Origin of the sequence: Croceivirga sp. JEA036, assembly GCF_011882165.1 — a bacterium.
In the GTDB taxonomy this organism is placed as follows: domain Bacteria; phylum Bacteroidota; class Bacteroidia; order Flavobacteriales; family Flavobacteriaceae; genus Croceivirga.
Genome location: NZ_JAATON010000002.1, coordinates 188,477 through 246,147 on the forward strand (window position 1 = coordinate 188,477; position 57,671 = coordinate 246,147).

The window sequence follows — 57,671 nt, forward strand, 5'->3', positions numbered from 1 at the left end:
AGGTCAATATTTTGAGTGTAGTGGTGTGTTATTACTTCTGCAATACCCCTAGCTGCAGTGGCTAAAACTTCATCTGCTTTAGAGAAACCTGCTTTAAAACCAAGGTTACCATATACTTCTCTAAGCTTGTTATTATTTATAACAATGAGAGAGTCTACGTTAGCTCGCAACTTTTCTATACCCAATTGTGCTTGTTTGTTACGCATTGCTCCTTCAAATTGAAAAGGAATGGTAACAATACCTACGGTAAGCACGTCTAATTCTCTGGCAATTTTGGCAATTACAGGGGCTGCACCCGTACCTGTACCACCACCCATACCAGCGGTTATAAAGACCATCTTAGTTGTACTCTCTAACATGTTCTTTAACTCTTCCATACTCTCCAAGGCCGCTTGTTCCCCAACCTCTGGGTTGGCTCCAGCTCCTAATCCTTCTGTTAAAGAAACCCCTAATTGAATTTTATTAGGTACTGCACTGTTTTCTAAGGCTTGCGAATCTGTATTACAGATTACAAAATCCACCCCGTTAATACCAGCAGTGAACATGTGGTTTATGGCATTGCTACCGCCACCACCAACGCCAATTACCTTGATAACGTTACTTTTATGCTTTGGCAAATCGAATGCTATATTATCGAACTCGTTGCTATTACTCATGGTGCTTATTTTTCTGGGTACGTTTATTCTGCGTTATCTAAAAAGTCTTTCAATTTCTCTGACCATTTGTCAAAAATGGACTTACGTTCTCTGCTAGATGCGGTTACGGTTTGGCGCTGTGTTTGCACATGTTGCTGCTCCTCCCCAACCAACACCTCTTCTTGCTGTTGTTGCTCTCTTGGCTGCTCTTCTGTAGCCAATGTTTCTTCTTGCGCTTCAGTTACATTTCTAACATCATTCTTAAGAGCATTCATTAATAAACCAACTGCAGTTGCATACAGTGGGCTAGCGATACTATCATCAGAATCACCTGCTAAATGCTCATTAGGATAACCAATACGGGTATCCATACCGGTAATATATTCTACCAATTGCTTAAGGTGTTTTAATTGGCTACCACCGCCGGTTAATACAATGCCAGCAATAAGTTTTTTCTTCTGATCTTCATGACCATAATTTCTAATTTCTACATACACCTGCTCAATAATCTCTACCACACGTGCATGAATAATTTTAGAAAGATTTTTTAGGGTGATTTCTTTTGGTTCACGACCACGAAGACCTGGTATGGATACAATCTCATTGTCTTTGTTTTCACCTGGCCAAGCAGAACCAAATTTAATTTTAAGCAATTCTGCTTGCTTTTCTATAATAGAACAACCTTCTTTAATATCTTCTGTAATCACATTACCACCAAACGGAATTACAGCGGTATGGCGAATGATACCATCTTTAAAAATGGCTAAATCTGTAGTACCACCACCTATATCTATTAAAGCAACACCTGCCTCTTTTTCTTCTTGACTAAGCACAGCTTCTGCAGACGCTAAAGGCTCCAAGGTGATGTTACCTAAATCTAAACCTGCACTTTTAATACATCTACCTATATTTTTAATAGACGATACTTGCCCTACTACTACATGAAAGTTAGCCTCTAATCTACCACCGTACATACCCATAGGCTCTTTAATCTCTGATTGGCCATCTACTCGGTATTCTTGTGGTAAAACATGAATTATTTCTTCGCCTGGTAGCATAACCAATTTATACACTTGGTTACACAGCAAATCCAAATCGTCCTCATTAATTACTTCTTCTGCATTCGGTCTAGTTATGTAATCACTATGCTGTAAACTACGGATATGTTGGCCAGCAATACCTACAACAACGGACCCAATTTTTAAGCCAGAATTTAACTCGGCTTGCTCTACTGCTTGTTGTATAGAGGCAATGGTTTGGGTAATATTGTTGACTACCCCTCTATGCACCCCTAGACTCTTACTTTTACCAGAACCTAGAATCTCTATTTTACCATACTCATTCTCCCGACCAATAATCGCAACGATTTTGGTGGTACCAATGTCTAAACCAACTGAATATTTACCTTGTTCCATACCTTATATTTTGGTGCAAACCACTTGATTATCAAATTCTAAACTCACCATGGCGTAACTATTTAAGCTTTTATCTTTAGCAGCTTTTACATAAAACGCCATAAAATTCTTGAACTTCTCGTCAAGGTTTTCCACACTCCCTAAATGCACTACAAACTCCTCTACCCTTAACTTTAATTGGTATTGGTCTTCATCTTTAAGATGTATACCAATTACATTTTTTCTTAAAAAATCGTCCTTGTTTATGTACTCCAAAATGGCGTAGGCATCTTCTAAAGTTTTCTCTGTTATTTTACCAGTAATGATTGGCACTCTTGCCGAGTGGTGTCTGGATAACGGCATGCGTTTTCCTTCATCATCCAAATAAAATCTAGAGACTCCTTCAACCCTTCCTATTGGTTTACGCTGAACAATCTTTGAAATAAGTGTACCATTAACAGAGCGGTAAACTTGGGCATTTTTAACCATAGGATTGGATTGTATAACCTCTTCTATGGTATTCAAAACTACCTCTTCTTTTGCCCTATTTTTTAATGGTCCATATTTTTGTATTAACAATTTATTAACCGACTCTTCTGTGATATATAAATTGTTGTCTCCCAAAAACTTAATTTCCAATTCTGTTCCTGGTCGCAAGTTACTTCTATACCCTGCAAAACTGTACAAGCCAACCACAACCAACAGTAAGCCAATTAGTTTAATATGTTTCAACTTAATTTGCATAAGTCAATCCATTTTTAATTTTTTCCACCTCTAAACCAATATCCCCAGCACCTAAAGTCATTAAAACCTCTAGGTCGCCTTTTTTGAGCTCTTCTACAAGACTATCCTTTTCTACAATTCGTTTCTTTGGATGGTCAATTTTACTAAGCAATACTGCTGAAGTAACACCAGGAATTGGCTCTTCTCTTGCCGGATAAATTTCTAACAGAATCACTTCATCGAACTGCGCTAAGCTTTTCGCAAATTCTTTTAAAAAATCTCGTGTTCTAGAAAACAAATGTGGCTGAAAAATGACAGTCACTTTTTTCCCAGGATGCATTTCTCTTACTGCTTGATGTGCTGCATCTATTTCCGTAGGGTGATGCGCATAATCATCGATATATAAGAAATTCTCATTCTTTATTTGATACGAAAACCTACGCTGCACACCTTTAAAACTAGCCAAACCTTTAGCCAAATCACTTGCGTTAAAACCTGCTTCTACAGCCATAGCAAATGCTACCAGTGCATTGGCAAGATTATGACGGCCAGGCTTAGCAAAAACAACGTCTTTAATTAATTTCTTGGGTGTTTGTATATTAAAACAATAATACCCGTTTTGCACACGGACATCCGTGGCGCAATAATCAGAACCATCTTCTATACCATAAGTCACACCTTCTAAGCCCACTGTTTGTGGAACAAACAACTTGCCCCTACCAGACAGTTTAGCCTTAAACGCTTTGAAGCTATCCACTAAAGTCTCTTCATCCCCATAAATATCCAAATGGTCTGCATCCATAGAAGTGATACATGCCATATCTGGATGGAGTTGTAAAAAGGAGCGATCGTATTCGTCTGCCTCTACCACAGCATATTTAGAGCCGTTAAAAATGAAGTTGCTATTAAAATCCTCTGAAATACCTCCTAAAAATCCAGAAAACGGAGCATCTACAACTTTCAACAAGTGTGCTAATATGCTACTTGTTGTAGTTTTACCATGCGTCCCAGCTACTGCAAAAGAATAGGCATTTTTAGTGATTAGACCCAAAACTTCCGCTCTTTTAAGCACATTAAAATCTTGAGTATTAAAAAATGCTAGTTCTGAATGCTTTTGGGGTATTGCTGGTGTATAAACCACCAAGGTTTTGTTTACCGTTTTGCAAAAATCAGGTATTTCTGATACCGCATCCTCATAGTGAATAAGCACACCAGAAGACTCTAATTCTTGAGTAAGCGGCGTCTTGGTTTTATCATAACCTGCAACCTGCTTACCTATAAATTGAAAATAGCGCGCTAGGGCAGACATACCAATGCCACCAATACCCACAAAATAAACGCTATTTATATCTTTTATATTCACTTTAATAACTGCTCAATTTCATCTACAATCATTTCTGTTGCCTGTGGCAAGGCTAATGCTTTAATATTTTCCGACAACTGCTTTTGCAGGTCTTTAGAAGTAAACATTTCATTAAAAACAACTTGAAACTTCTCTTTAAGCTCATTTTCTTTCAGCATCAATGCAGCATGCTTTTGCATCAATGCCTGAGCGTTCTTAGTTTGATGGTCTTCTGCCACATTAGGAGATGGAATAAATAATGTTGGCTTACCCACTAAACACAATTCAGACACCGAACCAGCACCTGCTCTAGAAATAATAAAATCTGCCATTACGTAGGCTTTATTCATCTCGTTCAGAAATGCACGGACCACCACGCCTTTTTCGTTATATTTTTTATATTCTTCGTGATACAATTTTCCACATTGCCATAGTACTTGGACTTGTTTTTCTTTGAAGAATGGCAACTGCTCCTCTATTAATTGATTTACACGCCTTGCCCCTAGACTACCACCGAGCACTAATACGACTGGTGCATTTGCATCAAAGCCAAACTCCTTTTTAACTTCATCTGAATTTAAAGTAGTTTTCAGCAAATCCTTTCTAACAGGATTTCCTGTTTTTACTACTTTGCGTTTTGGGAAAAATTGCTCCATCCCATCATAGGCAACACATATCTTATATGCTTTTTTGGCCAATAATTTATTGGTAACTCCGGCAAAAGAATTCTGTTCTTGCAACACATAAGGCACTTTGGATTTAGACGCCATTTTTAACAAAGGACCACTAGCAAAACCACCTGTACCTATAGCCACGTCTGGCTTGAATTTTTTTAAAATGCTACGTGCTTTAATTAGACTTGTTAACAGCTTAACAGGAAACAATACATTTTTTAGAGACAGTTTGCGTTGCAAACCACTAATCCACAACCCTTCTATAGCATATCCTGCTTGTGGCACTTTCTCCATCTCCATTTTATCCTTTGCCCCAACAAATAAAAACTCAGCATCAGGAAACCTGCGCTTAAGCTCATTTGCTATAGCAATAGCCGGGTAAATATGACCACCCGTACCGCCACCAGAAAGTATAAACTTATATCTGCCCACTTAATATCTCTAAAGGGTTTGTATCATCTATTTCTGTAGAGGATTCTTCCTCCGTTTTTTTATTACTTGCACTCAGCACAATACCAATAGCTAAACAGGTCATCCAAATGGAAGTCCCCCCCATACTAATTAAGGGTAAAGGCTGCCCCGTAGTTGGAAACAACTGTACCACTACGGCCATGTTTATCAATGCTTGAAAAACAATCGGGATACCTACACCTATCACCAAAAGCTTACTAAATATAGATTGTGCTCCATTAGCCACCACCACAATTCTGAACAATAGAAGCAGGTAAAAGAATAACAATCCCACCCCACCTATTAAACCATATTCTTCTATGATAATAGCGAATATAAAGTCTGATGTACTCTGTGATAAGATGTTTTTCATCACACTCTTACCAGCTCCTTTCCCTACTAATCCACCTTGGGCCACAGCCATTTTAGCATAAGTTACTTGCCTGTTAGCATCGGCACTAGCATCCTCTGGATTCATAAAAGTTTCAATCCTAGATTTCCATGTACCTGCTCTATCTGGCAGCACCTCTGGCGCTTTGAATAGCACGAACATAAACATACCTACAAGAACCGCTCCAGTACCGCCTATAACTATCAAATATTTTAAGGGATAACCTCCTAAAAAACACAATAAAAATGCCATTGCACCAACAATTGCCGCAGTAGAAAAGTTAGCAGGTAATATTAAACCTACCACCAATGCAATTGGTATCCATAGTGGCAAAATACTTTCCTGAAAAGTAATTTGCTTCTCTCTAATTTTACTTAAATACCGAGCAATCCATATCATTAACACCACAGAGGCTAGAGTAGAGGTTTGGAAAGGTATCCCAACAATGGGGATCGTAATCCATCTATTAGCACTAACCCCGCCAATATTGGTTTCTACGGTTAAAGTGTAGGCCAACAAACCTAATACTATAGGAAAACCTATGAGACTTAATCCTTTAAAATAATGTGCAGGTATTCTGTGCACCGCAAAAATAATCATGAAACCCAAAAACAATAACACACCATGTTTTACCAGATGCCCTAATGCCGTCCCAGTATCTTTTACGTAAACTAAATTGGTACTAGCACTATAAACGGGCAAAAAGGAAAACACTGCCAACAACGCCACAATTCCCCAAATGGCGCGGTCCCCTTTTATGTTTTTCATTAATGCCTTCATGTACTACTACATTTTACAAATTCCTTACTGCCGCCTTAAATTGGTCACCTCTATCTTCATAGTTCTTAAACAAATCAAAACTTGCGCATGCCGGTGATAGCAATACAGTATCTCCTTTTTCTGATGCCTTGTAAGCAATCTTTACCGCTTCTTCCATGGAGTAGCATTCTACCATAGGCTCTACCACGTTCCCAAAAGTGGCAATCAGCTTACTATTATCTACCCCTAGACATATAATGGCTTTCACCTTTTCTCTAACCAAGGGCATCAATTCTGTATAATCGTTTCCTTTATCCGTTCCACCCACTATCCAAACTATTGGTTTTTTTATACCGTCCAATGCATAGTAGGTAGCATTTACGTTGGTAGCCTTAGAGTCATTTATATACTCTACATGGTTAATTTTTAACACCTTCTCTAATCTATGGGGTGCCCCCTGAAAAGATTGTATACTCTGCCTAATGGCCTCCTTCCTCACGCGCACAAGCATAGAAGCCATACTGGCCGCCATAGCATTTTTAGTATTGTGCTGTCCTTCTAGTGTTAAAAAATCTGTACTCATCTCCAAATAATTAGTGTCTACTTTAAATTTCATTATGTTCTTGTCTAACCATGCACCTTCCTTTACTTTTTGCTTAAGCGAAAAAGGCAATAACTTTGACTTTACTGGGTGCTCTTTTAACCAGTTTACTATAACTTCATCATCTGCGTCATAAATCAAATAGTCATTTTCATCTTGATTCATTGCGATGCGAAACTTGGATGCGATGTAATTTTCAAACTGATAATTATACCTATCCAAATGGTCTGGTGTTATGTTGGTTATAATGGCAACATTTGGTTTAAACTCCCGAATACCATCCAATTGAAAGCTGCTAATTTCTAACACATAGCAATCCAAAGATTGCTCTGCCACCATCTTAGCGTAGCTATCCCCAATATTACCTGCCATACCCACACTTACCCCTCCGTTTTTAACCAAGTGATGCGTTAACATTGTTGTGGTAGTTTTGCCGTTACTACCCGTAATACCAATAATTTCTGCGTTCGTAAATTGCGTAGCAAATTCTATTTCTGAAATTACAGGAACACCATTCTCTACCAGCTTTTTAACCAACGGCACTGCATCTGGTATACCAGGACTTTTCATTACCACATCTGCAGTTAAAATCTTAGCTTCTGTATGCTGCTTTTCTTCCCAGTCTACATCAAGTTGCACAAGAACTTCTTTATATTTTTCTTTGATTGGCCCAAAATCGGACACAAAAACATCAAAGCCTTTTTGCTTTCCTAAAATAGCCGTGCCTACGCCACTTTCACCACCACCTAACACCACTAATCGATTCATCCTTATCTAATTTTAAGGGTGACAATACTCATAATCGCCAATAAAATACCAATGATCCAAAAGCGCGTTACTATTTTACTTTCGTGGTACGATTTTTTCTGATAATGATGATGCAAGGGCGCCATCAAAAATATTCTCTTACCCTCTCCATACTTTTTCTTGGTATGCTTAAAATAGCCTACTTGAAGCATTACTGAGAGTGACTCCGCAAAGAAGATTCCACATAAAAGCGGAATCAGTAATTCTTTACGCACAATAATGGCAATTACTGCAATAACACCCCCAATAGTTAAACTCCCGGTATCTCCCATAAAAACCTGAGCAGGGAAGGTGTTATACCAAAGGAACCCTATTAAACCACCCACAAAAGCAGCGATAAAAACCACCAATTCTCCCACTCTCGGGATATAAAAAATATCTAGATAATTAGAAAATTGTATGTTGCCAGAAACCCAAGCAAATATGCCTAAGGTGAGTACAATAATTGCTGAAGAACCAGCCGCCAACCCGTCTATACCATCTGTAAGGTTAGCCCCGTTAGAAACCGCTGTGACAATGAGTATTACTACAGGAATAAAGATTAGCCAAGCATATTCTTTAGCGCTATCACCCATCCAACCAATAAAATCTGCATAGTCTAGTTCATTGTTTTTAAAGAAGGGAATATTGGTACGCTGTGTTTGCAATTCTTTACCATATACCTTTTCCACCTTAAATTCTTCCGTAATTCTGGTAGAATCTTTTTCTTTTATGGTTACTTCTGGATGAAAATACAAGACAGCACCTACCAATAAGCCTAACGTAACTTGGCCTATTACTTTAAAACGACCTTTAAGTCCTTCTTTATTTTTTTTAAATATTTTGATGTAGTCATCTATAAATCCAATGATACCCATCCAAACCATGGTCACTACAAGTAAGATGACATAAATATTTTTTAAATCGCACACTAACAAAACTGGTATTAGTGTAGACATTATAATAATAAGACCACCCATGGTTGGTGTACCAGCCTTTTGCTTTTGCCCTTCTAAACCTAAATCCCTAATGGTTTCTCCAATCTGTTTTTTCTGCAGAAAAAGAATTATCCTTTTTCCATAGACCATAGCAATTAGTAAGGATAAAATCACTGCAAACCCCGCCCTGAACGACAAAAATTGAAATAATGACGCTCCTGGGAACTGGTATTCTTGTTCTAAATATTGAAATAGGTAATACAGCATTTATTCTTATTTATCTAATTCTTCTAAAGCTTGTTTTACTTCTTTATAATCATCAAACTCTGTACGAACTCCGTTGATTTCTTGATAGGCTTCGTGCCCTTTTCCTGCCACAAGTATGATATCATTAACATCTGCTAGTTTACAAGCCGTGCGTATCGCTTGTCTTCTATTTTCTATAGACAGCACTTTTCTTGTATTCTGCGCTTCTACCCCTTTTTCCATTTCTTCTAAAATGGTGGCTGGTTGTTCTGTTCTAGGATTATCTGATGTAAAAATTGCTTGTTGACTCATCTCTGATGCGATATGACCCATAACCGGACGCTTAGACTTATCTCTATCACCACCACACCCCACTACGGTGATGACTTTTTCATTTCCAGTCCTTAAAGTGTTTATAGTGTTCAACACGTTTTTTAGTGCATCCGGCGTATGAGCATAATCAACAATAGCCGTTATTTTATTCTTAGAAACAAAGTATTGAAATCTGCCTGCAACATTATTCAACTCACTAATCAACCTTAAAATCTCTAGCTTATCTAAACCAAGATTTTCTGCCGTAGCATATATTGCAAGGATGTTGTAAGCATTAAAATCGCCTATCAACTTGGTCCAAACTTCATCACCATCTATTTTCAACAATTGACCGTCCAATTGTTTTTCTAGTATTTGCCCTCTATAATCTGACATGGATTTAAGGGAATACGATAGTTTTTTAGCTTTAGAATTTTGGAGCATCACCATTCCATTCTTGTCATCCAAATTCGTAATAGCAAAGGCTGTTTTCGGAAGTCCATCAAACAACAACTTTTTGGTATCTCTGTACGCTGCAAAAGTTTGATGATAATCTAAATGATCATGAGAAAGATTGGTGAACACAGCACCCTCAAACTTTAGGGCTTCTGCTCTTTTTTGATGAATTCCATGAGAACTTACCTCCATAAAACAAAACTCCACCCCTTCTTCTGACATTAAGCTTAAATACTTATTAATTGAAAGAGAGTCTGGTGTTGTATGGGTAGTTTTATACTCTGTATTATTGACTAAAATTTTAATAGTAGAAATTAAGCCTACTTTATACCCTGCTTTTTTAAATAGGTGATACAACAGGGTAGTGATAGTCGTTTTACCATTAGTCCCTGTTACCCCAACAAGTTTTAAATTTTTAGAAGGGTTATCATAAAAGTTGGCAGCCATGTGCGCCAATGCCAGCTGACTATCTTTTACCTGAACATAGGTAACACCATTGACCAATACTTCTGGCAGCACCTCGCAAACAACAGCCTTTGCTCCTGCATCTACAGCTTTAGCAATGAACTTATGACCATCTACAACCGAACCATTAATAGCCACAAAGACATCGTCCATGCCTACTTCTCTAGAATCGAATTGGATATCATTCACCAACACGCTAGTATCGCCATTTACTGCCGCTATACCTGCACCGTATAAAATGTCTTTCAACAACTTCATGATAGCTCTAATACTACTTGTTCAACTTTATTCAATGCTGTACCCGCTTTCACGGACTGTTTTTTCACTTTACCATTTCCCTTAACTTGAACTTTAACCCCAAGATTTTCTAGCAATGAAATGGCATCCATACCACTCATTCCTTGTACATCAGGAATGGTTTTATGCGTTTTTTGAGCTACTTGATAAAATTTACCAAAATCCTCCTCTACCAATTCTTCCTTTGGATGCTCTGGATTCACCTTATCTATTACCGGAGAATTGATAAATATCTTCTGAGCTAAAGATTTAAAAACTGGTCCAGACACATCTGCTCCGTAATACCCAACACTTTTATCTGGTTCATGAATTACCACGATACAAGAATATTTAGGATTCTCCGCAGGAAAATACCCTACAAAAGATGAGATATATGCCAATTTATCTGGATCTTTTGCCACATAGTTTTTTTGACACGTACCGGTCTTCCCCGCCATACTAAAACTAGGTGAATACAACCCTCTCCCCGTACCGTATTTTTTCTCTACCACATTTTTAAGCATCTGCTGTGCTTTCTTAACCGTTTCCTTGGAACAGATAGACGGATTCAACACTTCTTTTTCAAATGCCTTTAGAACCTTGTTACCTACTCTGGCTTCTTTAATGAATCTTGGCTTTAGCATTTCGCCATCATTAGCAATAGCATTGTAAAAGGTTAAGGTTTGCAAAGGCGTCATAGAAACCTCATAACCATGAGACATCCATGCTAAAGAAATACCAGACCACCCTTTATCCCCAGGGTAACGTATTACTGGGTCGCCTTCTCCAATGATGGGTAAGTCTAAGTTTTTGTGTAATCCCATATTCATTAATCTATTCACAAACTTCTCTGGTTTGTCTTTATAGTTTTCATGAATAATCTTAGCAAAAGCGGTATTAGAAGATACTGCAAACGCATCTGCAACAGACACTTTACCGTAACCGCCCCACTTAGAATCCTTAACTACACGGTCATAGACACGATAACGACCTTTCTCCGTATCTACAACCGTGCTTGTATCTACCATATTATCTTCCATGGCAGCAATCAAGGACATTAACTTAAAGGTAGAACCCGGCTCATGAGACTCGCCCACCGCATAGTTTAACCTTTCATAATATTTCCCCTCTTCTGTTCTTCCTAAGTTTGATATCGCTTTTATCTCACCTGTTTCTGTTTCCATTACCACCACACAACCATGGTCTGCTTTGTAATGCTCTAGTTGCTTTAACAAGGCATGATGCGCTATATCTTGAATATTACTGTTGATAGTAGTTACAATATCTCTACCATCTTGCGGCTCCACCACATTATTAAAACCCACGGGCTTCCATTGACTACCGGCACTCTTTTGTTTAAGACGTTTACCTTCTCTACCTCTTAAATATGTTTCTCCAAAAGCACCATCTAAACCAACCCTTGTATAGTAGCCATTCTCATCCACACGCTCATAACCAATACTCCTAGCCGCCATCTTACCTAAAGGATACTCACGCACAACTCGGTGAGATTCTATAAAACCACCACGGTGCGGTCCTAACTTAAAAAGCGGAAAAGAACGCAATCTTTGATAATCTAAATAGCTAACATTACGAGCAATTAATTTGTATCCGTTTTTGTTAGCCCTAGCCTTACGTAGTAATTGCCTATAATGAGAAGAAGGTTTATCAAACAAAACCCCTAAAGAATCGCATAAAGGACCAATATTAGCCTCCCAATCTTTAGCTGTTACCGTATTCGTATCAAACCTTATTTCATATTTGGCCACAGATGCCGCTAACAAGCTACCGTCATCTGCATAAATGTTACCTCGATTGGGCTGTATGGTGAACATTTTTTCGGTTTTGGCCAAAGCCATTTCTTTATACTCATCACCTTTAACCATTTGTATATCTACCAGCTTCCAAACCACGGCTACCCCAAACAGAAAAAGCACCCCAGCTATGAGGTACAGTCTATGCATTATGGTTTTTTCCGTTGTTGCCATTTTACTTGGTAGTTTTTACTACAATTTTTTTAGGTGGATTTAAAGAAGGCTTTAAACCTCTATCCGCAACCTCTTCTCTTAAAAAAGATTCTAATTTTAATTCTTGAAGCATTCGTCGGTTGCCCACAAATTCTGAGCGTAACGACCTCACCTCTTCATTCAAGACCGAGATTTTGTGTACTTTTTTATCTGCTTGGTGACTACTAGAAATCATTATTGCAGCCAATAGGGAAGCAAATAGCAAAAACAGCCAATTCTTTGGCGCATCACCACTCACCAAGAATTTACCCTTTAAAATATCTAACAACCCTTTTTTCATCCTTACAACTTTTCTGCTATTCTCAATTTTGCGCTCCTAGCCCTGTTGTTTCTTGCTATCTCTGCAGCATCGGGAACAATTAATCCCCCCACTTTTTTTAATGGAACACTAATGTTGCCATAAAAATCTTTTTCCGCTTCTCCTTGAAATTTACCATCACGAATAAAACGCTTAACCAGACGATCCTCTAAGGAATGGTAACTAATAAGACTTAGCCTACCCCCTTTTACCAGCAACTCTGGCACTTGTTCTAGAAAATCCTTCAACACTTGTATTTCTTCATTCACTTCAATACGAATTGCCTGATAAATCTGAGCAAGAATTTTATGCTCCTTATTCCTTGGCAAAAACTTGTTCAGAACCTGTTTTAGCTGCTCGGTAGTTTTTATAGGCTGCTCTTGCCTAGCACCTTCTATTGCCTTGGCAATAGCCATTGCATTGCGCAACTCCCCATACTCTTTAAGCAGTTGCGCTAGGTCTTTTACTTCGTAATGATTAACCACATCGTATGCAGAAGCGGTTTTACGCTGATCCATACGCATATCTAAATCCCCATCAAAACGAATAGAAAACCCTCTATCCGCTTCATCAAACTGATGCGAAGAGACACCAAAATCAGCTAGAATTCCGTCTACTTTACTTACCCCATAAAATTTTAAGTACTGTTTTAAGAACCTAAAATTTTCATTAATCAAGGTAAACCTTGAGTCGTCTATTGTATTTTGCAGCGCATCTTCATCTTGATCAAAAGCGAACAATTTGCCTTCTGGCCCCAATCTTTTTAAGATTTCCCTACTATGACCGCCGCCACCAAAGGTGACATCCACATAAACCCCATCTTCTTTAATTGCAAGACCATCTACCGTTGGCGCAAGCAAAACTGGATCATGATACATTGTCTGTAGCTTTATCAGAATTCATTACTTGCTTAGCCAACGCCTTTTTCTCTTCCTTGGAAGCCTGAATTACATTTTCATACGCATCCTTATCCCAAATCTCTAAGTGCTTACCAATAGGAGCAATAACTACTTCTTTAGTTATCCCCACCATACTAATCACATCTTTAGGAATCAATAACCTCCCTGTTGCATCTACCTCTATCTGCCTTAACCCCGCGGTATACATTCTTATAAAGTCTATATTCTCCTCATCGAACCTACTTTTTTGGTTCAACTCTCCCATTACTCTATTCCACTCATATGCAGGATACAACTCCAAACACTCGCTGTAATACGCTTTTTTTATAAAGAAGCCATCTTTTAGAACAGGAGCCATCTGGTTGCGCAACGCTACAGGCAGCATAACCCTACCCTTAGCATCCGCTTTACAGTTAAAAACCCCAAAGAAAAAAATATCCAAAATCGGCTTGTTTACGTAATACAACTCAAAAATATAAAATTTATTACCACATTTTACCACAAAACCCCACATTGTTAATAAAATGCGAATCTGATTACCCACAATTTGCCACTTAAAGACAAAAATTGGATTCATTTTACCACCGCAGCAGATTATAGCGTTTTACAAAAAGTGCTCCTACCAAAATTATAGTCGAAAATCAATTATGCATACATAATATTGAATTGCCTATATTTGCGCTCCATCGGAACCAACTTAAATGGAGGAGACAATTGTACAGGACGGTAAGTACCGTTATTTGGAGCTAGGTGAAGGAACACCGATTATTATTTTACACGGACTTATGGGCGGTTTGAGTAACTTCCATGGGGTTACCGAATACTTTCCACCCAAAGGCTACAAAGTTTTAGTTCCAGAGCTCCCTATTTATGACATGCCAGTTATTAAGACTACGGTTAAGAACTTTGCTAAATTTTTAGAAGGCTTTATAGAACACAAAGGTTTGGATGATGTGATCCTGTTGGGGAACTCCCTTGGCGGACATATTGGTTTGTTACACACCAAAATGTTTCCAGAAAAAGTAAAAGCACTTGTAATTACAGGAAGTTCTGGCCTTTACGAAAACGCTATGGGCAATGAATACCCTAAAAGAGGGGATTACGAATTCATTAAGAAAAAAGCCCAAGACGTTTTTTATGATCCCGAGGTGGCCACCAAAGAAATTGTTGACGAAGTTTTTGCTACCGTTAACGACCGTATGAAATTGGTAAAAACGCTCGCTATTGCCAAAAGTGCCATTAGACACAATATGGCGAAAGATTTGCCAAAAATGGAAACACCCACCTGTATTATTTGGGGTAAACAAGACAACGTTACACCACCAGAAGTAGCCACAGAATTTCACCAGCTTTTACCAAATTCTGATTTATTTTGGATAGATAAGTGCGGGCATGCACCCATGATGGAACATCCAGAGAAATTTAATCAACTACTAGACGCTTGGTTAACACAAAAAGGGTTATAGCACAGCTTCGTCTACTAGCCTAAACAACTTGGTTATCTTTGTTTACCTTTTAAAACAAGTAAAGATGAAAATTACTTCAGCTGAATTTGTCATGAGTAATTCTGACGTTACCAAATGCCCTAAAGAGCCTATCCCTGAATACGCTTTTATTGGTAGGTCTAACGTTGGCAAATCTTCTTTAATAAATATGCTGGTAGAACGTAAGAGTCTTGCAAAAACATCTGGCAGGCCAGGAAAAACCCAATTAATTAATCACTTTAAGATTAATAAAAACTGGTTTTTGGTTGATTTACCTGGGTATGGTTATGCCCGTGTTTCTAAAAAAGAAAAGAAAACGTTTCAGAAATACATTACTGAATATTTTTTAAAACGAAAGCAGTTGGTTTGCGCTTTTGTTCTTGTTGATATTAGGCATGACCCACAACCCATAGATTTAGAATTTATGGAATGGCTAGGTATTAATGGCATTCCATTTGCAATCATCTTCACTAAGGCAGATAAGCTAAAACCTGGTGCTATTAATAGCCATGTTACCCGTTATTTAAACTCCCTTTTAGAGCAAGCTTGGGAAGAAGCGCCGCCACATTTTGTAACCTCTTCTAGTAATTACACAGGCAAGGAAGAATTACTCGCTTTCATAGATGAAATAAATGCTGATTTCTCGCCAGAAGCAATGGCATAAACAGAATAATTCTTGTTTTCTGTTGCAATCGTTTCTTTGTAACTTTAAGCTCAATTAAATTGCGATGAAAACAGTACTACATAAAGCAGAAACTAGAGGTTTTGCCAATCATGGTTGGCTAAAAAGCTATCATACTTTTAGCTTTGCCGCCTATAGAAATCCAGAACGTAATCATTTTGGAGTTTTACGGGTATTAAATGATGACCGCGTAGCTGCTGGCATGGGTTTTGGCACACATCCGCATGATAATATGGAAATCATCTCCATACCACTTTCTGGAGATTTAGAGCACAAGGACTCCATGAGCAACGTCACCACTATTAGAGAAGGAGATATACAAGTAATGAGTGCTGGGACGGGCATATCTCATAGCGAGTACAACAAAAATAATGACAAGGAGGTGCAATTTTTACAAATATGGATTTTCCCAAAAGAAAGACAAGTAACCCCTAGATATGATCAAATTTCATTAAAAGAAATAGCCACAATAAACAATTTTTATCAAATCCTTTCACCCAATTCAGAGGATCAAGGTGTATGGATACATCAGGACGCTTGGTTTTCTTTAGGCGATTTTAAACAAGAAACCACTACCACATACAAAACCCACAAAGAAGGTAATGGTATCTACGTATTTATATTGGAAGGCGAAGCCACTACAAACCAGATAAAACTAGAAAAAAGAGATGGCTTAGGCATATGGGATACGACAGAAATAACAATAACCGCTAGCCCTAACAGTAGAATTCTAGTCATGGAAGTCCCCATGCAATTACCACGCATCTAAGTACAATTTTAAACCAACTACATGACAGCAGCTAAAAACACTCCCACGCTCAAAAATTTTGTTCAGACCTTAACCATTATTCACATTGTCCTAATTGGTGGTACCCTGGCATTTTCTACGTTTTTATACCTTTCCTCTAAAAACCAAGGAGTAACCGTACCACAACAAGAGAGCATCTTACTTTACGTGTTGCCTACGCTTGCCGCTATTGCTATTTTCCTAGGCAACTACATTTTTAAGCAAAAGATAGAAAAAGCAAGAAACCTTCCCAGCATACAAAAAAAATGCAGCGCCTACTTGCCGGCCAGTATTATTAGATATGCATTGTTAGAAGGTGCCGCTTTACTTAACATTGCCGGATACACCTTAGAAGGCTACCCAATCTATATTACAATAACAGGCACTTTAATTCTTTACATGCTATGGCTACGCCCAACCAGAGAAAAAGTAAGCAAAGATTTAATGTTAAAGAATCCTTAGTTAACGGAACAAAAAAAGCCTCTAAACTATTCTTTTGTTCAATGCTACCACTTACACCATAAACGAAAACCTTTTCTGCAATCGTTTGCATAAAATCGAAAAGCTTTTTGTATAAATTGTAAGTAGTTTCTCTCGTTTATTTGTTTTAACGTTTTATTATCACTAACCATTAATTGTAAAACGGAAGCAAAAGATTAGAGGGGATGAAACAGCAAACAAGTATCATTTTCAAAGCTGAACAAAAGGAGCGACTTCAAGAGTTATTTATACTGAACTCTATGAAGCAAGATGAATTACAGCGCATTTATAAATTGGCTAGTGCAATCAGTGGTGTGGATAAAGTGGAATTTCAACTTTTTGATGAGGAGTTTGATTGGTATACGGCGAAAACGCCATATAACCAAAAAGCCAATCACGGTGCGCTGTCCCTCTCTAAACATTTGCTAGCTAAAAGAAAAATACAGCTAGAGGTAGAAGACTTACATACGCATCCAGATTTTGTTTTTGAAAAGCATTTTGTGGCTAAAGACAATCTTAGGTACTACTTTGGAACTGCATTAAAATCTGAAGTAGGGCATTATTTAGGAGTTCTATGTGTTTACCATGATAAACCGTTAACCCTTACTACCAACCAAAAAGAGGGTTTCGAGGCACTAGTTGACCAGATTTGCCAAGCAGTAGCCCTTAAAAAAGCTAAAAAAAGCGTCATTGCTATTTGCGAAAAGAAAGAAGCCAAACTAAAAGGATTACACCAAGAGCTACATTCTTTTACTCAAGAGTTGATTGCTCCTACCTTGCGTTTAAAAACAGCAATAGACACCTTCAGCAAAGAAAATGGCCATCTAGATTCCTATTTAGATACATGGGTACGTGATATAACTAAGAATGCCAACACATTAAACCATACTTTAGGTGGCATGTTAGACCATATCTTGTACAACACCACACCTATAGATTATCGCAATTTTAACCTTAAGGATTTAATTGCCAAAACAAAAAGCAAAGTAGACCCAAACAACAACTTGACTTTAGTGTCTGAAGAGACCGAGGAAGAAGTATATCTGTTTGAAAAAGGACTAGAATTTTTGTTTACCAATCTATTTAGCAACAGCGTTTTAGATATCAGAAACGGTAGATATTGTAAAATAAGTTACCAAAAAACAGAGACACATCACCAGATATTTTATAGTGATTGTGGACCAAATATTAAGGAACATTATCCTGACCAAATCTTTCAAATGTTCTATACAAGGAAAAATGAAACCTGTAATCAACGTGCTTTTGGTTTGGCTACAGCCAAGTGTTTAGCAGAACGCATGAACGGTTCTATTTCTATAATAGAACCTGTTGCTAAAAACAGCTTAACGTTTAAATTACAATTGCCCGTTATTTAAGGGCTATTTTTTTAGCTCCAATTTTTCCGCAAAATAGTCGCAAAAATCTTTCATGGTTGCAGTCATCTTTTCGTCTTGGGTTGCCCTCATAAACGTATCACTCATAGTCACCAAAGTCTGATGAAAGAACACTTTCATTTCATCTACGGGCATATCCTTAGTCCATAAATCTATTTTAAGAGATTCTTGGCTTTTACTATCCCAAACAGATAACATCATAGCTTTGGCTTCTTCATTATCAATGCCGCCATCTTGAGCAGACCAACTTAATTCTTCTGGAACCCTGTTCTCATCTAATCCTACTTTCAACTTAATCTCAGAAGTATGTACTACCGCCATTATTTCTTTGGTTTATAATTTGATTTTTTAAATAATTCATCTGATGGCATATCTAACAATTCCATTAAACTAACTTTTGGATTGTTCTTAGCATATGCTCTTACAATTTGCCACCCCATATACCTACCTAACCTGCCAGGCGTTTCGTTATCTAACTCTAATCTAAATTTAGAAAAGGGAGCTGGATCTAAAAATCGCCTATCTAATTCTGATGCCGTACTGTATAGCAATTCTTGTTCTACAAAGTACCGCCACATCTGCTCTTCATTGGCTTTTGCCCAAGCCATTTCTTCTGGAGTAAAACCTATCTTTTCTGCATCAGTTGCTTTTGGCAGCAATTTATCTTTAATCCACAATTCTTTTCCATAGTAGACCATTCTAGACAAAAATGTTCTGTTCCTAGGAAACTTATTGATGGTTTTAGCAAATGCCCCTGCCACATCTGCCATCATATAATCTTTATTTAAAGCCTTTGCTATGTAATTAGACAAACCCGCATAAAACTTATGTTCTGGACCTAAATAGTTATCAAGACCTATAAGTAACAAACTATCCGTTAAAACCACCCTGGCATCGTACTGAACTTCAGAAACTAAGGTTACCACTTTTGGCACCTCATAATTAGGAACATAATACTTAATATGCTTAAAAAGGGTGATTAACTCTTTCTCCTGTGTTTTAAAATTTGGAAATGCCTTATCAATTTCTGCTTTCAACTCCAATTGCAGCGTATCTGTAAGTTTCATGATCCAAACACTGTCTGGCACCTGTTCTGGAAATAAATAAGGAAAACTATTTTTTAAGATTGGTATAGCTTCGGGCTTGGCATTCGCAAATTCATCATCAAACCGCACTACTTCCAAATTAATTGGTAAAGCATTTATAGCAACCTCAGTCTTATCTTTTTCTTGGCAGGAGAAAACTATAAAAATTCCTAGAATTACAAAGAATTGCAGATACCTCTTCATTTTTAAAGCTACAGCGTTTAAATTTACAAGGTGCAAAGGTAAATTATTGACCGTAAATAAAAAGATTATGCAAACAGAAAAGGTAGTAGATCATATTGTAGGGTGGTTAAAAGATTATGCCACTAAGGCTAACATTAAAGGATTTGTAATAGGTATTTCTGGCGGAATTGATTCTGCGGTGACTTCTACCCTTTGTTCTAGGACTGGTTTAGACCTTTTATGCATAGAGATGCCAATTCACCAAGCGGAAAGTCAAGTTACCCGTGCAGACCGACATATAGCTTGGCTAATGAAAAACTACAACAACGTTAATAGACAACCTGTAAATTTAACCCCTGTATTTGACAGCCTAGTCGCTGCCCTACCTGCAGTAGAGAATGAAGAAGAACGTTTTATGTCTTTAGCGAATACTAGAGCAAGATTACGAATGACCACCTTGTATTACTTTGCAGCATTAAAAGGCTATTTAGTAGCAGGCACAGGCAATAAAGTAGAAGATTTTGGCGTTGGTTTCTATACAAAGTATGGGGATGGTGGCGTGGATTTGAGCCCCATCGCAGATTTAGTCAAGACTGAGGTATACGAAATTGGCAAATTTTTAGGGGTAAACCAAGATATTTTAGAAGCAGCACCAACAGACGGCCTATGGGGCGATGACAGAACAGATGAAGATCAGATTGGCGCAAGTTATCCAGAATTAGAATGGGCTATGCAAATGGATGATGAAGGCAAAACAGGAGATGACTTTACAGGAAGACAAAAAGAGGTGTTTACTATCTATAAAAGATTTAATACCGCAAACAAACATAAGATGATTCCCATCCCTGTTTGTGAAATTCCTGCAGTGTTAAAAAATGCAGATTAACCTTTAAAAAGCCATTTAAGACGAAAAAAACCGTAGGATTACTATGTTTTTTCTGAAAAAAATTAAAATTTGTCGCCCATATTGGTTAAATTGCCTTCAGTATTTGTAAGCATTTATTTATTAAATACAATTTTAGGCCTAACATAATAGAAATACTACCACAATGATTAATGTTCTTATCGCGGACAGTCACCCAATTGTTCGTTTGGGAATTAGACAAGTTTTAGACCATGCATCTGGTTTTGAAGTAATTGCCGATGTATCTTCCACAACGGAGTTGTTTGAAACTCTTGGCAAGGTTTCCCCAGACGTTGTTATGCTAGAGATGGATATTCCAGAAATTAATGGCATTGCAACTTTGAGAAAATTAAAGCAAGATTTCCCCAATACAAAAGTTTTAATGTACAGCGGACAGTCAGAGGATGTTTACGCTTTGAGTACTATAAGAGCTGGTGCTTTTGGTTATCTTTCCAAGACTGCAGATGTAGAATATATAAGGTCTGCGGTTAAAAAAGTAGCCGAGGGCAACATGTTCATCACCAATGAGCTAGCACAAAGACTCGCTTTTGATGAGGGTACACAAAAACCAAGGAGATTCTTTAGAAAACTTTCTACCAGAGAGATAGAAGTACTTAAATTGTTAGCTAGTGGTAAACGTAATAAAGAGGTTGCCGAAGGCTTGAACTTAAATGAAAAAACAGTAAGTACATACAAAGCTCGTTTAATGCGAAAGTTAAATGTGGATAATTTGGTAGATCTATTACAACAGGCCAAAGCATTAGAATTATACTAAATATTTTAAGATTTAGGCATCATATTTAAAACCCCAGTAAAACTGGGGTTTTTATTTTTTAAGATAAAACTCTGTTTAGTTTTGAGCTAAGAAGTTTATTCAACTGAATATAGTTGATAATTTCTTCTAGGACTTCTGCATGGGTTTCCACAGCGTTTTCTGTGGTTTGCTGTAAATGGGTAATTCTGTTCCGTATAAGATTACATCGTAAAGAAAGAATTGTTTCGCTTACCAATTGGGCAACGCCTACTTCCTTATTTTTAGGGTATATATCTTTACGCTCCCAGTTGTGCAGAACATATTTTTCTTCGTCCATTAGGATAGAAGAAACCTCCTGTATAGCATCTTGCTCCAAAAGTGCCATAAAACCATTCAAATTAAATCCTTCAGTTTCATTCAAAAAACCTATCAGTTTGTTATAAATAGTTTTGAAGGAGTCGTTAGTCATTTCTACTTCGTCTTCCTGTAGGTCCAAAAATATCTTTTCATATACTTTGGCTTCGTACTGCTCTGGTTTTAGTTCTAAATTTCCTTTTTCATTTTCTTTAAGCACTAAATCTTCGAACTCCTCTACCTTATCGCCATATACTAATAAAAGTTCAATAATCTTTTTCTCTAATATAAATTGAACATCTACCTTTTCTGCTTGTGTATCGTTTTTGACAACTTCAAACGCTTTTTGTTCTTGAGGTATTTGTCTTTTACTCGCCTCTTTTTGTTCTTTCTTAGAGATTTGCGCTAAGGTGTTGTATAAAACAGCCTCGGAAACATTCATCAATTTAGCGCATTCCTGTACGTATATTTCTCGCTTAATTTGATCCGGTATTTTAGAAATACTATTTACAATATCCCTTACGGTATCTGCTCTTTTTAACGGGTCGTTGGCTGCCTCCTTAGTTAATGTTGATGTTTTAAACTGTATAAAATCCTTAGCATTGTCCTTAAGATAAGTAACTAGGTCATCGTAAGCATTGTTTTTAGCAAAACTATCTGGATCTTCTCCTTCTGGAAAAGTACAAACCTTAACATTCATACCCTGCTCCAAAATTAAATCTACCCCACGCAAGGATGCGCGTAAACCGGCAGCGTCTCCATCAAACAACACAGTAATATTATTGGTAAGCCTATTAATCAATCGTATTTGTTCGGGGGTAAGGGCAGTACCGCTAGAGGCTACCACATTTTCTATCCCTGCCTGGTTCATCTGTATTACATCCGTGTAGCCTTCTACCAAAAAGCAATTGTCTTCCTTGGCAATCGCTTGTTTGGCAAAATAAATCCCATACAAAACTTTGCTTTTGTGGTAAATATCACTTTCTGGAGAATTTAGGTATTTGGCCGCCTTTTTGTCATTGGTTAAAATTCGACCTCCAAAACCCAAGACTCTACCGCTCATAGAATGAATTGGAAACATTACTCTGCCTTTAAAACGGTCAAAGGTTTTCCGTTCTTGGCCTTGTTGCTCTTTAACTATGGTTAATCCGGTTTTCTCTAAATAGTCTAGCTTGTACCCTTCTCCTAATGCTTCTTTGGTAAAAGCTTCCCATTGGTCTGGATTATAACCCAAACCAAACTTTTTAATGGTGTTATCTGTAAAACCACGCTCCTTAAAATAGCTTAACCCAATAGCTTTTCCTGGCTCTGAATGCCATAACGTTTTCTCAAAATATTTTTGTGCATACTCAGAGACCAAATACATACTTTCCTTTTCATTGGCTTGCTGCTTTTGCGCATCGGTCTGCTCTGTTTCTTCTATTTCTATATTGTACTTTTTTGCTAAGTACCTTATTGCTTCTGGATAACTAAAATGTTCGTGCTCCATTAAAAAAGCCACTACATTACCACCTTTACCACTACTAAAGTCCTTCCATATTTGTTTTACAGGGCTTACCATAAAACTCGGGGTCCGCTCGTCAGAAAAAGGACTAAGACCTTTAAAGTTTGTGCCCGATTTTTTTAGCTGAACAAAATCGCCTATTACCTCTTCTACCCTTGCGGTTTCATATACTTGGTCTATAGTAGATTTTGAAATCATTTAAAATGAAAAAATTTAGCGCGTTAGATTACTACCTTTGTAGCAGTATTCAAAGATAATTAATCGGTAATGATTCTATTCTTCGGTACCAAAAAAGGAAAAGAAAATAGCAACAAAATGCCCAGCGTGGTTTGCGGGCATTGTGGACAAAAAGGTACGGTAACGCTTTATTCTCAAGAAACCTTAGCCCACGTATTTTGGTTGCCCATAACAAAAATAAGAACAAACCACTATGCGGAATGTTCCCATTGTAAACGTGTGTACTATAAGAACGACTTTTCAGCGGATATGCTTAAAGCCATAAATAAGAAATAGCACTACAAATCGAACCGAAGGCCAACGGATATATTTCTCTGCTCCACAGCGGCATCTTTAAAAATTGGGTTTAAATCGTACTTAACATACAATAGCATGCCATCTACGCCCGCATAAGCACTTAAACCATAGATTAAATTGCTTGTATTGTAATCTCGCTTTAGCTTATCCTTTATTTTATCCCCGTCCATTTGATATTTTAACTTTTGGCGCGTACCAATATTAAAACCTCCGTAGCCACCAAATCCTAACCTAAATTGATCTTGTAGGCTGTATCTAATTTTTTCCTCAGTTTTATAGGTTTTAGAAGGCCCCACCTCAAAATGGATTGGAAAAACCAAATTATCCATTCTTAATTTTGATTTATCTAGCTCAACATCAAATTCTTGTAACTCGGTCTGGTTCTCGTTCATTACAAAAAATTGATTGTTTTCTGGTTTTAAGCCGTTAAACTGAAAAGAGAATCCGTAATTAAAACGCAACCAATTACTATGCTTAAACACCCTGGTTCGCCATTGCCAACCCATTTCAAAAAAACGACTTCCCGCAATCTTATAAGGCGTATCTGCAAAAGACTCTCCTTCTATGATGGCATTATTAAATCCTATAGCCATCACAAAATCTGAATAGGTACGGCGGTCATATTTTATTTTTGACCTGCGAGGATTATTATTAATTCTTATGCCAAATAAATTACCATTATCCCCATCTTCATTACCAAAACCTATTTGCACTTGAGTTTTATAGTTAAGGCTATCTACTTCTAAAACATTACCCTTATTACGCTCAATTAGCGCTATTTTATTTTCTATAATTGCAATCCTATTTTCAATATTCAGCGCTCTTTTTTTAGCTGCTTCCCCTTTAAGCTCGTCTGCTTCTTTTTTGGTAATAAGCTTCGCTTCTAGTTTAGCGTTTATAGCCTCTACCTCTTCCTTGAGTGCTTGCTTTTCTTGTTGGGTTATTTCTGTCTTTAAGACTTTTAATTTTTCAATTTCCTTATGTATTTGTTCTTCTTGTGCTTGGACGAACAATGTTCCTAGTAGAACTAAAAACACGCTAATAATTACGTTGTTTTTCATGATTTTTTGTTGATTTAGACCAGTATTTGGCCACCCTCTGAATTAAAGAGGGCAGCTAATACCAATGATTGATTGATGAATAATTACTGATTGCGTTCTGCAACGGCCGTACGTACCTTAAAAAAGCCGTCTTTTAATTTATCAAAAACTTTATCCCTAAAGTTTTGGTCCAGCTCAGTTTCTACCTCTGCCAACAAAGCCACGGCATCTACCTTACCATTTGGACGCAGTATTTTTTCTTGTAAGATTTCTTTTTGAGCATTTAATAGTAATGAGTCTATTTCAGAATCCAATAAACTAGCGTTCTGAGATGCTTCCAAGGCCGTTACCTTTGCCAATACTTGCGCCAACTTACCGTTAACCAAACTATCTAGCTGCTGGTCTTTTACCGGTATTGCTTGCGCCAACTCTTCTTTTTTAGGCGGCATAACTTGTTCAACATTAGACTGTTGCTTCTTTATTACTAGTTCCTTTTCTCCCTTGTCTTTTATTCTAGTTCCTTGTACCACAACAGTACTCTCTCCAACGGTTTTAGTAGTTGAAATTTTAACTTGTTCCTCTCCTTTTTGATTGGTATTTGAATTTTTCTCCACTTCCACAAGTTGGGTAGGACTATCAAATTCCACATTTGATACCTTAAAATACGTAAAGAGGCCCAACGCCACCATAACAGTTGCTGCTACAGCCCACCAAATCGCCAGTGGTTTTTTCTTGGCGGGAGCATCTAATTGCGATGCAATTTTATTCCAACTGGTAGCTGCGGGCTGCAGGTTTCGTTGCTCCAAGGTATTTTTGATATGTTTTTCTAACTTATTCATTTCTAATTCTTTTACTGCTGCATGGTTCTGTTATCAAATTCTTTTTGCAGCTTAAGATTTTCTTGTAATTGTTTACGAGCTTTAGATAATTGCGATTTAGAAGTACCAACAGTAATATCTAGTAATTCTGCAATCTCCTGATGTTTGTACCCCTCTACCGCATACAAAACAAAAACCATCTTGTAACCCTCTGGCAAAGCATCAATCAATTGTTGTACATATTCCACATCTAGTTCAGTGCTGGAATGGTAAGAAGGTTGTTGTTTTTCAAAAACCTCATCGTCATACACTACAAATTGTTTTTTGCGTAAATAGGTAATGCTCTCCCTAACCATAATTCTACGAACCCAGCCTTCAAAACTTCCTTTAAACTCAAAAGATTGCAATCCTTTAAAAACCTTTACAAACGCAGTTACCATAACATCTTCTGCAAAATGTGCATCTTTAATGTATTGTCTGCACACACTCAACATTTTAGGCGCATATTGTTCATAGATGGCCTGCTGGGCATCTCTATTTCCTTTTTGTGCCTTTTTTATGAGCAACTTTTCGTTAGTATAAAAAGGTATAATCTTCAATGTGTTTAGATTGTCTTCTAATATTATAGACGTAGAAACAATTAAAAGGGTTGCCTAAAATTAAATATTAGCAAAATATTTTTAGCAACTATCTGAAAAAGAAAGTGGTAAGTAGTTATTTTTTTCGCTCCACTACGTAATTAACCATTAGCGTTAGTGCATCTTTATAGGGAGAATCCGGGTAGTCTTTTAGTAGGCCAAGCGCTTCATCTTTAAATTCCATCATCTTGGTAATAGCATATTCCAGACCGCCGGCCTCTTTTACGTAGGCAATGACTTCTTTTACGCGCTTCTTGTTTTTATTATGATTTTTGATGGAATTGATTAACCAGCGCTTTTTTTCTTTTGAACTTTGGTTGAGTGCATAAATCAAAGGCAAGGTCATTTTTTGCTCTTTAATATCGATACCTGTTGGTTTACCGATGCGTTCCTCACCGTAATCAAACAAATCGTCTTTAATTTGAAACGCCATTCCGCACAACTCACCAAACCGTTTAAATATAGCAACCTCTTTAGATTCTGGCCTTACCGAAGCTGCACCCATACTACAACAGGCAGCAATTAATGTTGCCGTTTTTTGACGAATAATCTCGTAATAAACCTCCTCGGTAATATCCAGTTTACGGGCCTTTTCTATCTGTAACAACTCACCCTCACTCATAGAACGTACAGATTCTGAAATTATCTGTAGTAAATCATAATCGCCACGTTCCAAAGAAACCAATAACCCTTTAGAAAATAGATAATCGCCCACTAAAACAGCAATCTTATTTTTCCATAAGGCGTTTATAGAAAAGAAGCCACGGCGTTTGTTGCTATCGTCCACCACATCGTCATGTACCAAACTGGCCGTGTGTATCAGTTCAATGATAGAGGCGCCTGTATAGGTGCGTTCTACCACCTCGCCTTCGTTTAGCATCTTTGCGGTTAAAAACACGAACATAGGCCGCATTTGCTTGCCCTTTCTATTTACAATGTAGTAGGTAATTCTATTGAGTAGCGCTACTTTAGAAGACATAGATTCATGGAACTTTTTTTCAAAAAGTACCATTTCTTGTTCTATGGGTTCACGTATTTGCGCTGCTACCTTCAATGAATTTAAAAAAATTGTCTGTTTGATTCTGGGTGTCAAATGTAGGGAAAATGCCTAAGGCAAACACACTCATTTGATAGAATTAAGACCGCTGTTGCATTTCTTTAGATGAACGTTAAGAATTAACTTTTATTTGCCAACTGCCCACATGCCGCATCAATATCTTTTCCGCGAGAACGCCTAACCGTAACCGTGATGCCGTTTTTCTCTAAAGTGGTAATATATCTATTTAAAGCATCATCAGAAGCTTGTTGAAATTCACCATCATCTATGGGGTTGTATTCTATTAAATTTACTTTGGAAGGTGCAAATTTGCAGAACTTAACTAAGGCATCTACGTCTTTCTGAGTATCGTTAATGCCCCGCCACACAACGTACTCATAGGTTATTCTATTCTTGGTTTTGGCATACCAATACTCCAACGCTTCTCGTAAATCTTTTAGTGGAAAGGTGCTGTTAAATGGCATAATAGCGGTTCTAACCTCATCTATTGCGGAGTGCAGGGAAACCGCAAGTTTAAAACGCACTTCTTCATCTGCCATTTTTTTAATCATCTTGGGCACTCCGGAGGTTGAAACGGTAATACGCTTTGGAGACATACCCAAACCTTCCTCTGAGGTAATCATATCAATAGCCTTGAGTACATTATTATAGTTCATTAAGGGTTCTCCCATCCCCATAAATACTATATTGCTTAAAGGCCTATCATGGTACAACCTACTTTGGTTATCTATAGCCACTACTTGATCATAAATCTCATCTGGATTTAAGTTGCGCATACGTTTAAGCCGTGCCGTGGCACAAAACCGACAGTCTAAACTGCACCCAACCTGACTAGAAACACAAGCTGTAGTTCTGGTTTCTGTAGGGATTAAAACGGACTCCACCACCAAATCGTCATGCAACTTTACTGCATTTTTAATGGTACCATCCGTACTCCTTTGCATTTGGTCTACACGGATATTGTTAATAGTAAAATTGGCTTCGAGCATATCTCTAGTTTCTTTAGAGATATTGGTCATACCTTCAAAAGAATGTGCAGATTTTTTCCAGAGCCACTCATACACCTGGTTGCCTCTAAAAGCTTTATCGCCTTGGGCTACAAAAAAATTACGCAATTGCTCTTTTGTTAATGCCCTTATGTCCTTTTTATCTGCCATTGGTGCAAAGGTAAGAAAGTAAAATTCCTGCCCAGACATGCATCCAGACAGGAATTATTTATTATAATAAGTATGTTTTAAACTTAGATAATCAACATAGCATCACCATAAGAGTAAAAGCGATAGCTCTCTAATATAGCTTGCTTGTATGATTTCTTCATTAAATCGTGCCCCATAAAAGCAGAAATCATCATTAATAAAGTAGATTTTGGCAAATGGAAATTAGTTATCATGCAATCTGCAATGCTAAAATCATAAGGTGGAAAGATAAATTTATTTGTCCAACCTTCAAACGTATTTAAGGTTCTTTCTGAAGAAACTGCACTTTCTAAACCTCTCATTACCGTAGTCCCTACTGCACAAACACGTTTTTTATTGGCTTTAGCATTATTTACAATTTCTGTAGCTCTTTCATCTATCACCAATTCTTCGCTATCCATTTTGTGCTTAGATAGGTCTTCTACCTCTACGGGGTTAAAGGTACCTAAACCAACGTGTAAGGTTACCTCTGCAAAATCTACCCCTTTAATTTCTAAACGCTTTAATAAGTGTTTGCTAAAGTGCAAACCAGCTGTTGGAGCAGCTACTGCACCTTCGTGCTTGGCATAAATGGTTTGGTAACGGTCTTCGTCTTCTGGAGTAACCTCTCTTTTGATATACTTAGGTAACGGAGTTTCTCCTAGTTCTCTAAGTTTTCTTCTAAAATCGGTATAAGAACCATCATACAAGAAACGTAAGGTTCTACCCCTTGATGTAGTGTTATCTATAACTTCGGCCACCAAACTTTCGTCATCACCAAAGTATAATTTATTACCAATACGGATTTTACGTGCAGGGTCTACCAACACATCCCAAAGACGTTGCTCTTCATTCAATTCTCTCAATAAGAAAACTTCAATTCTAGCTCCTGTTTTTTCTTTGTTACCAAAAAGTCTTGCAGGGAATACCTTGGTATTGTTCAATACCATAACATCTCCTTCATCAAAATAGTCTATCATATCCTTGAACATGCGATGTTCAATTTTACCGGTTTCCCTGTGGATGACCATTAATTTGGACTCATCTCTGTTCTCTGCAGGGTACTCTGCTAGTAACTCTTTTGGAAGATCAAAATTGAAGTTAGATAATTTCATCTGGGTCTTAAGATTTTTTTTAAGGATGGCAAATATACAATCTGCAGCTAGGGGTTGTCAAGTAAATAGCAATTTAAATCCTTAAACTTCTGATACTTTAAAGCCTACACGCTCCATATCTTGCCAAAAATCGGGGTACGATTTGGAAACTACCCCTGCATCGTTCACAAAAAATGACTTTTTTAATGCCAACGGAGCAAAGGCCATCGCCATTCTATGATCATTGTAGGTATCTATAGCAACATCTGATTTCATTGTGGTAGTCGCCTCTAATGTTAAACTAGCATCTGTTGTGTTTACTTGAGCTCCAAATTTTTCTAGCTCGGTTTTCATTGCAGCCAAACGATCCGTTTCTTTTATGGGTAGTGTATGCAGACCGGTTAAGTAACATTCCATTCCGAGTCCGTAGCAGGTTACGGCGATGGTCTGTGCTATATCTGGCGCGTTCGCTAAATCTAAATCTATTTTTGCAGGCAGTTCTTCCGTTATTTTTTTTAGGATGATAGTATGTTCACCATAGGTGGTTTCTACACCAAATTCTTTATAGATACTAGCTAGAACACTATCTCCTTGTAGAGAATGTTCTTTATAAGCACTGAGTTGAATTTGACTATTGATTGGGGATAAGGCCACAATACTGTAAAAATAACTGGCCGCGCTCCAGTCAGACTCCACAGTTAAGGTTTTACCCGTAACTTCTTCCTTTGGCATCACCTCTATGACATTATCTTTAAATGTAGATACAATACCAATTTCATCTAACAAGCCCAAAGTCATTTTAATGTAAGGCACGGAAGTAATTTTACCTACCAATTCAATTTCTAATCCGTCTGGCAAACTTGGCGCTACCAGAATCAAAGACGAAATATATTGACTACTAATATTAGCTGGCAAACTTACCCTGTTCTTAGCTATCCTTTTCCCTTTTATTTTTAGTGGCGGATAACCCTCATTAGCCACGTAAGTAATATCTGCACCCAAACTTTTAAGTGCATCTACTAAAATTTTAATAGGGCGTTCTTGCATACGCTTTGAGCCTGTTAAGGTAACTTCTTTCCCCTCTTGGGTAGCAAAATAAGAGGTTAGAAAACGCATTGCGGTTCCTGCATGATGAATATCTACCACCCCAGAGTGCTTTTCCAAGCCTTTTTGCATTACTTGAGCATCATCTGAATTGGAGATATTTTCTATTTTTAGATTAGGAAACAAGGCCTGTAAAAGTAACAACCTGTTAGTCTCACTTTTAGAACCTGTAATCTGTATTTCTTTATCCAGCAGTTTATTCTCTGGAGCAGTTAAATGTAGTTTCAATCTTATTGATTTTTATTCACAAGAGCTAAGAAACAAAGATAGTCTTATTTAAGCTTTTCATTGTTGTGATGGCGGTCATGATCCCGCTGGGTTTTCAAATCCAACTTTTTTTCAAAAGCTTGTTGTAAATTCACTCCTGTTTGGTTCGCCAAACACAAAACTACAAAGACTACATCTGCAAGCTCTTCTCCTAAATCTTTGTTTTTGTCCGATTCTTTTTCGCTCTGTTCTCCATACCTGCGCGCAATAATACGAGCTACCTCCCCAACTTCTTCTGTAAGTTGCGCCATGTTGGTTAGTTCATTAAAATAACGGACTCCATGGGTTTTTATCCACTCGTCTACTGCTTGTTGTGCGTTTTGTATGTTCATAGTTTGTCTAAGTTTACTTACTCCCTATTTTTAGAATCAATAATTATAGTTACGGGCCCGTCATTAAGCAATTCCACTTTCATATCTGCACCAAAGATACCTGTACCTACTTTTTTTTCTAATTCTTCCTCAAATTGGCGTACAAAAGCTTCGTACAAAGGAACCGCAATATCTGGCTTTGCAGCTTTTATATAAGAAGGCCTATTTCCTTTTTTAGTACTGGCTTGCAAGGTAAACTGACTAACTACAATGGCATCCCCATTGCTATCTTTTAAAGACACATTCATGACACCGTCAGCGTCATTAAAAATACGAAGATTTACTATTTTTCGGCATAGCCAGTCTATATCTTCTTGGGTGTCATCTTCCGTAATACCCACCAAAACCAGCACCCCATGCCCAATTTTAGAAATAACTTGTTCTTCTACCGTTACTGAAGCTTTAGTAACGCGCTGTACAACGGTTTTCATTATTTATCTTTATAAATATCTACCCGATAGTTTTCGTCTAAATCTTCAGTAAGCATTTGTACATAACTACGATACCTGCTCCAAGAAACTTCATCCTTATCCAAAGCTTCTTTCACGGCACATTTAGGCTCATCTAAGTGCAAACAATTATTAAACTTACATTCGGATTTTAAAGCAAAAAATTCGGGAAAATAGTCTCCTATTTCGTCCTTTTCCATTTCTACAATACCAAACCCTCTTATTCCTGGCGTATCTATAATGCTTGCCCCAAAAGATAAGTCGTACATCTCTGCAAAAGTGGTGGTGTGTTGGCCTTGTAAATGCTGTTCAGATATTTCTGCTGTTTTTAATTGCATACCTGGTTCTAAGGCATTTACTAGGGTAGATTTACCGACTCCAGAATGCCCAGAGAACATGCTTACTTTATCTATCATCATAGCTTTTACCAAATCTACATTCTTGCCTTCCTTAGCAGAAATTTCTAAAACCTTGTAACCTATGTTTTTGTATAGTTCCATTAGGTATGCTATCTCTGCCCGCTCTTCTATAGCGTAGGTATCTGCTTTATTAAAGAGCAACACTGCTGGAATATCATATGCCTCAGCGGTCACTAAAAATCGGTCTATAAAACTAGAGAACGTAGTAGGATTATTCAAAGTCACCATTAAAAAAACCTGATCTAAATTGGCCGCAATAATGTGTACTTGTTTAGATAGATTTACAGATTTTCTAATGATATAATTCTGACGCTCTTCAATTTTATGAATTACCCCAACGGTTTCGTCCCCCTTATTTTCTAGTTTGAAATGGACGCGGTCCCCAACGGCAATAGGATTGGTACTTTTAATCCCTTTGATACGAAACTTACCCTTAATCCTACATTCATAAAAAATACCCTCTGCGGTTTTTACGGTATACCAACTTCCGGTAGATTTATAAACGATGCCCTCCATACAATTGTAATCGTAACTTTTTATTAAAGAACAAAGAAACAATTTTATTGAGGATTACCCGTTGCAATAAGCATCAATATTAATCATCAAAACATATCAACATGAAAAAACTAGTATTTTTTATCGCATTTGCATTAGTAAGCACATTAAGCGCTTTTGCACAACAGTACAAAGTAGTTACCAGTGTAGAATCTATTGTACCCAACGGTTTGGGTAGATCCAGAATAATTAACGCCCTAGAAGACAAGGATTACAAAGAATTTACTTCTATACAAACAGAAGAGGACAATACCAGGAACAAATCTAAAAGAGATGAAATTCGTGTTAAGAATTTTGCAGAAACGAAGCTATTAAACTTCTATAATATTGGTGGTATTCGTTTTCAAAACATTGCAGCGAACGATGCTCTAATCACTTCTATGATTAATGATATGATTGCGGAAGGATGGATTTTAGAACACGTGATAAGTGCCGTTGAAAGTGAAGGTGGTAAAGGTGATGGTCAAGGTATTTTTATTACCCGTTACATCTTTAAAAAAGGTTAATCCTAAAACCTGATATTAAAAAAGACTTCCCAAGGCTACCTTGGGGAGTCTTTTTTATTCGTACCTATTTGTGTTAGTCCACAAAACGGATTCTACCACCTACAAGTGTTTTTTTATTAACTTTTTTAGGATTACCGTACACATCTACATCCCCGCCAGCACGCACATTTATAGCAACACTTTCTGATGCAAACAACTCTGCTTCTCCACCTGCAGAAATTTTTATGTCTGTATCTGCTGTGCGCAGCTCTCTCCCTTCAAAAATACCACCTGTATTTAGGACAATGGACTGACTTTCTGCTAAGCCAGAGGCCTCAATAATACCGCCAGTAACCGCGCGCATTTCTACATAATTGACTTCCATACCAATGGTAATTTTAGCGCCTTCTTGCACACGCACCTCTAATTTGTTTTGACTCACCAGTTCATTACAAACTATTCTAGCACCTTCATTACCATCTATAACATCTATATCTTTGTAGTACACCTCTATAAAAGTGTCTTCTCCCCTAAACTTTTTGTCCAATTGCATGCGAAGCTTTAGCACTCCATTTCTATTGGTCCAGGTAATATCTTCTACGTTTTTACCTTTAATAATAATCTTATCCTCATCAGATTGTATCAAGTTTACTTCTATCAAATCAAATACTTTGATTTCGTCAAACTCCCCCACCTCACTTTCTATCATACGTTGGGCAAGACCTGTAAAATTTAGCGCAATGCAAACTAGTGTAATTATTTTTCTCATGATTGATTGGATTTTTTTCCTATTTATCCTTAAAGATGCTAAACTTTTGTCATTGTTACAGTTGTATATAAAAAAAGCCCGGGATTTACCGGGCTTTTTATTTTAAATACTTTGACTATTGGGCCAAGTTAATCTCCACACGTCTATTTTTCTTTCTACCATCCTTATACATATTGGTGGCAATTGGCTTACTCTCCCCATAGCCAATAGCAGTTAACCTTGCTGGAGAAATACCACCATCTATTAAAAATTGTAACACAGCTTGCGCTCTCTTCTCAGATAATTTTTGATTGGTAGCCTCTGAACCTATGCTATCCGTGTGCCCCTCAATGGTGAAATTTGCATTAGGGTATTCATTTAAAATACCTATGATATCTACCAATACAGGTGTTGACTCATCTTTTAATGTTGATTTACCTGTATTAAACAAGATAGTTTTTGCATACTCGTTCAAAGACTTTTGAACCTCGGCCGTAACCACCGGTTCTGGACAACCGTTATTGGCTACCGTACCCATTTCATCAGGACAATTATCATCTTTATCAAGAACAGAATCTCCATCACTATCTGGCCAAGGACACCCATTATTTTCTGCTGGCCCGGCTACATCTATACATTGATCTTCATTATCTAACAACGTATCACCATCGGTATCTACCCATGGGCAACCGTTGTTTTCGACAGGACCTGCCTCTTCTGGACATTGATCTTCATTATCCAAGACAGAATCACCATCGGTATCTCCCCATGGACAACCGTTATTTTCTACTGGACCTGCCTTTTTTGGACAACCATCTTCTTTATTTGGAATACCATCACCATCTGAATCTTTGGGTTGACCATAATACACTGGAATTTTTAATCCAGCATACACATCTGCTCCTTGTATTTCATTCTTTGTAAAGGTAGAAATCAAAGAACCCGACCCAAGATAAAGGGGACCGGCACGCAAGCCTGCACCAACCTGTAAACCACTGTATTGATAATTGCTTACTGGCAAATAAAAACTAAACCACTTGCTCTCAAAACGTGGAGTCAATGAAAATACGTTTGCAGTTCGCAAATTATTTTCCCCTGCAGAACGCATGGAAATATCAGTATTGAAGTTTAGATAAAAATGATTTTTAATATTCCAATCTGCATTGAAATGTAAAGCTGTTGGCAAACCTGCTTTTAAATCTTCTGTAGTTTGTGTAAACGTGTATAAGTTTTGTAAATCATCAGAATCCTCAATATTATCATAATCATCTTGGGTAATGGTATTATTTATATTGTAAGAATCTACCAAGCTACCCTTATAGTTTACAGCACCAACATCTGTAAGTGACAAACCAAATTTTAGCTTGTACTTGTTTTTATCTTTCATGACGGTTTTTTCTCCGTCAGCATCTGTTACCACGTAATCTTGATAATCTGGTCTCCACTCATAAACAAAACCAAGGTCAAACCCTAATCCATTGGCATCTGGCACCTCATAATCGTAATCTTCAACATCATATTGGTCAGCACGCCCATAAATCAAATCTCCTGTAGATTCTAAAGTTCCGATAGTAGAATTATCTGGTAATGTAGCGCCATCCGCATCATAATCAATGGTAACATTTCTACCAGTTACATATGCGTTTCCAAATCCTTTTAAATATTTTATTGATAGACCACCTTTTAAAAAATGTTCTTCTTTATTCATCAACTCTTGGGCATATGTAATGCCAACTTCTGCCCAACCATGACCAGCGGCAAAAAAATCACCTTCGTTTACCAAAAAATCTTGACTTTCATCAATACTATCATCCAGGTCGTCTATACTTTCCCCATTAAATTCATTACCCGTCGCAAAACTTCTTGCTCTGGTAAATATGGCTATAGAAGATTTTTTACCAACATTGAACATAAATGACGGACCTAATACATCTGCATTACCAGAAAAGTTATTGTTATCAGAAAGCGTCAATAACGCATCTGTATCATAATCAAAATCGCTGGAAACCAAATCTGAAAACCCTACTCCCACATAATCATTAGCCAAAAAACCGCTAGCGCCTATTAAATTGATATCTGTTTTAAACCGTGAATCTGCTATGTTTGCAGGGTTAGAAATTACACTGTTTACCCCACTGTAATTGTCTGTTAAATAGCCAATATAAGACTGAGCCCTCATGGCAATTGATGCTATTAACAAGAAGGTAAGCGATACTAGTTTCTTCATATTTTTGATAGATTAAAATGGTTGATTATACCTCTAACTGGTTATTATTTAGAATTTTATAGTAATGTAACTTTTTTCTTACATTTTTAAAGGTCAAACATAAAAAAACATCCGCATATTACGGATGTTTTGTATTTATAAAGTTATGTTACTCTTAACCGTTTACTATCTTTTCTTGGTGATTGATAGATTCTTGGTGGATAGCTTTGAACATACGAAGCACAAACTCTTCACTTAAGCCTTTGCTTTCCCCTTCTAAAATCATTGCACCTAAAATTTGATTCCATCTGTTCGATTGAAGTACAGCAACATTCTTCTGTTTTTTAAGCTCACCGATACTATCAGAAACCTTCATTCTTTTACCTAAAGTCTCAATCAACTGGTTGTCTATAACATCAATCTGTGCTCTAAGGTTACTCAATTGCGCATTATATTCCGCCTCTGAATCACTCTCTTTTCTGATCTTTAAATCTCTCATAATCTGAACCAATTTTTCTGGAGTAACTTGTTGAGCGGCATCACTCCATGCATTATCTGGATCATGGTGTGTTTCAATCATCAAACCATCAAAATTTAAATCTAAAGCCGTCTGAGAAACATCAAAAATCATATCTCTCTTACCTGTAATATGCGATGGATCATTGATTAAAGGTAAATCTGGAAATCTATTCTGGAATTCAATAGCCATTTGCCATTCTGGTATATTTCTATACTTGGTCTTCTCATAGGTAGAGAACCCTCTATGGATGGCTCCTAATTTTTTAATCCCTGCCGTATGCAAACGCTCTATACCACCTAACCATAAGGCCAAATCTGGGTTCACAGGATTCTTTACCAAGACTATTTTATCTGTTCCTTTTAAGGCATCTGCCAATTCTTGCATTATAAAAGGACTCACCGTAGAACGTGCACCAATCCACAGCATATCTACATCGTGCTCCAAAGCCAAATCTACATGTGCTTTATTAGCAACCTCAGTGGCCGTTTTTAAACCTGTCTCTTCTTTTACTTTTTGCAACCACTTTAGTCCTATGGCGCCTACTCCTTCAAAATTTCCTGGTCTTGTTCTTGGTTTCCATATACCGGCACGGTAATAATTTACATCCGTATCTTTAAGCTGGTGTGCAATTTTAAGCACCTGCTCTTCGGTTTCTGCGCTACATGGTCCTGCAACTACTAAGGGATGTGGCAACGCCATATCATCCAACCATTTCCTCATCTTTTTTGAATTTTCCATAATCCTAATCTCTATTTTTTAGTAAGTGGTATTCCGTTTAATATTTGTTTTATTCTATTGGTATTGTTCATTTCTTCATATAGTCCATCAAAATCATCATTCTCCATCATTTTTTTAAAAGATTCTAAGTTATTAATGTACTCCGTTAATGTTTCTAACACATTTGCTTTGTTTTGCTCAAAAATTGGTGCCCACATTGCAGGGGAACTTTTGGCTAACCGCACCGTACTCTCAAATCCACTACCAGCCATGTCAAAAATATCACGCTCATTTTTTTCTTTCTCAATAACCGTCTTTCCTAACATAAAGGAACTAATGTGTGACAGATGCGATACGTAAGCTATATGTTTATCATGATTATCGGGATTCATGTACCGGATTCTCATGCCTAATTTTTCAAATAAGGCCAAGGCTTTTTCTTGTAATTTAAATGCGGTTTGCTCTACCTCACAGATTATGTTGGTTTTGCCATTGTACAATCCACTAATTGCTGCAGATGGCCCAGAATACTCGGTACCTGCTATAGGATGGCAAGCCAAATAATTTCTACGTTTTGGATGTTCCGCTACAACCTTACAAATTTGTGCTTTGGTAGAACCAGCATCAATCACCACTGTTTCTTCCCCAACATAGTCTAGGATGATGGGTAACTCTTTAGCCAAAACTGTTACTGGAATAGCTACAATTACCACATCTGCATCTGCTAAACCCTTATAGGTGGTAGCCGCATCTATTAAACCCAAATTGATAGCTTCTTCTATATGCGAAGTATTTGCTTCTATACCCTCTATGCGTACTTCTGGATGCGTTTCCCGAATGTCTTTTGCGAAAGAGCCTCCAATTAAACCAATGCCAACTACAACTACTTTCATGTTTAGAATCTTTCTATGGCTTCTTGTATTTTCTCTTCTTTTACGCAAAGCGAAAAACGAATATATCCCTCACCGTTTGTTCCAAAAATGGTACCTGGCGCAATAAAAATATTCCTATCGTACAACACCTCATCAACAAAACTTTCTGCGTCTTTGACACCTGCCGGTAGTTTGCACCAAACAAACATACCAACAGCATTGGTATCATAGGTACACCCCAATTTATCTGCTAATTGATAGATTAAAGCTCTTCTTTTTTGGTAGATCTCGTCTAAAGCTTCAAACCATTCCTTACCGCTTTCTAAAGCAGCTACAGCTCCTTTTTGAATACCATAGAACATTCCGGAATCCATATTGCTCTTTACCTTAAGTACTGCATTAATGTAATCAGCATTCCCCAATAGCATTCCTACACGCCAACCTGCCATATTAAAAGTTTTGCTCAATGAATTTAACTCCAAGGCCACTTCTTTTGCTCCTGGCAAGGATAACATACTGGTTGGGTTATTGGCCAAAACAAAACTATACGGATTGTCATTCACCAATAAAATAGAGTTGCGCTTGGCAAATGCCAATAGTTCTTGCATTTGCTCGGTGGTTGCGGTTGCTCCTGTTGGCATATGCGGATAACTCACCCACATTAATTTAACCTTGCTTAAATCTTCTTTCTCCAGCACTTCCAAATCTGGAAACCATCCATTCTCCGCAGTTAAATCGTACGTTTTTGGTACTGCTTCTACCAATTTGGTAACCGATCCATAGGTGGGGTATCCTGGGTTGGGCAAAAGCACTTCATCTCCCACATTTAAAAATGCCATGCTAATGTGCATAATCCCTTCTTTAGACCCCATTAAAGGCAATACCTCTGTATTGGCATTTACCGATACTTTAAATTTATCTTGATAAAATTTGGCAATTGCCAATCGTAATTCTGGTAAGCCCTGATAACTCTGATACTGGTGTGCCCCTGCATCTAAAATAGCTGCACTAAGTGTTTGTAACACCTTAGGCGAAGGTGCCAAATCTGGACTACCTATGCCCATATTGATTATGGGCTTCCCATCTGCCATAAGACCACGCACCTCTCTTAATTTTCTAGAGAAGTAGTACTCTTGTACCGAGTTTAATCTGTCTGCCGTTGTCATTTTATCAATGCATTTTTATATTCTCCCAACACCCTAAAATCTTCTGCCATTATTTTTAGTAAACTTTTCGCTTTAGCAAAATTTTGATACGCATCAAATGTTACATCTACAAAAAAAGCGTACTTCCAAGGGGTTTCAATTACGGGTAGGGATTGTATTTTAGTTAGGTTTAAATGGCAATCGCTCATCACATTAAGTACGGTTGCCAAACTACCTCTTTTATGGTCTGTAATAAACCTAAGAGACGCTTTGTTAATTGCTTCCTTAGGCCATTCTTTGTTCTCCTTTTTCAGGATAATAAAACGCGTAGCGTTATTTTTTATGGTTTGTATGGCCGGCGCTATAATTTCTAAATTATACAACTCGGCAGCTACATCTGGGGCAATTGCGGCTACATGCGCTAATTGATTTTCTTGGATTTGTTTTGCTGTTTCTGCCGTATCCACATCTTCTACCAATTTAATATGGTCATACTGCTTTAAAAAATCCATGCACTGTAACAAAGCCATAGGGTGCGAGCGTACTTCCGTAATTTTAGAAATATCTTGCCCTTTTAACACCATTAAATTATGGTTAATGTTTAGATATTGCTCCCCTATAATATGCAAATTATTATGGTAAACTAAATTGTAATTGGGAATTATGCTCCCCGCAATAGAGTTTTCTATGGCCATTACCGCTTTGTCTGCAGTACCATCTAGAACGCTGGCCACCAACTTATCAAAAGACATGCACTCTACCAAGTTTATGGCATCACCAAAATAGTCTTTAGCTACCTTGTGGTGGTTACTCCCTTTTATTCCCTGTATGGCTATTTTTAAATCCATTGCAAAAAAAAAGTCCCGAATTTAACATCGGGACCTTATTGTTTTATTTAGTTACATATAGCTAGAACAGTCCCGTACCTCTTTGGAAAAAGAAGTAAAAATAAAAACGGTTCCAGAAATATAATTTGCTCATCTTCTTGTAAATGTTTGGCTAAGATTACCCTTTCTTTATGAATGACAAAGTTAATTTTTTAATTTTTAGAATTTTTAACAAAAACTACATTATTGCTGATTTTTATTACATAAAAAAGCCGATTTATTATTAAAATCGCATAGCAATAGACACTTTCCCCAAAGTATATCTTACAAAACCACCCTTTTTCAATTATCCTAAAATTCACTTCTTAAAAAAATAAGTAAAACGTACTTTTGACAGTAAATACCTGTATATGTCCATAGTTGTAAAAGATATTGTAAAAACTTACGGTGAACAAATAGCCCTAGACCAAATCTCCTTTTCTATTGATAAAGGAGAAATTGTTGGCTTTCTAGGTCCAAATGGTGCTGGCAAGTCTACTATGATGCGTGTATTAACCACTTTTCACGCTGCAGATACAGGTAGCGCCACTGTAAATGGTTTTGATGTTACTACACACGCCAAAGACGTACAAGCCAGTATTGGCTTTTTACCGGAGCATAATCCTTTATACCTAGACATGTACGTTAAAGAATACCTTATGTTTAATGCTCAGATACATAAGGTAAAAAAAGAGCGTATTGCAGAAGTTATAACACAAACGGGATTAACACCAGAGGCCCACAAAAAAATTGGCCAACTTTCTAAAGGGTATCGCCAACGCGTTGGTCTTGCCGCTGCTTTGTTGCACGACCCTGAGGTATTAATTCTAGATGAACCCACCACTGGCCTAGACCCTAATCAGCTTATTGAAATAAGAAAACTAATACAAGAAATTGGTAAAAATAAAACCGTGATGCTTTCTACCCATATTATGAAAGAGGTAGAAGCCGTTTGCGACCGAGTAATTATTATAAACAGAGGAAAATTAGTGGCAGATAAATCACTAGAAGATTTAAGACAAACGGAACAACAAATTATTGAAGTAGAGTTTGATTACCGTGTGGAAGATGTGCTATTACAAAAGCTTCCTAATGCCGTGCATGTTAAAAATACAGGTGGTTTTGTCTACGAAATTACTTTTGACACCCAAAAAGACATGCGCCCTGCCGTTTTTGATTTTGCGCATGACAATCAGCTTAAAACTTTACAATTAAGTAGAAAAAACAAAAATTTAGAAAGCCTATTTACCGAGCTTACATCTGCCTAAGTTTACGGTGTTCATAAATCTCAAAAAACATACGCACACTCATATTTCTTGCGCGTTGTTTGGCTTTTTCTGTAACTGTGCCTTCAAAATGACTATCTAAGGTAGCAATCCAATGGCGTAGCCAAATTCCAAAATGATAATTGTCTATGGCTCCCTTAAACTTTGCATCTACTTCTGCGTGCACCAACAGCGGGTTTCCCAAATATTTTTGTTGGTAAAAGAGGTTGCTCTCCCAAAAGTCTGTAAGCTTATTTAAATGAGCAGGCCAATCTTTTATGGTCTCATTAAAAAAATGACCTATCTCTTTATCTTTACGCACCCTATCGTAAAAGCGATGTACTAGAAGAGCAACATCTTCCCTAGAATTTATGTCTGTTTTCACCTTACATTAAATTAGCCCCTAAAACTAGGCCACTTACCAAAAGGCTCAAAATAAATATATTAAATGTAATCTTAGAAGGTAGTTGTGCCAAGACTGCCGCATTAAAAGACATACACCCCATCACTACTAAAAACAATTGTACCATCTGGTAAATACCAATGCCTTGCATTAAAACTGCCATTGCAGCAACAGAACCCAAACAGCTTTGTGCTATAATAAAGACGCTAGCATATCCTCTTTCGTTTTTTCTATACTCTCCTAAAAATTCGTTATACGTTGTCATACCTGATTATTTTAATTATGCTGTAAAAGTATCTGGGTTTGCTTAGGTAAAATATGATATATATCAGCTAACCTCATCTTTCTATGTTCTTTTAAAAGAATACTGCAGTAAAGTTTTATTTGGCTAGGGCGATGGGTATCTTTGCAAAAAATAAAGTCTATTGCATGAGCACGTCTAATCCACGTTTGGAACTGTCTAAAGAAGAGATGAAATCTTTAGGATATGAAATTGTTGACGCCATTGTGGACCATCATTTGACCCAAGATAAAAAACTACCGGTGGCAGTAGGCACACGTGCAGAAATGGATTCTATCTTTTTGGAAGAAGCCCCAGAAAAAGGAATGGACGCACAAAAAGTTTTAGACTTTGTTTTAAAGAATGTTATGGCCAATAGCACCTTGCTTTCACACCCTAAAGCCTATTCTTTTGTACCTGGGCCAAGTAACTATGTGAGCGTTATGGCAGATGCATTGGCAACCGGTTTTAATGTTTTCTCTGGCGGATGGTCTGCATCCCCTGCAGCCGCAGAGCTAGAGATTATTACCATACAATGGCTGTTAAAGATTTTCGGCTTCCCTAAAAGGAAAGGCGGTGGAATTTTTACCTCTGGTGGTTCTATGGCCAATTTAACCGCTTTAACCACCGCCCGTAATATAAAATGTGGAAAGGACTTTTCTAAAGCCGTAATTTATTTATCAGACCAGGCCCACAGTTCTAATATAAAGGCCATTCGCGTAATTGGTTTTAGCGAAGAACAAGTACGGATTATACCTACGGATAGTGAATTTAACTTCCCAATTAACAAACTAAAAAATGCCATTGCCAAAGACCGTTTAGCAGGCTTACAACCATTTTGCCTAATTGGCACCGCCGGCACCACTAATACAGGAACAGTAGACCCATTAACAGAATTGGCTACCATTTGCAAGAAAGAAGATATATGGTTTCATATTGATGGTGCCTATGGCGGTGCGGCTATTTTAGCACCTAAAGGTAAAACGGCGCTAAAAGGCATAGAAAAAGCAGATTCTGTTACCATTGACCCACATAAATGGTTGTACCAACCTTATGAAATGGGATGTTTATTGGTTAGAAATCACAAACATTTAAGCCACACCTTCACAGAAAAACCAGAATACCTGCGAGATGTAGAGGGAAATACCTCTGAAATTAATTTTTATGATTTAGGCATACAGCTTACCAGACGTTTCCGCGCTTTAAAATTCTATATGTCTATCAAAACCTACGGTTTGCAATCCTTTCGTGATGCTATTGCGTACAATATGGACTTGGCAGAACAGCTAGAAGAACAGATGCGAAAAAGTAGTCTGTGGGAAATAGTACACCCGGCAACCTTAGCTATTATCAATTTTAGGTACAACCCCATCGGCAAGAATTATTCTGCTAAAAAGTTAGACAAGCTTAACCAATATATATCTGAGAAGGTAGTTAGCTCGCAAAAGGCATTATTGGTAACCACCATTTTAAACAATCAAATTGTGTTGCGCATGTGTTTAATTAATCCACGTACCACCCTAGCAGACGTACAAGAGACGCTAGACCTTTGCGAAGCTTTTGCGGCGGAAGCCGATAAATAAATTAGGCTATTTTGGTCAAAATATCATCCCAAAACGGTTGCACCTTGGGGTCTGTACAATTGGTAAGTAAAACCGCGACCAGTTGCTGTTCTGGGTAAACGAATAAATTGGAATAAGCGCCAACACTGTTACCAATATGGCCAACATAATTTCTACCCAAAACATCTTGACTTACCTGAAAACCTAATCCGTAATACGTGCTTTTTCCATTTACCACTTGGGCGGTGAGCAATTCTTTATACGTTTCTGGTTTCAATATGGTTTGCTGCAGTAGTTCTTGTCCCAATTTGGCAATATCCGCACTCGTAGACAAATAACCACCACCTGCCAGTTTATAATAATTATTCACCTCACTTGCCGCTCTGAAACTCAATCCGCATCGTGTAAAAAACGGCACAGTATCTACCACCTTTCTTGGAGATTTAGTTTGATGCATTTCTAACGGAGTTAGAATTTCTTTACTTACATAATCTTCAAAAGGCATTTTTGCAGCATTTTGTAGGGCTATAGCGAGTAAAACAAAATCTAAACTATTGTACAAATACCCTTTTCCGGGTTCAAAAACTAAAGGGTCGTCTTTAAAAAAAGCAATACTCTCTGCTATCTCCCATGGCTTGTTCCAAGCATATTCCTTACCCTTGTAACTACGTATTCCCGCGGTGTGACTTGCCAATTGCCTAAGCGTAAAGTCATATTTTTTTTTAGGGTAATCAGGCACATGCTTGTAAAAAGAATCGTCCCAAGAAACCAAACCTTGCTCTACCATTTTGCCAAATGCCAATCCCGTTATACATTTAGAAATACTAGCAATTCTAAACATCGAATGCTCGGGCTCAATGGCTTTTTGCTGCAGGTTGTTATTGGTATAGCCTTTCTGTAAATAAACTTTTCCTCCTTTGAGTATGGTAACAGAAATACCTGGCACTTTATTTTCTAAAACCAAATTGCCTAAGGCAGAATTTACATAGGATTTTCCTTCTAAGTTAGCCAGTGATACTGGTTTTTTACGGCTAAAAATGCCAAAAAGGATATTCCACCAAGCCATACTAGTCTTTAAAAATAAGTTTTCCCCTAAAATCTTCTGTTACCCTAACCGTTTCTGGCCTATTAAAACTTAGTACATCTCCATAGCCTCTAATAACCCCAATTAGGCGTTCTTGCGGATTTACCAAAATGTCATTGGAACCCCTATGGTTTAGATTTACATTGGTAGTTATAAGTTCTTGCGCTTCAATACGCGTATCTCCAGCGGCAACAGTGATATCAAGGTTGGTAGAATTGCCTTTTAGATTGAAGTAAGCAATTCCGTTTACCACTATAGACACGGTTGTGGTATTTAAATCGAGTTCAAAAGAACCATCTGTGGTTTCCGTATCTGGATTAATAAAACTTTCCGAGACCAAGCGTAGCGTAGGATAACTTAATACCCCATCACTAGAAATGGTAAGCCCGGTGCTGCTTCGTATTTCCTCTATATTGGGCGCTGTAACATATACCGTAGACAATCCATAATCCCGAAGCAGGTTACAGCCATTTTCATTCTGTACAATTAAACGCCCCTCTTCAACTTCCGCAGAAATTTCATTTAAAAGATATTCCCCTGATTCTATGACAACTTTCTGTTCTGGCCCTTGTTTAAGTACTAAGTTAAGTTGCTCAAATACAGTTATCTTGGTAAAGTTGGGCAAAGCAACTTCAATCTGTTGCAAATCGCCAGCATTTTGAAAACAATCCGAAGCATCTTCTGAATTACAACCTAGAAAGATAAGTGCCATAGCACTATAAAAAACCACTATTAATTTTCTTCTCTGCATCATCCTAAATTATAATCGTACTCCAATACCAAATTCCAACGCCTCTGCGGCCGCACCATGAGATTTTAAGGTAACTGCACCAAAAACCTTATTGCCAAAGTAACGTTTTAAACCTACTCTATTGTAGACTTTACCTTCAAAATCAAAAGGATAATACACATAATAGCCTAATTGGGTAACCACACTTAATTTGTTTACAAACAGCTCATGCCCCAGAAATAATCCTACACGTTTGTAATCATCATCTACCTGAACATCCATTTCTGGAAAAGAAGTTGCTTGAAACGCAATAAGTTCCTTTAAAAAATTAGAAAAGAAAGCATCTGCCCCAAATTGAATAGCGCTTTTTCTTCCCAGACGTTTGTCTGCATATGCCGATGCAATTATAAAACCATACTGGCCACTATTTACCACATCGCTCTCATTAACGCCGCCACGCAAAACCAAATTCCACTTAATTGGTTCCGTATATTTTGGTTCCTTATCATACGTAATAAAATCTGGTCTATCTTCTGCATTTAAATCGTACGTAACACCCAAATTGAACGCAAAAGTATTGGTAGAGGTGTTGGGTGCCTTAAAATTAGCATTGGAATAATGGATCAAAGACAAACCCGCCTTAACACCAAAACGGTCAATAAGTCGCTCTTTGTTGTAATTAAGCATTACCATTGTAGAACTCAATAAATGAGAACCGTAGGCATTGTTCCTAAAGTTATTGGCTTTATCGTACGGATTGGTATTGTAGCTAATGCCCTGTGCTACTCTAAACTGTAAATTTCGTTTAAGGAAATAGAAATTGTAATGCGCATAGAGCCCAAAATGCTCTCCTAGAGTAGCACTGTTCATATCTTGATACACAAAGGTGAAACCTGTATCTGGATAACCAAAATCTGCTTCCCACTTTTGTTTGCCAAAGCGTTTTCTATTGAATCCTAAAATAACACCGCCCGGATGGTTGGTAATTAAGTGCGAAATATCTGTATTATGTAATAGTACAGAACCATAAAACTGATTGGCCTCTAGTACAAAATGTGGAGCATCTTGTTTTTGCTGTGCCCTAGCGCATAACGGCAAAACCAAGAAAAAAAGTATCCAAGCTTTTTTCATAAGCCCCCAAAGGTATTTAATACTAGGGCAATCTACCAAAGATATGCACAAGGGTTATGTTAATTAAAACAAGGCGGCCGCAATAGCTTTAATATTGCTAGATTTACCCATAGAGTAATAATGCAAGACAGGAACGCCAGCATCTTTTAATTCTTTACATTGCTGTATGGCCCATTCTATACCCACTTGCCTTACCGCTTTGTTATCTGGGCAAGCCTCTACCGCATCTATTAAATCTTCTGGTAAATTTACCCAGAACACTTGTGGCAACAAACGTAAATGCTTTTGAACGGCCAATGGCTTTATACCTGGTATTATGGGAATGGTAATACCCATAGCCCTTGCGGCATCTACAAATTCAAAATACTTTTTATTATCAAAAAACATTTGGGTTACCACATAGTCTGCTCCTGCATCTACCTTTTCTTTTAATCGTTTTAAATCATTTTGAAGACTTGGCGCCTCCAAATGTTTTTCTGGATAACCCGCCACACCAATACAGAAATTTGGTGTATGTTCCATCTTTAATTCGTCAATTAAATACTTACCTTGGTTTAGAGCTGCAATTTGTTCTACCAAACCTTTAGCATAGCTATGCCCACCTTCACAAGGACTAAAATATTGCTCTCCCTTCATGGCATCCCCACGTAGTGCCATAACATTGTCTATCCCCAAATATTGGCAATCTACCAACATATATTCCGTCTCCTCTTTTGTAAAACCGCCACATAATACATGGGGCACGGTATCTACATTGTATTTGTATTGTAAAGACGCACAAATACCAACGGTACCCGGACGCATACGTGTAACCTTTTTCTCCAAGAGGCCATTTTTTTCTATGTAAACGTACTCTTCCCTAGAGGTAGTAACGTCTATAAATGGAGGTTTAAACTCCATTAACGGGTCTATATTATCATACAAATCTTGTATGTTTTTCCCTTTTACCGGAGGTACAATTTCAAAACTGAATAACGTTTCTCCTTTGGCGTTTGCTATGTGTTCGGTTACCTTCATAAGCCTCTCCCCTTGCCCTTTCAGAACGAAATAGGGCTTTATCGGGACCATATTTAGTTGTTAGTTTTCAAACTTTTATCGCTTTAATCAATATTACCCTTGGCGGGTTAAGGAGCTTCTGCAATATTAGGGGCCAACCATCTTTCTGCAATTTCCTTTTCTATACCTTTTCGATTGGCAAAATCGTGCACTTGATCTTCTTTTATCTTTCCTAACCCAAAGTATTTTGCCTCTGGATGCGCAAAATAATAGCCACTTACACTGGCTGCAGGCCACATGGCCAAACTATCTGTTAATTCCACACCAATAGTTTCTTTTACCTGCATCAATTCCCATATGGTTAGCTTCTCTAAATGATCTGGACAGGCAGGGTAACCCGGTGCAGGGCGTATACCACGATAACTTTCTTTGATTAGTTCCGTATTGTCTAAATTCTCGGCTTTGGCGTAACCCCAATAATTGGTACGCACCTCTTTGTGTAAATATTCTGCAAATGCCTCTGCCAAACGGTCTGCTAACGCCTTGACCATTATACTAGAATAGTCATCATGTGCAGCCTCATACCTTTCTGCTAATTCTTTGGTACCAAAACCTGCCGAAACACAGAAACAGCCAATATAATCTTGCAACCCACTTTCTTTTGGTGCAATAAAATCTGCTAACGCGATATTTGGCACTCCCTCTCGTTTTTTGGTTTGCTGCCTTAGCGTTCTAAAAACAGTGGTTTCATTACCTGGCAGGCCCAATTCAATGTCATCATCGTTTATCTGATTGGCAGGAAACAATCCAAAAGTGGCTTTTCCCTTTAGCAATTCTTGTTCTACTATTTCTACGAGCATTTTCTGCGCATCTGAAAACAATTCTTTTGCTTGTGCACCAACCACTTTATCTTCTAAAATGTCAGGATATTTACCATGTAAATCCCAACTTCTAAAAAACGGTGTCCAGTCTATAAAGTCTATCAGCTCTCGCAAATCAAAATCTTCTAAAACCGTAGTTCCTAAAACCATTGGTTTTACAATGTCTTCCGGCTTAAAATCGATTTTTAATTTATTAGCTCTAGCCTGTTCCAAAGTCAGATATTCTTTATGCTTGGAACGATTCAAAAACTTTTTCCTAAAGCTCTCGTAATCTAGCTTTACCGACTTTTTATAACTATCTGAAGATTCTTTTTGAAGTAAATCGCCCACAACGGTTACCGCTCTAGATGCATCATTTACATGCACAACGGCATGTTTATACACCGGGTCTATTTTAACCGCGGTGTGTGCTTTACTGGTAGTTGCTCCACCTATCAATAAGGGTACATTAAAGTTTTGGCGCTCCATTTCTTTAGCCAAGAAAACCATCTCATCCAAAGAAGGCGTAATTAATCCGCTAAGACCAATAACATCTACCTGTTCTTCTATAGCACGGTTTATAATTACCTCTGGTGGCACCATCACTCCTAAATCTACAATCTCATAATTGTTACAAGCCAATACCACTGATACGATATTTTTACCAATATCGTGCACATCGCCTTTTACCGTAGCCATTAAAATCTTACCAGCCGGAGCCCCCCCCGCCCCCTGTGGGGGAGCTTTTAACTTGGTTAAAATTTTATCTAATACATTATCAATTCCCGATAACACTTCATTGTTGGTAAAGCGTATTACTTTATAGCCTTGCTCCTCTAGCCAACTCGTCCTTTCTGCATCAGTTTTTTTGTTTTCTGACAACTGATGATGCAATCCATCTACCTCAACTATTAAATTTTGTTTTAAGCAGATAAAATCTGCTATAAATTCACCAATAATATGTTGTCGTCTAAATTTAAAACCATCCAAATTTTTATTACTCAACGCATTCCACAGCAAGGCTTCTGCTTCGGTTGGTTTATTACGCATTTTCTTAGCGTATTCTTTTAAAGCACCATACAAAACAGGATTTGCAGTTTTCCAGTGCGACTCCCCCTTTGGGGGTTGGGGGGCTTTTTTTGATTCTTCTATATAAGGCTCTAAATAGGCAACCGCTTTTTTCATTACGCGAGCAGATTTTACTACCTGCGGCAAGAACATTTTACCGCTTCCGAAAAAGTCGCCCACCACATTCATACCGGTCATTAAATTGCCTTCAATAACGTGCAATGGTTTTGCTGCCTGTTGTCTGGCCTCTTCTACATCTTCAATTATATATTGGTCAATACCTTTTACCAAGGCTCTGGTAATACGGTCTTGCAATGGCTCTTCTCGCCACGATAAATCTACCGTGCTTTCTTTGGTTTTTCCTTGAAAGGTTTCTGCAAACTCCAATAACCGCTCTGTAGCATCATCCCTTCTATCTAAAATCACATCCTCAACGTGTTCTAAAAGGTCTTTAGGGATATCATCATAAACCTCTAACATAGTTGGGTTTACAATACCTATATTCATCCCTGCCTTGATAGCATGGTACAAAAACACAGAATGCATAGCTTCCCTAACGGGATTATTACCCCTAAACGAGAAGGAAACGTTACTTACCCCACCGCTTACACTACAATACGGCAAGTTTTGGCGCACCCAACGGGTAGCCTCGATAAAATCGATTGCGTTTTTTCGGTGTTCTTCCATTCCCGTGGCTACAGGAAAAATATTTAAATCGAAAATGATGTCTTCTGGAGCAAATTTTACTTTATCTACCAAAATTCGGTACGAACGTTCTGCTATTTCTATTCGTCTTTCATACGTATCTGCCTGCCCAACCTCATCAAATGCCATGACAATCACGGCCGCACCGTATCTCTTAATCAATTTGGCGTGGTGTATAAACTCTGCCTCCCCTTCTTTTAAGCTAATGGAATTGACGACACATTTACCTTGCACCACTTGCAAACCGGCCTCGATAATTTCCCATTTAGAACTATCTATCATTATAGGCACACGGGCAATATCTGGCTCGGCGATTATTAAATTCAGGTACTTTACCATGGCAGCCTTACCATCAATAAGACCGTCATCCATGTTAATATCTATAATTTGAGCGCCTCCTTCTACTTGATGTCTGGCAACATCCAAAGCTTCTTCGAACTTTTCTTCTTTTATTAAACGCAAAAAACGCTTAGAACCAGCCACATTGGTACGCTCCCCTACATTTATAAAGTTACTTTCTGGGGTTATGACCAAGGGTTCTAGGCCTGATAATCGTAGTACACGTCGATTCTTACTCATTCTTCGTTGTTCCTTTTCGAACTTGTTCTTGGATTAAATGCTAGCAAAAGCAATTGGTCTAGGTTTATAATCTTTCACCAAATCAGCAATAGCCTTTATATGCTCCGGTGTTGTTCCACAGCATCCACCCACAATATTCACTAAGTTTTTATCTAAATATTCTTTTATTTGTGCGGCCATTTCTTCTGGCGTTTCATCATACTCACCAAAAGCATTAGGTAAACCAGCATTAGGGTGTGCAGAGGTAAAAAACTCGGACTTTGCTGAAATTACCTCTAAATGGGGCGTTAATTGCTTAGCACCCAAAGCACAATTAAAACCTACGCTTAGTATGGGTAAATGCGAAATTGAAATCAAAAATGCTTCTGCAGTTTGTCCAGATAAGGTTCTACCAGAAGCATCTGTAATAGTACCGCTGACCATGATGGGTACTTCTATGTTGCGCTCTTCTTTTACCTCTTCTATGGCAAAAAGCGCGGCTTTTGCATTTAGGGTATCAAATATGGTTTCTACCAAAAGTAAATCGGCACCACCATCTAACAATGCCTCTACTTGTTGTTTGTATGCCACGCGCAACTCATCAAAAGAAATAGCTCTAAATCCAGGGTCGTTAACATCTGGGCTCATACTGGCCGTTTTGTTGGTTGGACCAATACTACCAGCCACAAACCTTGGCTTTTGTGGCTCTTTGGCAGTAAATTCTTCCGCAACACGCTTGGCTATTTTGGCCGACTCGTAATTAAGTTCGTACACCAAATCTTGCATACCGTAATCTTCCATAGCAATGGTAGTGCCGGAAAAAGTATTGGTTTCTACTATATCCGCACCAGCTGCAAAATACTTTGCATGCACCGTAGCAATGGCTTCGGGTTGGGTTATGGATAATAAATCGTTATTGCCTTGTAAAGGACTTGGCCAGTCTTTAAAACGTTCTCCCCTAAAATCCTCTTCGGTAAACTTATAGCGTTGTAACATGGTACCCATGGCACCATCCAAAACTAATATGCGCTCCTTTAAAACTTCTTCAATCTTCATAACTACAAATGTCACCAATATTGGCGACGTATTATTTTAGTAGGTTAGCAAAGTTACAAGGGTACACAAAAGACTGTTGTTTTTGTTATCCTTCTTCATTAATGCTTTAACGATTTTCAACAGAGTTGAATCTATCTAAATATGAAGTAGAATGTAGCACCTTCATTGCTTATACTAGTTAAAGCAAGGGTTGCTAAGGTTTCAGCGGGTCTAGTCCCTCCACCTTTCTTGATAACCTACATTATTTTTAATGAACTGCGTGCAAAGAAAAGGCCCTTACGGATTAAATACAAAAAAACCGTTTCTTTTATCACAAAAAAGCCTCCCTTGGTAAGGAGGCTCGCTAACTCAAACTCATCTAAGATTTTAGACGATACTTTGCACCACCTCTTTTTTGGCTTCTTTCTTGGATCCATCAAATCCTTCTACCCCGCCAACCGTGGTATACTTCATTACAAATCGTTTATCCGGATTTATAATTTGATAGGCATATTGACACATTACCGCTGCTTCATGAAAGCCCGATAAGATTAGTTTTAGTTTACCTTCGTACGTATTTACATCACCAATAGCAAACACGCCCGGTATATTGGTCTGGTAATCTTTGGCATTGTTCACTTTAATAGCGTTCTTTTCTATCTCTAAGCCCCAGCTACCTATAGGCCCTAATTTAGGAGACAGACCAAACAACGGAATAAAATAATCGGTTTCTACATACTTGGGCTCCACAACTTCTTCTGTGGATTTTATAACCACCGCTTCTAAAGTATCTGCACCATGCAATTCTTTTACCTCTGCCTTGGTGTGCAACTTAATTTTACCAACCTGCGCTAATTCTCTCGCTTTCTCAACGGAGTCTAAAGCGCCACGGAATTCGTTTCTACGGTGTACCAAATGTACCTCTGAGGCTACATCTGCCAAGAAAATAGACCAATCTAGGGCAGAATCTCCGCCACCAGCAATTACCACTTTTTTATCGCGATACACTTCTGGGTCTTTTATCATGTATTCCACACCTTTGGTTTCATAGATATCCAAATTAGGAATTTGCGGCTTTCTTGGCTCAAAAGAACCCAAACCACCAGCAATTACCACCACTGGCGCATGGTGTTGTGTTCCTAAGTTAGTAGTAACAATAAAAGAACCGTCTTCTTGCTTGTCTAAAGTCTCTGCACGTTCCCCTAAGGTAAATCCTGGCTCAAAAGGTTTTATTTGCTCCATTAAGCGATCTACCAAATCACCTGCTAAAATTTCTGGATAAGCAGGAATATCATAAATAGGTTTTTTAGGATAAATCTCCGAACATTGCCCACCCGGTTGTGGCAATGCATCTATAATATGGCATTTGAGTTTTAACAATCCTGCTTCAAAAACAGTGAACAATCCTGTTGGTCCTGCACCAATAATAAGTATATCCGTCTTTATCATGTTATCTACTTTTGTGTTTCCGCTAGCGCGGGAATTTCAATCTATTTTAATTTTCTTTTTCTAATTCTTTTTCTTTTACCGCCATTACGTACGGCCTTTTTATTTTTTATTGACCAGCTTCTCTGTAATCTGATTCATCTGGTCTACTTTCTCTTCAAAATCACCCTTAATGGTTTTTCTATACTCATTTAGGTTCTTTACCATTTGGTCTATGTCTTCTGGAATTACCTCCTCAAAAAACTGACGTAAGCGTTTTGCGGTGGTAGGTGACTTACCGTTAGTAGAAATAGCAACTTTTACATTCCCTTTGGTAACAATACCGCCCATGTAGAAATCGCACAATGGTGGGTTGTCCGCTACATTCACCATTTTACTCTGCGCCCTGCAATCATTATACACCTGTATATTCACTTCAGGTACATCTGTAGTCGCTACTACCATGTGTTTACCTTCCAAATATTTAGGATGATAAACATCGGTTATCATGGTTACATTAAATGCATTGGCCAATTCAGTAGTGGCTTCTCTAAACATTGGAGACACCATGGTTACTTTTGCATCTGGACTAGACTTGGTTAAAAAATGCAACTTTTCTTCGGCTACAAATCCACCACCAATAATAAGCACTTCTAACTGCGAAGTTTTTAGAAAAATGGGATAAAGGTTATTGCGTTCCATTAGGCTTGTACGTTTTGTTCTTGTTGTACTGCTAAGATACGCTCTCTGTGCGCCACCACATCACCTATAATAATGATTGCAGGATTGGACAGCTGCTGCTCCTTTGCCTTGGACTCTATGGAAGCAACAGTGCCAATACCTATTTTTTCATCTTTTCTGGTCCCATTTTGTATAATGGCAACTGGAGTTTCTGATTTACCTTCTTGTTGAAATAAAGCCATGATTTCGCCCAATTTGCTCATGCCCATTAAAATTACCACTGTTGCAGATGATTTTGCCGCTAGTGCTACATCTTTGGACAATTTATGCTCCTTGGTTGTACCCGTAATTACCCAAAAACTTTCTGCCGCGCCTCTTTTAGTTACTGGAATATTTTGATAGGCAGGAACGGATACCGAGGAAGAAATACCGGGCACCATAGCCACCTCTAAACCAAAGGCAGCCGCATATTCCATCTCTTCGGCTCCACGACCAAATACAAATGGGTCGCCACCTTTAAGACGTACTACGTGCTTTCCTTCTTGGCCACGTTGTACGATTAGCTCATTTATTTGTTCTTGCTGATAGCTGTAACAACCTTTGCGTTTCCCTACAAAAATTTGTTCTGCTTGCGGGGCGTACTCCAATAAATCAGGGTTCACTAGGGCATCAAACAGAACTACGTCCGCACTTTTTAAGGCTTTTATACCTTTAAGTGTAAAGAGGTCTGCGTCTCCTGGTCCGGCCCCTACCACAGTAAGCCTACCAGCGGTCCCAAATGGCCCTGAAAATGGAGTAGTGTTTGCTGTATGATTGTTACTATGGTTCATTTTTTAGGCTTCTTGTAATTCTAGATTTCTAAATGCTTCTAGTTTGGCCAATACTTTCTTGGCATCTTCTAAATAACTTTTAGCAAATGTTTCAGTAGGTTCGTTTTGATTTAATTGTAACACCAAATCACTGAAACCACCTTCAAAATCTATTCTATTAGTTGCAACAAACAATGCATCAAAATCTTTAATGATACTGTTGTGGGTATTCACCTTGGTCTTTTCTGATGTCAATAAGGCCTTTGCGGAATTTACCATAGACTGATAGCTATAATAAATACTAGCCGCCCACTTACCTTGCTCTAGTGCTTCTGTAGCATTATCAATTTTTTCTTGGCTTTCAAAGAATAGCGTAGCTACCAAATCCACGATAACCCCTGCACATTCCCCTACACCAATCTCTTTTTTATATTTTTCTGTATTTCCCCAGTCTATAAAATCTTCTGCGGTAAGGTTATCTACATCTGTTAACTCTTTAAGAAAGTCGTAGAAGTACAGCTGACCTTTTTCCGCATAATAGGCATCAAAAGATTTACCTTGTCCGTTAGCTTCATAATCATCTAAGATTAAGCGTAATGCCTGCGGCCCTCTTTTAGACGGTACTTTGACCACTTTATCTGCAAACGTTCCGTTACCATTACCGTGGTTGCCACCACCTAGCAATACCTGTAATGCCGGTGCCACTAATTTATCCTTGGTACGCACACTCATCCCCTGAAAGCCAATGTGTGCCATATTGTGTTGCCCACAGGCATTCATACATCCACTAATTTTAATTACCACATCTGGATTATTGATGTACGATGGGTATTCTGCTTTAATTACACGTTCTAGTTCTGCTGCAATCCCGGTACTACTGGCAATACCCAAATTACACGTATCCGTACCTGGGCAAGCCGTAATGTCCAAAGCTTTGTTATACCCTGCTTCCACAAAACCAAGTTTTTCTAACTCTTGATAGAAGTAAGGAACCAGCTCCTCCTTAACATAAGGAATTAAGATGTTTTGACGTAGCGATAAGCGTAACTCACCCGCTGCATATTCTTTTACGAGATGCGCTAATTGTCTTGCTTTGTCCGTATAGAAATCGCCCAATAAAACTTTTATACCAATAGCAACATAGCCGTCTTGCTTTTGTGGAATTACGTTAGTGCTTTTCCACAACTCGTAGGCTAAAGTTTCTTTAATTTCTACCGTCGGAATTTTTGGCTGCGCGATGTTTACCTTTGGGTATGACTCAGCATCAATAGGGTAGGTTTGGTGTGGTACCGCTGTTTTTTCTTGCTCTAGTAATTCTTTAAAAGCATCTAAACCGATGTCTTTCAGCAAAAACTTCATTCTTGCCTTGGCCCTACTCTTACGCTCCCCGTATCTATCGAAAACGCGAATAACCTGTTCCATTAAAGGAATTATTTGGTCTGATGGCAAAAAGCTATACAATTCATCTGCATGCCTTGGTTGGGAACCCAAACCGCCGGCCAACATCACTTTGAAACCTTTAACACCATTCTCTATTTTGGCTATGAAACCTAAATCGTGCATGTAAGACAAGCCCGTATCTGCATCCGAAGCGGAAAAAGAAACTTTGAACTTACGCCCCATTTCTTGCCCAATAGGGTTTCTTAGAAAATACTGAAAAACAGCATGTGCATATGGCGAAACATCAAAAGGTTCTTCTAAATCTATGCCAGCAGTTTCACTAGCGGTTACATTACGCACGGTATTACCACAAGCCTCCCTAAGGGTAACATCATCTTTTTCTAACTGTGCCCACAATTCTGGAGTACGCTCCAAATCCACATAATGAATTTGAATGTCTTGTCTTGTGGTAATATGTAAACGGCCTGTAGAAAACTCGTCCGAAACATCACAGATACGTAGCAATTGGTTAGTAGTAACCTTGCCGTAAGGGAGTTTTATACGAATCATCTGCACGCCAGGCTGTCTTTGACCATATACCCCACGGGCCAATCTAAGACTACGGAAGCGCTCCTCGTCTACCTTACCTTCCTTAAATTGGCGAATCTTTTTCTCCAATTCAATGATATCCTTTTCTACTACTGGATTTTCTATTTCGGTTCTAAAACTTTGCATTGCTACACCCCGACCTCCCTCAAGGGAAGGAGCACTTTACGGTAATTTTAAATTAAACTTTTACTATCCTCTTTAAACCTCTCTCTAAAGAGCGGAAAACTCACTTGAGGAAGTGGTATTTTAAATAATTTATATTTCCTATAGATTTTATAGGTTATTGGTCTAAAAAATTCTGGAACCTTACGCCCCAGAACTTTCTTTTATTCTATAAAGCCAACACCAGCTGTGGCGTTAGACTGTGCATCTATCAATATAAAAGAACCGTTGGTTCTATGATCTTTAAATGCATCGTAAAAGATAGGCTTGTTCAATTTAAAGCTCACTTTTGCAATATCATTCATGCCCAAACTAGTTGCTTCCTCATCTATGCCCGTATAGTCTGGTTTAATTTTATGATGAATGGCATCTACTTTAGCCAACACCTTATTAACCCCGTGCTGTACCACATATTTTTTACCTGGAGTAAGTTGGTCAGAATCCATCCAAGATACCGTTGCGGTAAATTGCTTTTCTATCTGAGGCAAATCATCTGCCTTAACCAACATATCTCCTCTACTCACATTAATCTCATCTTCTAACGTAATGGTTACCGAAGACCTTC

The 57,671-nt window shown here is 38.0% G+C and carries 56 protein-coding genes and 1 riboswitch (2 of these 57 running past the window's edge); of the genes, 11 read left to right on the forward strand and 45 right to left on the reverse strand.

Annotated features, from left to right (window positions below; translation table 11 throughout):
* The 13 genes in view from ftsZ to HCO57_RS05740 are tightly spaced (at most 23 nt apart) and all read right to left on the reverse strand, a layout consistent with a single transcriptional unit that may run on beyond the window.
* Positions 1-656, reverse strand: the 5' end (the start) of a protein-coding gene (gene ftsZ, locus HCO57_RS05680) for a cell division protein FtsZ (RefSeq protein ID WP_167988228.1). Its footprint begins 1,357 nt before the window's first position; 656 of the gene's 2,013 nt are visible here — the first part of the coding sequence; its start codon is at positions 654-656; the stop codon falls past the left edge of the window.
* Between the two features lie 23 nt (positions 657-679).
* Entirely contained in the window at positions 680-2,050 is a 1,371-nt protein-coding gene (ftsA, locus tag HCO57_RS05685) for a cell division protein FtsA (protein ID WP_167988229.1), read from the reverse strand.
* 3 nt (positions 2,051-2,053) lie between these two features.
* The gene (locus tag HCO57_RS05690; protein ID WP_167988230.1) at positions 2,054-2,773 is read right to left on the reverse strand and encodes a cell division protein FtsQ/DivIB; all 720 of its coding nucleotides are present in this window, start codon (positions 2,771-2,773) and stop codon (positions 2,054-2,056) included.
* Positions 2,763-4,115, reverse strand: a complete 1,353-nt coding sequence (gene murC, locus HCO57_RS05695; RefSeq protein ID WP_167988231.1) for a UDP-N-acetylmuramate--L-alanine ligase — start codon at positions 4,113-4,115, stop codon at positions 2,763-2,765. Before murC ends, HCO57_RS05690 begins: the two co-directional genes overlap by 11 nt.
* Positions 4,112-5,200 carry an undecaprenyldiphospho-muramoylpentapeptide beta-N-acetylglucosaminyltransferase gene (murG, locus tag HCO57_RS05700; RefSeq protein WP_167988232.1) on the reverse strand — a complete coding sequence of 363 codons (1,089 nt, stop codon included), beginning with the start codon at positions 5,198-5,200 and terminating at the stop codon, positions 4,112-4,114. The genes murC and murG overlap by 4 nt, the downstream gene beginning before the upstream one ends.
* Positions 5,187-6,389: an FtsW/RodA/SpoVE family cell cycle protein gene (locus HCO57_RS05705; protein WP_167988233.1), complete on the reverse strand. Its 1,203-nt coding sequence runs from the start codon at positions 6,387-6,389 to the stop codon at positions 5,187-5,189. The genes murG and HCO57_RS05705 overlap by 14 nt, the downstream gene beginning before the upstream one ends.
* 13 nt (positions 6,390-6,402) lie before the next feature.
* A complete protein-coding gene (gene murD, locus HCO57_RS05710; RefSeq protein ID WP_167988234.1) occupies positions 6,403-7,737 on the reverse strand; it encodes a UDP-N-acetylmuramoyl-L-alanine--D-glutamate ligase in 1,335 nt (444 codons plus the stop codon).
* A gap of 2 nt (positions 7,738-7,739) precedes the next feature.
* Complete coding sequence (gene mraY / locus HCO57_RS05715; protein ID WP_167988235.1) at positions 7,740-8,960, reverse strand: phospho-N-acetylmuramoyl-pentapeptide-transferase; 1,221 nt, start codon at positions 8,958-8,960, stop codon at positions 7,740-7,742.
* 6 nt (positions 8,961-8,966) lie between these two features.
* Entirely contained in the window at positions 8,967-10,430 is a 1,464-nt protein-coding gene (locus HCO57_RS05720) for a UDP-N-acetylmuramoyl-L-alanyl-D-glutamate--2,6-diaminopimelate ligase (RefSeq protein WP_167988236.1), read from the reverse strand.
* The gene (locus HCO57_RS05725) at positions 10,427-12,436 is read right to left on the reverse strand and encodes a penicillin-binding protein (RefSeq protein WP_167988237.1); all 2,010 of its coding nucleotides are present in this window, start codon (positions 12,434-12,436) and stop codon (positions 10,427-10,429) included. Before HCO57_RS05725 ends, HCO57_RS05720 begins: the two co-directional genes overlap by 4 nt.
* A gap of 1 nt (position 12,437) precedes the next feature.
* The gene (locus HCO57_RS05730; RefSeq protein WP_136949616.1) at positions 12,438-12,755 is read right to left on the reverse strand and encodes an FtsL-like putative cell division protein; all 318 of its coding nucleotides are present in this window, start codon (positions 12,753-12,755) and stop codon (positions 12,438-12,440) included.
* Between the two features lie 2 nt (positions 12,756-12,757).
* Positions 12,758-13,651: a 16S rRNA (cytosine(1402)-N(4))-methyltransferase RsmH gene (rsmH, locus tag HCO57_RS05735; protein ID WP_167988238.1), complete on the reverse strand. Its 894-nt coding sequence runs from the start codon at positions 13,649-13,651 to the stop codon at positions 12,758-12,760.
* Positions 13,641-14,114 carry a division/cell wall cluster transcriptional repressor MraZ gene (locus HCO57_RS05740; RefSeq protein ID WP_167988239.1) on the reverse strand — a complete coding sequence of 158 codons (474 nt, stop codon included), beginning with the start codon at positions 14,112-14,114 and terminating at the stop codon, positions 13,641-13,643. The genes rsmH and HCO57_RS05740 overlap by 11 nt, the downstream gene beginning before the upstream one ends.
* Positions 14,115-14,373: 259 nt before the next feature.
* On the opposite strand from HCO57_RS05740, the gene HCO57_RS05745 reads away from it, so the two are divergent.
* The 5 genes from HCO57_RS05745 to HCO57_RS05765 all read left to right on the forward strand — a co-directional run bounded on the left by HCO57_RS05745 (position 14,374) and on the right by HCO57_RS05765 (position 18,481).
* Entirely contained in the window at positions 14,374-15,138 is a 765-nt protein-coding gene (locus HCO57_RS05745; protein ID WP_136949613.1) for an alpha/beta fold hydrolase, read from the forward strand.
* A 64-nt stretch (positions 15,139-15,202) separates the two neighbouring features.
* Complete coding sequence (yihA, locus tag HCO57_RS05750; protein ID WP_167988240.1) at positions 15,203-15,820, forward strand: ribosome biogenesis GTP-binding protein YihA/YsxC; 618 nt, start codon at positions 15,203-15,205, stop codon at positions 15,818-15,820.
* Between the two features lie 64 nt (positions 15,821-15,884).
* A complete protein-coding gene (locus HCO57_RS05755; protein WP_167988241.1) occupies positions 15,885-16,607 on the forward strand; it encodes a pirin family protein in 723 nt (240 codons plus the stop codon).
* A 21-nt stretch (positions 16,608-16,628) separates the two neighbouring features.
* The gene (locus HCO57_RS05760) at positions 16,629-17,087 is read left to right on the forward strand and encodes a hypothetical protein (protein ID WP_167988242.1); all 459 of its coding nucleotides are present in this window, start codon (positions 16,629-16,631) and stop codon (positions 17,085-17,087) included.
* 203 nt (positions 17,088-17,290) lie between these two features.
* On the forward strand, positions 17,291-18,481 hold the full coding sequence (locus tag HCO57_RS05765; protein ID WP_167988243.1) for an ATP-binding protein: 1,191 nt from the start codon (positions 17,291-17,293) through the stop codon (positions 18,479-18,481).
* 3 nt (positions 18,482-18,484) lie between these two features.
* On the opposite strand, the gene gldC is transcribed toward HCO57_RS05765, so the two are convergent.
* Both gldC and gldB read right to left on the reverse strand, forming a co-directional pair.
* The gene (gene gldC / locus HCO57_RS05770) at positions 18,485-18,820 is read right to left on the reverse strand and encodes a gliding motility protein GldC (protein ID WP_136949608.1); all 336 of its coding nucleotides are present in this window, start codon (positions 18,818-18,820) and stop codon (positions 18,485-18,487) included.
* Entirely contained in the window at positions 18,820-19,788 is a 969-nt protein-coding gene (gene gldB / locus HCO57_RS05775) for a gliding motility lipoprotein GldB (protein ID WP_167988244.1), read from the reverse strand. Before gldB ends, gldC begins: the two co-directional genes overlap by 1 nt.
* A gap of 67 nt (positions 19,789-19,855) precedes the next feature.
* Here gldB and nadE point away from each other — a divergent pair, with 67 nt between their 5' ends.
* Both nadE and HCO57_RS05785 read left to right on the forward strand, forming a co-directional pair.
* Positions 19,856-20,653 (forward strand): NAD(+) synthase, encoded by a 798-nt coding sequence (nadE, locus tag HCO57_RS05780; protein ID WP_167988245.1) that lies wholly within the window; start codon positions 19,856-19,858, stop codon positions 20,651-20,653.
* A 163-nt stretch (positions 20,654-20,816) separates the two neighbouring features.
* Positions 20,817-21,446, forward strand: a complete 630-nt coding sequence (locus HCO57_RS05785) for a response regulator transcription factor (RefSeq protein ID WP_136949605.1) — start codon at positions 20,817-20,819, stop codon at positions 21,444-21,446.
* Between the two features lie 58 nt (positions 21,447-21,504).
* On the opposite strand, the gene dnaG is transcribed toward HCO57_RS05785, so the two are convergent.
* Positions 21,505-23,481 carry a DNA primase gene (gene dnaG / locus HCO57_RS05790; protein ID WP_167988246.1) on the reverse strand — a complete coding sequence of 659 codons (1,977 nt, stop codon included), beginning with the start codon at positions 23,479-23,481 and terminating at the stop codon, positions 21,505-21,507.
* A gap of 69 nt (positions 23,482-23,550) precedes the next feature.
* On the opposite strand from dnaG, the gene HCO57_RS05795 reads away from it, so the two are divergent.
* Positions 23,551-23,796: a zinc-ribbon domain-containing protein gene (locus tag HCO57_RS05795; protein ID WP_167988247.1), complete on the forward strand. Its 246-nt coding sequence runs from the start codon at positions 23,551-23,553 to the stop codon at positions 23,794-23,796.
* A 2-nt stretch (positions 23,797-23,798) separates the two neighbouring features.
* Here HCO57_RS05795 and HCO57_RS05800 read toward each other — a convergent pair whose 3' ends face one another.
* The 10 genes from HCO57_RS05800 to rsgA form a co-directional block, all read right to left on the reverse strand.
* Entirely contained in the window at positions 23,799-24,878 is a 1,080-nt protein-coding gene (locus tag HCO57_RS05800) for a coiled-coil domain-containing protein (protein WP_167988248.1), read from the reverse strand.
* Positions 24,879-24,961: 83 nt separating this feature from the next.
* A complete protein-coding gene (locus tag HCO57_RS05805; protein WP_167988249.1) occupies positions 24,962-25,696 on the reverse strand; it encodes a hypothetical protein in 735 nt (244 codons plus the stop codon).
* Between the two features lie 11 nt (positions 25,697-25,707).
* Positions 25,708-26,274: an RNA polymerase sigma factor gene (locus tag HCO57_RS05810; RefSeq protein ID WP_167988250.1), complete on the reverse strand. Its 567-nt coding sequence runs from the start codon at positions 26,272-26,274 to the stop codon at positions 25,708-25,710.
* 115 nt (positions 26,275-26,389) lie between these two features.
* Positions 26,390-27,367, reverse strand: coding sequence for a polyprenyl synthetase family protein (locus tag HCO57_RS05815; RefSeq protein ID WP_167988251.1), 978 nt, complete (start codon positions 27,365-27,367; stop codon positions 26,390-26,392).
* A gap of 122 nt (positions 27,368-27,489) precedes the next feature.
* Positions 27,490-28,527 (reverse strand): 23S rRNA (adenine(2503)-C(2))-methyltransferase RlmN, encoded by a 1,038-nt coding sequence (gene rlmN, locus HCO57_RS05820; RefSeq protein ID WP_136949598.1) that lies wholly within the window; start codon positions 28,525-28,527, stop codon positions 27,490-27,492.
* A gap of 83 nt (positions 28,528-28,610) precedes the next feature.
* Positions 28,611-29,660, reverse strand: coding sequence for a tRNA preQ1(34) S-adenosylmethionine ribosyltransferase-isomerase QueA (queA, locus tag HCO57_RS05825; protein WP_136949597.1), 1,050 nt, complete (start codon positions 29,658-29,660; stop codon positions 28,611-28,613).
* Positions 29,661-29,741: 81 nt separating this feature from the next.
* Positions 29,742-30,971 carry a 3-phosphoshikimate 1-carboxyvinyltransferase gene (locus HCO57_RS05830; protein ID WP_167988252.1) on the reverse strand — a complete coding sequence of 410 codons (1,230 nt, stop codon included), beginning with the start codon at positions 30,969-30,971 and terminating at the stop codon, positions 29,742-29,744.
* Between the two features lie 44 nt (positions 30,972-31,015).
* Positions 31,016-31,342, reverse strand: a complete 327-nt coding sequence (locus HCO57_RS05835; protein WP_167988253.1) for a nucleotide pyrophosphohydrolase — start codon at positions 31,340-31,342, stop codon at positions 31,016-31,018.
* Positions 31,343-31,359: 17 nt separating this feature from the next.
* Positions 31,360-31,812 (reverse strand): D-aminoacyl-tRNA deacylase, encoded by a 453-nt coding sequence (dtd, locus tag HCO57_RS05840; protein ID WP_167988254.1) that lies wholly within the window; start codon positions 31,810-31,812, stop codon positions 31,360-31,362.
* Positions 31,812-32,765 (reverse strand): ribosome small subunit-dependent GTPase A, encoded by a 954-nt coding sequence (gene rsgA, locus HCO57_RS05845; RefSeq protein WP_167988255.1) that lies wholly within the window; start codon positions 32,763-32,765, stop codon positions 31,812-31,814. Before rsgA ends, dtd begins: the two co-directional genes overlap by 1 nt.
* A 101-nt stretch (positions 32,766-32,866) precedes the next feature.
* Here rsgA and HCO57_RS05850 point away from each other — a divergent pair, with 101 nt between their 5' ends.
* Positions 32,867-33,310, forward strand: coding sequence for a hypothetical protein (locus HCO57_RS05850; RefSeq protein WP_167988256.1), 444 nt, complete (start codon positions 32,867-32,869; stop codon positions 33,308-33,310).
* A gap of 73 nt (positions 33,311-33,383) precedes the next feature.
* On the opposite strand, the gene HCO57_RS05855 is transcribed toward HCO57_RS05850, so the two are convergent.
* The 6 genes from HCO57_RS05855 to HCO57_RS05880 all read right to left on the reverse strand — a co-directional run bounded on the left by HCO57_RS05855 (position 33,384) and on the right by HCO57_RS05880 (position 40,345).
* Complete coding sequence (locus HCO57_RS05855; protein WP_167988257.1) at positions 33,384-34,058, reverse strand: head GIN domain-containing protein; 675 nt, start codon at positions 34,056-34,058, stop codon at positions 33,384-33,386.
* Between the two features lie 115 nt (positions 34,059-34,173).
* A complete protein-coding gene (locus HCO57_RS05860) occupies positions 34,174-36,264 on the reverse strand; it encodes a DUF5723 family protein (RefSeq protein ID WP_167988258.1) in 2,091 nt (696 codons plus the stop codon).
* Between the two features lie 154 nt (positions 36,265-36,418).
* A complete protein-coding gene (locus HCO57_RS05865; RefSeq protein WP_167988259.1) occupies positions 36,419-37,501 on the reverse strand; it encodes a bifunctional 3-deoxy-7-phosphoheptulonate synthase/chorismate mutase type II in 1,083 nt (360 codons plus the stop codon).
* Between the two features lie 11 nt (positions 37,502-37,512).
* The gene (locus HCO57_RS05870; protein WP_167988260.1) at positions 37,513-38,373 is read right to left on the reverse strand and encodes a prephenate dehydrogenase; all 861 of its coding nucleotides are present in this window, start codon (positions 38,371-38,373) and stop codon (positions 37,513-37,515) included.
* Between the two features lie 2 nt (positions 38,374-38,375).
* A complete protein-coding gene (locus tag HCO57_RS05875) occupies positions 38,376-39,518 on the reverse strand; it encodes a pyridoxal phosphate-dependent aminotransferase (protein WP_167988261.1) in 1,143 nt (380 codons plus the stop codon).
* Entirely contained in the window at positions 39,515-40,345 is an 831-nt protein-coding gene (locus tag HCO57_RS05880) for a prephenate dehydratase (protein ID WP_167988262.1), read from the reverse strand. Before HCO57_RS05880 ends, HCO57_RS05875 begins: the two co-directional genes overlap by 4 nt.
* 389 nt (positions 40,346-40,734) lie before the next feature.
* Between HCO57_RS05880 and gldA the strand changes: the two genes are divergently transcribed.
* Positions 40,735-41,631 carry a gliding motility-associated ABC transporter ATP-binding subunit GldA gene (gene gldA / locus HCO57_RS05885; RefSeq protein ID WP_167988263.1) on the forward strand — a complete coding sequence of 299 codons (897 nt, stop codon included), beginning with the start codon at positions 40,735-40,737 and terminating at the stop codon, positions 41,629-41,631.
* Here the strand turns inward: gldA and HCO57_RS05890 are convergent.
* A complete protein-coding gene (locus HCO57_RS05890; RefSeq protein ID WP_167988264.1) occupies positions 41,618-42,013 on the reverse strand; it encodes a group III truncated hemoglobin in 396 nt (131 codons plus the stop codon). The two genes, gldA and HCO57_RS05890, sit on opposite strands and share 14 nt — an antisense overlap.
* Position 42,014: 1 nt before the next feature.
* Positions 42,015-42,296: a hypothetical protein gene (locus HCO57_RS05895; RefSeq protein ID WP_167988265.1), complete on the reverse strand. Its 282-nt coding sequence runs from the start codon at positions 42,294-42,296 to the stop codon at positions 42,015-42,017.
* A 164-nt stretch (positions 42,297-42,460) separates the two neighbouring features.
* On the opposite strand from HCO57_RS05895, the gene HCO57_RS05900 reads away from it, so the two are divergent.
* Complete coding sequence (locus tag HCO57_RS05900; protein ID WP_167988266.1) at positions 42,461-43,894, forward strand: pyridoxal phosphate-dependent decarboxylase family protein; 1,434 nt, start codon at positions 42,461-42,463, stop codon at positions 43,892-43,894.
* Between the two features lies 1 nt (position 43,895).
* Here HCO57_RS05900 and HCO57_RS05905 read toward each other — a convergent pair whose 3' ends face one another.
* The 11 genes from HCO57_RS05905 to HCO57_RS05955 form a co-directional block, all read right to left on the reverse strand.
* Positions 43,896-44,939 carry a serine hydrolase domain-containing protein gene (locus HCO57_RS05905; protein WP_167988267.1) on the reverse strand — a complete coding sequence of 348 codons (1,044 nt, stop codon included), beginning with the start codon at positions 44,937-44,939 and terminating at the stop codon, positions 43,896-43,898.
* Between the two features lies 1 nt (position 44,940).
* Positions 44,941-45,708, reverse strand: coding sequence for a head GIN domain-containing protein (locus tag HCO57_RS05910; RefSeq protein WP_167988667.1), 768 nt, complete (start codon positions 45,706-45,708; stop codon positions 44,941-44,943).
* A gap of 9 nt (positions 45,709-45,717) precedes the next feature.
* Positions 45,718-46,818 carry an acyloxyacyl hydrolase gene (locus tag HCO57_RS05915; protein WP_167988268.1) on the reverse strand — a complete coding sequence of 367 codons (1,101 nt, stop codon included), beginning with the start codon at positions 46,816-46,818 and terminating at the stop codon, positions 45,718-45,720.
* Positions 46,819-46,881: 63 nt separating this feature from the next.
* A complete protein-coding gene (gene metF, locus HCO57_RS05920; RefSeq protein WP_167988269.1) occupies positions 46,882-47,835 on the reverse strand; it encodes a methylenetetrahydrofolate reductase [NAD(P)H] in 954 nt (317 codons plus the stop codon).
* Positions 47,836-47,942: 107 nt separating this feature from the next.
* Complete coding sequence (locus HCO57_RS05925; protein WP_167988270.1) at positions 47,943-51,026, reverse strand: vitamin B12 dependent-methionine synthase activation domain-containing protein; 3,084 nt, start codon at positions 51,024-51,026, stop codon at positions 47,943-47,945.
* Between the two features lie 33 nt (positions 51,027-51,059).
* The gene (locus HCO57_RS05930) at positions 51,060-52,061 is read right to left on the reverse strand and encodes a homocysteine S-methyltransferase family protein (protein ID WP_167988271.1); all 1,002 of its coding nucleotides are present in this window, start codon (positions 52,059-52,061) and stop codon (positions 51,060-51,062) included.
* A 128-nt stretch (positions 52,062-52,189) separates the two neighbouring features.
* Positions 52,190-52,299: riboswitch (SAM riboswitch) on the reverse strand.
* 128 nt (positions 52,300-52,427) lie between these two features.
* The gene (locus HCO57_RS05935) at positions 52,428-53,489 is read right to left on the reverse strand and encodes an NAD(P)/FAD-dependent oxidoreductase (RefSeq protein WP_167988272.1); all 1,062 of its coding nucleotides are present in this window, start codon (positions 53,487-53,489) and stop codon (positions 52,428-52,430) included.
* Positions 53,490-53,588: 99 nt separating this feature from the next.
* Positions 53,589-54,167, reverse strand: a complete 579-nt coding sequence (locus HCO57_RS05940) for a bifunctional precorrin-2 dehydrogenase/sirohydrochlorin ferrochelatase (RefSeq protein WP_167988273.1) — start codon at positions 54,165-54,167, stop codon at positions 53,589-53,591.
* Positions 54,167-54,976 carry a uroporphyrinogen-III C-methyltransferase gene (cobA, locus tag HCO57_RS05945; protein WP_167988274.1) on the reverse strand — a complete coding sequence of 270 codons (810 nt, stop codon included), beginning with the start codon at positions 54,974-54,976 and terminating at the stop codon, positions 54,167-54,169. The genes HCO57_RS05940 and cobA overlap by 1 nt, the downstream gene beginning before the upstream one ends.
* Positions 54,977-54,979: 3 nt before the next feature.
* The gene (locus HCO57_RS05950) at positions 54,980-57,070 is read right to left on the reverse strand and encodes a HEPN domain-containing protein (RefSeq protein ID WP_167988275.1); all 2,091 of its coding nucleotides are present in this window, start codon (positions 57,068-57,070) and stop codon (positions 54,980-54,982) included.
* A gap of 200 nt (positions 57,071-57,270) precedes the next feature.
* Positions 57,271-57,671, reverse strand: the 3' portion of a protein-coding gene (locus HCO57_RS05955; RefSeq protein WP_167988276.1) for a sulfate adenylyltransferase subunit 1. The gene runs 847 nt beyond the window's last position; only the last 401 of its 1,248 coding nucleotides appear in the window; its start codon lies beyond the right edge, outside the window; it ends in the stop codon at positions 57,271-57,273.

Bases quoted from the DNA above. Each gene is read 5' to 3' on its own strand.
- HCO57_RS05880 (WP_167988262.1), bottom strand. From the start codon at position 40,345: ATGGATTTAAAAATAGCCATACAGGGAATAAAAGGGAGTAACCACCAC.
- gldC (WP_136949608.1), bottom strand. From the start codon at position 18,820: ATGGCGGTAGTACATACTTCTGAGATTAAGTTGAAAGTAGGATTAGAT.
- HCO57_RS05895 (WP_167988265.1), bottom strand. From the start codon at position 42,296: ATGACAACGTATAACGAATTTTTAGGAGAGTATAGAAAAAACGAAAGA.
- HCO57_RS05935 (WP_167988272.1), bottom strand. From the start codon at position 53,489: ATGATAAAGACGGATATACTTATTATTGGTGCAGGACCAACAGGATTG.
- HCO57_RS05730 (WP_136949616.1), bottom strand. From the start codon at position 12,755: ATGAAAAAAGGGTTGTTAGATATTTTAAAGGGTAAATTCTTGGTGAGT.
- nadE (WP_167988245.1), top strand. From the start codon at position 19,856: ATGCAAACAGAAAAGGTAGTAGATCATATTGTAGGGTGGTTAAAAGAT.
- HCO57_RS05875 (WP_167988261.1), bottom strand. From the start codon at position 39,518: ATGACAACGGCAGACAGATTAAACTCGGTACAAGAGTACTACTTCTCT.
- HCO57_RS05720 (WP_167988236.1), bottom strand. From the start codon at position 10,430: ATGAAGTTGTTGAAAGACATTTTATACGGTGCAGGTATAGCGGCAGTA.
- HCO57_RS05950 (WP_167988275.1), bottom strand. From the start codon at position 57,070: ATGCAAAGTTTTAGAACCGAAATAGAAAATCCAGTAGTAGAAAAGGAT.
- HCO57_RS05910 (WP_167988667.1), bottom strand. From the start codon at position 45,708: ATGCAGAGAAGAAAATTAATAGTGGTTTTTTATAGTGCTATGGCACTT.
- murD (WP_167988234.1), bottom strand. From the start codon at position 7,737: ATGAATCGATTAGTGGTGTTAGGTGGTGGTGAAAGTGGCGTAGGCACG.
- HCO57_RS05925 (WP_167988270.1), bottom strand. From the start codon at position 51,026: ATGAGTAAGAATCGACGTGTACTACGATTATCAGGCCTAGAACCCTTG.
- HCO57_RS05850 (WP_167988256.1), top strand. From the start codon at position 32,867: ATGAAAAAACTAGTATTTTTTATCGCATTTGCATTAGTAAGCACATTA.
- cobA (WP_167988274.1), bottom strand. From the start codon at position 54,976: ATGAACCATAGTAACAATCATACAGCAAACACTACTCCATTTTCAGGG.
- queA (WP_136949597.1), bottom strand. From the start codon at position 29,660: ATGAAATTATCTAACTTCAATTTTGATCTTCCAAAAGAGTTACTAGCA.
- gldA (WP_167988263.1), top strand. From the start codon at position 40,735: ATGTCCATAGTTGTAAAAGATATTGTAAAAACTTACGGTGAACAAATA.
- HCO57_RS05800 (WP_167988248.1), bottom strand. From the start codon at position 24,878: ATGAAAAACAACGTAATTATTAGCGTGTTTTTAGTTCTACTAGGAACA.
- HCO57_RS05785 (WP_136949605.1), top strand. From the start codon at position 20,817: ATGATTAATGTTCTTATCGCGGACAGTCACCCAATTGTTCGTTTGGGA.
- ftsA (WP_167988229.1), bottom strand. From the start codon at position 2,050: ATGGAACAAGGTAAATATTCAGTTGGTTTAGACATTGGTACCACCAAA.
- dnaG (WP_167988246.1), bottom strand. From the start codon at position 23,481: ATGATTTCAAAATCTACTATAGACCAAGTATATGAAACCGCAAGGGTA.
- HCO57_RS05860 (WP_167988258.1), bottom strand. From the start codon at position 36,264: ATGAAGAAACTAGTATCGCTTACCTTCTTGTTAATAGCATCAATTGCC.
- HCO57_RS05900 (WP_167988266.1), top strand. From the start codon at position 42,461: ATGAGCACGTCTAATCCACGTTTGGAACTGTCTAAAGAAGAGATGAAA.
- HCO57_RS05745 (WP_136949613.1), top strand. From the start codon at position 14,374: ATGGAGGAGACAATTGTACAGGACGGTAAGTACCGTTATTTGGAGCTA.
- HCO57_RS05915 (WP_167988268.1), bottom strand. From the start codon at position 46,818: ATGAAAAAAGCTTGGATACTTTTTTTCTTGGTTTTGCCGTTATGCGCT.
- mraY (WP_167988235.1), bottom strand. From the start codon at position 8,960: ATGCTGTATTACCTATTTCAATATTTAGAACAAGAATACCAGTTCCCA.
- HCO57_RS05940 (WP_167988273.1), bottom strand. From the start codon at position 54,167: ATGGAACGCAATAACCTTTATCCCATTTTTCTAAAAACTTCGCAGTTA.
- HCO57_RS05855 (WP_167988257.1), bottom strand. From the start codon at position 34,058: ATGAGAAAAATAATTACACTAGTTTGCATTGCGCTAAATTTTACAGGT.
- HCO57_RS05930 (WP_167988271.1), bottom strand. From the start codon at position 52,061: ATGAAGATTGAAGAAGTTTTAAAGGAGCGCATATTAGTTTTGGATGGT.
- HCO57_RS05705 (WP_167988233.1), bottom strand. From the start codon at position 6,389: ATGAAGGCATTAATGAAAAACATAAAAGGGGACCGCGCCATTTGGGGA.
- HCO57_RS05865 (WP_167988259.1), bottom strand. From the start codon at position 37,501: ATGGAAAATTCAAAAAAGATGAGGAAATGGTTGGATGATATGGCGTTG.
- rsmH (WP_167988238.1), bottom strand. From the start codon at position 13,651: ATGTATCATGATCCAGTTTTGCTTGCGCCAACGGTAGATGGTCTTGCA.
- HCO57_RS05805 (WP_167988249.1), bottom strand. From the start codon at position 25,696: ATGAATAAGTTAGAAAAACATATCAAAAATACCTTGGAGCAACGAAAC.
- HCO57_RS05835 (WP_167988253.1), bottom strand. From the start codon at position 31,342: ATGAACATACAAAACGCACAACAAGCAGTAGACGAGTGGATAAAAACC.
- HCO57_RS05795 (WP_167988247.1), top strand. From the start codon at position 23,551: ATGATTCTATTCTTCGGTACCAAAAAAGGAAAAGAAAATAGCAACAAA.
- metF (WP_167988269.1), bottom strand. From the start codon at position 47,835: ATGAAGGTAACCGAACACATAGCAAACGCCAAAGGAGAAACGTTATTC.
- HCO57_RS05765 (WP_167988243.1), top strand. From the start codon at position 17,291: ATGAAACAGCAAACAAGTATCATTTTCAAAGCTGAACAAAAGGAGCGA.
- HCO57_RS05870 (WP_167988260.1), bottom strand. From the start codon at position 38,373: ATGAAAGTAGTTGTAGTTGGCATTGGTTTAATTGGAGGCTCTTTCGCA.
- HCO57_RS05755 (WP_167988241.1), top strand. From the start codon at position 15,885: ATGAAAACAGTACTACATAAAGCAGAAACTAGAGGTTTTGCCAATCAT.
- yihA (WP_167988240.1), top strand. From the start codon at position 15,203: ATGAAAATTACTTCAGCTGAATTTGTCATGAGTAATTCTGACGTTACC.
- HCO57_RS05725 (WP_167988237.1), bottom strand. From the start codon at position 12,436: ATGGCAACAACGGAAAAAACCATAATGCATAGACTGTACCTCATAGCT.
- rsgA (WP_167988255.1), bottom strand. From the start codon at position 32,765: ATGGAGGGCATCGTTTATAAATCTACCGGAAGTTGGTATACCGTAAAA.
- HCO57_RS05690 (WP_167988230.1), bottom strand. From the start codon at position 2,773: ATGCAAATTAAGTTGAAACATATTAAACTAATTGGCTTACTGTTGGTT.
- HCO57_RS05905 (WP_167988267.1), bottom strand. From the start codon at position 44,939: ATGGCTTGGTGGAATATCCTTTTTGGCATTTTTAGCCGTAAAAAACCA.
- dtd (WP_167988254.1), bottom strand. From the start codon at position 31,812: ATGAAAACCGTTGTACAGCGCGTTACTAAAGCTTCAGTAACGGTAGAA.
- rlmN (WP_136949598.1), bottom strand. From the start codon at position 28,527: ATGGCAGATAAAAAGGACATAAGGGCATTAACAAAAGAGCAATTGCGT.
- gldB (WP_167988244.1), bottom strand. From the start codon at position 19,788: ATGAAGAGGTATCTGCAATTCTTTGTAATTCTAGGAATTTTTATAGTT.
- HCO57_RS05760 (WP_167988242.1), top strand. From the start codon at position 16,629: ATGACAGCAGCTAAAAACACTCCCACGCTCAAAAATTTTGTTCAGACC.